Genomic DNA, 57671 nt, shown 5'->3' with positions numbered 1-57671 from the left:
GATTCGATGTTCCTGATGGCGGAGTCGCGCGAGCACCCGATGCACGTCGGCGGCCTGCAGCTGTTCACCCCGCCCAAGGGCGCGGGACCCGACTTCGTGCGCTCTGTGGTCGAGACGATGCGCTCGCACCTCGCCGTCAGTGAGAAGTTCGGGCGCCGGCCCGCCGACCCCGTCGGGATCCTCGGCAACACCTGGTGGTCCGAGGTCGACTCCATCGACCTCGAGTACCACGTCCGGCACTCGGCCCTGCCCCAGCCGGGCCGCATCCGCGAGCTCTTCCAGCAGGTCTCGCTGTGGCACGAGACGCTGCTCGACCGGCACCGTCCGATGTGGGAGGTGCACGTCATCGAGGGGCTGGAGGACGGGCGCTTCGCCGTCTACTCCAAGGTGCACCACTCCCTGGTCGACGGTGTCTCCGCGCTGCGGTACATGACCCTCGCGCTCTCGCCCGATCCCGACGACCGCGAGGGCCGCGTCGTCTGGCAGCCCGGTCTCGGGCGCCGCCGGAAGCCGGAGACGGCGCCGCCACCGTCGAAGGGGGGCCTGCCCTTCAGCCCGCTCGGCGCGGTGAAGCAGATAGGTGGCCTCACCGGCGAGGTGCTGGGCATGCTGCCCGCCTCGATGAAGGTCGCGGGCACGTCGATCCGCGATCACGACTACAAGGCGCCCTTCCAGGCCCCGCACACCATCTTCAACGTGCCGATCGGCGGAGCGCGGCGGTTCGTCGCGCAGTCGTATTCCCTCGATCGGATCGACACGGTCCGGAAGAAGGCCGGTGCCACGGTCAACGACATCGTCCTCGCCATGTGCGGCGCCGCACTCCGCGCGTACCTGCTGGAGCTGAACGAGCTGCCGGATCGCTCGCTGACGGCCATGGTGCCGGTCTCGCTGCACAAGGAGGGCGCCGAGTCGTCGTCGAACGCGGTCGGCGCGGTGATCTCGACGCTGGCGACCGACCTCACCGATCCGGCGGCCCGGGTCACGGCGATCCAGGACTCCGTGCGCGCCGCCCGCAAGGTGATGGGGGAGTTGTCCCCGCTGCAGGTGCTGGCGCTCAGCGCGGCGAACATCGCGGGCCTCGCGCCGGGCATGCTGCCCGGGTACCGGGGCGTCGCGCGCCCGCCGTTCAACCTTGTCATCTCGAACGTCCCGGGGCCGCGCGAGGCGATGTACTGGAACGGCGCGCACCTCGACGGCGTGTACCCGGCGTCGATCCCGTGGGAGGGCCAGGCGGTGAACATCACCATCTGCACGAACAACCGGAATCTGGAGTTCGGGATCACCGCGTGCCGGACGTCGGTCCCGCACGTGCAGCGCCTGATCCACCACCTGGAGGACGCGTTGACGGAGCTGGAGAAGGCTTTCACGTAAACTCGCAGGGTTGATGCAGCGCACCCGAACGGAATCGAGGGATCGATGAGCGGCCATTCCAAATGGGCCACCACCAAGCACAAGAAGGCGGCGATCGACGCCAAGCGCGGCAAGCTGTTCGCCAAGCTGATCAAGAACATCGAGGTCGCGGCGCGCACGGGTGGCAGCGACCCTGACGGCAACCCCACGCTTTACGACGCCATTCAGAAGGCGAAGAAGACCTCGGTCCCCAATGACAACATCGAGCGGGCCCGCAAGCGCGGCGGTGGCGAAGAGGCCGGCGGCGCCGACTGGCAGACCATCATGTACGAGGGCTACGGCCCCAATGGCGTGGCGGTGCTGATCGAGTGCCTCACCGACAACCGCAACCGTGCCGCCGGCGAGGTCCGCGTGGCGATGACCCGCAACGGCGGTAACATGGCCGACCCGGGCTCGGTGTCGTATCTGTTCACCCGCAAGGGCATCGTCACGCTGGACAAGAACGACCAGGCCGAGGACGACGTGCTCATGGCCGTGCTCGACGCGGGTGCCGAGGAGATCAGCGACCTGGGCGATCAGTTCGAGATCGTCTCCGAGCCCACCGATCTCGTGGCGGTGCGCAGCGCCCTGCAGGAGGCGGGCATCGACTACGAGTCCGCGGAGTCCGGGTTCCGCGCGTCGGTCGAGGTTCCCGTCGACGCCGACGGTGCGCGCAAGGTGTTCAAGCTGGTGGACGCGCTGGAGGACAGCGACGACGTGCAGAACGTGTACACCAACGTCGACATCTCCGACGAGGTCCTCGCAGAGCTCGACGAGGACTGAGTGGCCTGAGATTGCGGTATCGCATCGCCCCTAGTGTGCGGTAACTACGCGTCAGGATATTCTCAGGTTGTGACTTCCAACCGATCAGCGCTGCGGCGCGCCCCGGTCCTGGCTCTGGTGGCGGCCCTGCTGCTCGGGGCGGGCGGTGCGGCGGTCTGGGAGTCGGGGCGCGCCGAGACCGTCCACGGCGCCACCGCGGTGGGCGTGGAGTTCGGGGCGCTGGGGCGCGACGATGCGACGCATCGCCTCGACGATGCCGCGAAGCGGGTGGATGCTGAGCCGATCACGATCCGTACCGCCAAGGGTGAGGTCCGGCTCCAGCCCGCGCAATTGGGTCTGTCCATGGACGTGCCTGGCACCGTGCAGCGCGCGATCGACGAGCGCTCGCCGCTGCGGGACCTGATCGGTCTGGTCAGTGACCGGAACGTGCACCCCGCGTCCACGTTGAACAGGCAGGCCTTCGACGCCGCGATCACGAAGGCCGCCGGCGCCCTGACGTCGGAGGCCGGCGAGGGCGCCGTGATCTACCGCGGTGGCAAGCCGGTGGCCGTCGAGCCGAAGGCCGGCGACACGATCGACCTGGGCAAGGCGGCCGCGGTGGTCGCCGCCGCCTGGCCCGACTCCACCGATATCATTGTCCCCACGGAGGCCGTGACGCCCACGGTCTCCGCGGACGTGGTGCGCGCAGTGACCACCGGGGCCGCCGCACAGGCGGTCGCCTCGGATGTCGTCCTGCGGCGCGACGCCGCGGGACAGGTGGCCGCGGGCACCGTCGGCCGGGTGTCCGGGGCTGATATCGGCACCTTCCTCTCCTTCCAGCCCGACGGTGCCGGCAACCTCGCTCCGAAGGTGGATCGAGAGGCCGCGAAAAAGGTCCTCGGTACGCGGCTCGAATCAGCTGTGGCCAAGCCCAAGGACGCGAGCTTCGACCTCTCGGGCGGCACCCCGACGGTGACCGAGGCCGTTCCCGGCCGCGAGGTCGTCTGGGACCCGACGATCGACGCGGTCACCAAGGCCGTCACCGAGCAGTCCACGCAGGGCCGCACCGCGACCGCGCAGTTCAAGGCCGTCGAGCCCAAGGTCTCGACCGCGAAGGCCAAGGAACTCGGCGTGCGCGAGGTAGTCAGCGAGTTCTCCACCGGAGGGTTCAGCGACGCCTCGGGCGTCAATATCCGCCGCGTCGCTCAGCAGGTGAACGGCGCCGTGGTGCTGCCCGGCGAGACCTTCTCCCTCAACGGCTACACCGGCCCCCGCGGCACCGCGCAGGGCTACGTGGAATCCGGCATCATCAACAACGGCCGCCCGGACAAGGCCGTCGGCGGCGGTATCTCGCAGTTCGCCACCACGCTGTACAACGCCGCCTACTTCGCCGGCCTCGAGGACGCGGGCCACACCGAGCACAGCTACTACATCTCGCGGTACCCCGAGGCACGTGAGGCCACCGTCTTCGAGGGCGCGATCGACTTGCAGTTCCGCAATGACACGCCCTACGGCATCGTGATCGAGTCCAGTGCGGGCTCGTCGTCGGTGACGGTGCGGATGTGGAGCACGAAGACCCGCGAGGTGTCGTCGAGTACCGGATCCCGCAGCCTGCCGACGCAGCCGTCGACCATCCGGCTCCCGAAGGGGCCGCACTGCGTCGCCAGCACCGGGCAGCCCGGCTTCACCACGAGTAACACCCGGACGATCACCGATGCCCGGAGCGGCAACGTTCTCTCCCGTCACACCCGTACCGTCAAGTACGACCCGGTGCCCACCGTCATCTGCGAGTAGGTGGGCGCGTCGTTGCATCCGGGGATGCGCGGTGCGGGTATGCTCTCGAACAAAGGTTTGACTGTTCGACGGTGTGGAGGTACGGCGATGCGGGTGATGGGGGTGGACCCCGGGCTCACGCGCTGCGGCCTGTCGGTGGTCGAGACGGGGGTGGGTCGCAAGGTCACGGCGCTCGACGTGGACGTGGTCCGCACGCCCGCGACGATGCCGTTGGCGGAGCGGCTGCTGGCGGTATGGACCGCGGCAGAGTTCTGGATGGACACCCACGAGCCGGACGTGATCGCGGTCGAGCGGGTGTTCGCGCAGCACAACGTCTCCACGGCGATGGGTACCGCGCAGGCCGGCGGCGTCGTCGCGCTCGCCGCCGCGCGCCGCGGCATCGACGTGCACTTCCACACGCCGTCGGAGGTGAAGGCGGCCGTCACCGGCAACGGCAATGCCGGCAAGGCGCAGGTGACGACGATGATCACCCGGATCCTCGGGCTGCAGAAGGCGCCGGAGCCCGCGGACGCCGCGGACGCCCTCGCCCTCGCCGTCTGCCACAGCTGGCGCGCGCCGATGATCGCGCGGATGGCAGAGGCGGAACGTCGTGCGGAGGAACAGAAGAAGGTCTTCGAACAGCGGCTCGCGGCGCAGCGCCGCGCGGCGAAGAAGGTGACGGGGGGAGTGCGATGATCGCGTCACTGCGCGGCGAGGTTCGGCACATCGGTCTGGATCACGTGGTGATCGAGTGCGGCGGCGTGGGCTACAAGGTGCTGGTGGCGCCGAACACCGCGGGTGCGCTCACCCGGGGCGCCGAGGGCTTCCTGCTCACGTCGATGGTCGTGCGCGAGGACTCGCAGACCCTCTACGGCTTCACCGACGGCCCGCAGCAGGAGCTGTTCCACCTGGTGCAGACCGTGCAGGGCGTGGGTCCCCGGCTGGCCATGGCGGCGATCGCGGTGCTCGATCCCGCACAGATGCAGACCGCGATCGCGGCGGGGGACCTCAAGACGCTGTGCCTGATCCCCGGGATCGGCAAGCGGGTCGCCGAGCGTATCCACATCGAGCTCAAGGACAAGGTCTCGGCCGCGCCGTCCGCCGGCGGCGGCGCCACCGGGTCGGCGGTGCCGGCGGGCGGTGTCTCCCAGCAGCTCCTCGACGCCTTGGAGGGGCTGGGCTTCACCGCGAAGCAGGCCGAGCCGGCGGTCGCGGTTGCCGTGGAAGCCGGGCCGGACAAGTCGGTCTCCGAGCTGTTGCGCGACGCCCTGAAGTCTTTGGGACGCGGCTAGATGCACTACGACGACGAGGTGGGCAGCGAGTTCGACGAGGCCGAGGGCATCATGGGTCCGGCGGCGCTCTCGGGTGACGACACCGAGTCGCTGCGCCCCAAGTCGCTCGACGAGTTCATCGGGCAGCCGAAGGTCCGCGAGCAGCTGCAGTTGGTGCTACACGGGGCGAAACTCCGCGGAGGCACCCCCGATCACATCCTGCTGTCGGGTCCGCCGGGCCTGGGCAAGACCAGCCTCGCGATGATCATCGCGGGCGAGCTGGGCACGGCCCTGCGCGTCACGTCCGGCCCCGCTCTCGAACGCGCCGGCGATCTCGCGGCGATGCTGTCGAACCTCGTCGAGGGCGACGTGCTGTTCATCGACGAGATCCACCGCATGGCCCGCCCCGCCGAGGAGATGCTCTACCTCGCCATGGAGGACTTCCGGGTCGACGTGGTGGTCGGTAAGGGGCCTGGCGCCACCTCCATCCCGCTCGACGTGGCGCCGTTCACGCTGGTCGGCGCCACCACGCGGTCCGGTGCGCTCACGGGCCCGCTTCGTGATCGGTTCGGTTTCACCGCCCACATGGACTTCTACGAGACGGCCGATCTGGTCCAGGTCATCGAGCGCAGCGCCAAGATCCTCGGCATCACCATCGATCGGGAGGCGGCTGCGGAGATCGGCAGCCGAAGTCGGGGCACCCCCCGCATCGCCAACCGCCTGCTGCGCCGTGTCCGCGACTTCGCCGATGTCCGTGCCGACGGGACGGTCACTGTAGACGTCGCGCGCGGGGCGCTCAAGGTCTACGACGTCGATGAGCTCGGTCTCGACCGGCTCGACCGCGCCGTGCTCGGCGCCCTTATCCGCAGCTTCGGGGGTGGCCCAGTGGGTGTCTCGACGCTGGCAGTAGCCGTCGGTGAGGAGCCCGGCACCGTCGAGGAGGTGTGCGAGCCCTTCCTCGTGCGTGCCGGCATGCTGGCCCGCACCCCGCGCGGCCGCGTCGCGACGATGGCCGCCTGGCATCACCTCGGCCTCGAGCCGCCCACGGGTGCGCTCGCGGCCGGCATTGAGGTGCGCGGAGACCCGCTGTTCTGACACCCGGAAACCGGGCTGATTCCGGCACACGATCGATATACATCGTCGTGGCCGCGAATCGCCCGGTTCCGACGGCACCGGCCTACTTCAGCGCCGTGAGGTCGTAGACGCTGACCCCGTCGACGGTGCGCGACGAGAACGTCTTTTCGATCCACGACCGGATCTCCGCCGCGGTGCCGGATCCGCCGAAGCCGCCGAATCCGCCGCCGGATTCGGCGAGGAAGTAGTGGATCTTGCCGTCCCGCACGTACTGCTGGAACTGCGCGAGCGTGGGGGAGGGGTCGGTGCCGTTGAAGCCGCCGATCGGCATCACCGGCTTCTCCGTGGCCAGCTGGTACCCGGCCGCTGCGTTCGCCCCGACCGTCGCCGCGACCCAGGTGTACCGGTCCGCGTCACTCTGTAGGAGCGCAGTGATCTCCGGACCCGCCTTACTGCCCATCAGGAACGACGGTCCGCCGCCGCGCTCGTCTCCGCCCGGCGCGTCCGTGCGGGCACCGTCGGACCGCAGAGTGCCGCCCGGCCCGCCGCCCCCGGCACGATCCATCCGCTTCCCGCCACCCGGGCCACCACCGAAGCCGTGCCCACTCGACGGGCCCGCCGAGACGATGGCGCCCTGCCGCGGAGTCGCGATGGTCTCGACCGTGAAGGCCACCTGACCGGAGATCGCGGTGAACAGCGCCGTCGCGGCGATCACTCCGACGAGGCGCCGGCTGCGTGCGACCGCGGGGAGCAGGGTCGCGAGGATAGCCATCGTCGAGACGGTGGCCGTCGCCGCGATCGCCCAGCGCAGCCACGGATTCCAGTAGGGCGTCTGATCCAGGACGTACCAGGCCGTCGCACCCGTGGCGGCGACGGTGAGGGCGGCGACCGCGCGCACCCACGGTCGCTCACGTTCCCGCCAGCCCACGGCCACACCGATGGCGACCAGTGCCGCGATCGCGGGTGCCAGCGCTACGGTGTAGTACGCGTGGAAGATGCCCGCCATCAGGCTGAACGTGATCCCGGTGACGAGCAGCCATCCGCCCCAGGCGATCACGGCGGCGCGATCGCCGTCCGTCCGAGGCGAGCGTCCGCGCAGGATCAGCACCAGGGCGATCGCGATCAACGCCGCGGGGAGGAGCCACGCGATCTGCCCGGCCTGCTCGGGCTGGAACATGCGCAGGACCCCGGCGTCGCCGAACATCCCGCCGCCGCGGCGCCCGGGCATCTCCATCCCTGCGGGGAGCTCGAAGCCCGCGGGCATTTCCAGTCCACCGCGGCCCGGCCCGACGCTGCCCTTCTCGTTGCCGTTGAGCCGGCCGAGGCCGTTGTAGCCCAGCGTCAGCTCGAGGATCGAATTGTTCTGTGAGCCGCCGATCCACGGCCGTGAGGAAGCGGGCCACAGCTCGACGGTGAGCAGCCACCACCCGGCGGCGACGATCATCGCGGCGCCCGCGGCGAACAACTGCGCGAGGCGTGTGCCGAGCTTCGTCGGCCCTGCCACCAGGTAGGTTAGCGCCAGCCCGGGCACGATCAGCATCACGGCGAGTTGCTTGGTCAGGAAGCCCAGTCCCACGAAGGCGCCGCACGCGATGAGCCACCGCCACCGGCCGTCCTCGACCGCGCGCAGCATGGCCCAGGTCGCGGCGATCATGAGCAGCACGAGCAGGGCGTCCGGGTTGTTGAACCGGAACATCATGGCCGCCACCGGGGTGACGGCGAGCAGGAGTCCGGCGAGGAGACCTGCGCCGGGGCCGAAGCGGCGGCGCACCGTCGCGTAGAGGAGCGCGACCGACGCTACCCCGAGCAGCGCCTGCGGAATGAGCATCGCCCAGGAGTTCACGCCGAACAGGCGCGTGGAGAGCTCCATCACCCACAGCGAGGCGGGCGGTTTGTCGACGGTGATCGAGTTCGCGCCGTCCGAGCTGCCGAAGAACATGGCCTTCCAGCTGACGGTGCCGGCCTGCACGGCGGCCGAGTAGAAGGCGTTGGCCCACCCCGCGCGGCCGAGCGACCACAGGTAGGCGATCGCCGTCCCCGCCAGGAGGACGGCGACCGCGATGCGCTCGCGACTCTTGGTCACTGGAGCCCGGCCTTCGCCGAGATCGCCGACCGGAAGATCAGGCGCAGCCCCAGGAACCGCGTGATCGTCGCGACTAGGTTGGCCACCACGAGCACCGCGAGTTGGGTCCCGCGACCGGCGTCCGGCGCGACGTGCGCGAGGACTGTGAGGCTGCCGGACGTGAGCGCCCAGGTGAGGAGGAAGACGACCAGTCCCTGCAGGTGGTGCCGGGCAGCGCCCTCGCGCCCCCGCACGCCGAAGGTGAACGAACGGTTCGCGGCGATGTTGCCGACCGCCGTGATGAGGAGGGCGGCGAAGTTCGCGCCCTGCGCACCGATCAGCGGGTGCAGCATCAGGTAGAGGAGCGCGTAGGCGACGGTGCTGGCCACGCCGACCGCGGCGAACCGGGCGAGCTGTCCGACCATGTTGCGCGGCACCCCCGCCAGCTGCGGCTCCTCGCGGCCCAGGGCGCGGCGCACGTCGTCGAGGGGGATCGCACCCCGGCCGAGCGCCCGCCCGACCCGGACGACGCCCCGGAGGTCCTTCTTCACGGTGTCGACGATGTCGACGCGGCTGTCGGGGTCGTCGGTCCAGTCCACCGGCACCTCATGGATGCGCAGCCCGGCGCGCTCGGCGAGCACGAGCAGCTCGGTGTCGAAGAACCACTCGCCGTCCTCGACCAGCGGCAGCAGCTCCCGCGCGACGTCCGTGCGGATGGCCTTGAATCCGCACTGCGCGTCGGAGAACCGCACCCGCAAGGCGGTGTGCAACAGCAGGTTGTAGCCGCGCGAGATGAACTCGCGCTTCGGCCCGCGGACCACGTTCGCGCCGCGGCCCAGGCGGGTGCCGATCGCGAGATCGCTGTGGCCCGAGAGCAGCGGCGCGACCAGGGGGTGGAGGGCCTTGAGGTCGGTCGAGAGGTCGACGTCCATGTAGACCAGCACGCGGGCGTCGGACTCCGCCCACACCCGGCGCAGGGCACGGCCGCGGCCCTTCGCGTCCAGGTGCACCACCCGGACACCGTCGATCGCGGCGGCCAGGGAGTGCGCCACGCGCAGGGTGTCGTCCGTGCTGGCGTTGTCGGCGATGGTGATCCGGGCCGGGATGTCCAGCTCGGCGTCGAGGTACTCGCGGAGCGTCTCCACGCAGTGCGCGATCGTGTGCGCCTCGTTGTAGACGGGGATCACGATGTCCAGGACGGGGGTGGTCGCGGAGCGACCGGGCAGCGCGGCTCCGGTCTCGACCGTGCGGTCGGGTGCGGTCTCGGTTGTCATGGCAGCAACCCTCGGTCGCCGCGCTGGAGCTACCCTGCGGCCTGTCTGTGCACCTGCTGGGAGACGTCGTTCACCGGTCGCCGCCCGCCGAGGCGGTGCGCCATTGCCGGGGCGTGGTGTCGAACCGGCCGCGGAACCAGCGGGAGAAGTTCGACGGGCTGGAAAAGGCCAGAATCCCGGCGATCTCGGCGAACGAGTAGGTGCGCCCGGCGACGAGGTGCCGGGCCAGCGCTGCGCGGGCGTCGTCGACGACCTCGGTGAAGGTCGTGTCCTCGGCCGCGAGCCGCCGATGGACGGTGCGCCGGTCCACCCCGAGGCTGCGCGCCACCTGCTCGGCGGAACACCGGCCGGTGGGGAGGAGCAGGTCGACGAGCTCGCGGATACGTGCCGTCGCGTCCCGTCCACGGTCGCCGTCGCCGTCGCCGTCGAGGAGCTTGCGGGTGTACTCGCGCAGCTGCGGGTCCGAGGTCGCGGTCGCGCGGTCGAGATCGCCCGCGGGAAGCCGGATCCCGTTGTGGTCGGCGTCGAAGTGCAGAGCGCCGCCGAACATCCGTCGCGCGGTCTCGACCCGCACCGGCGGGGGATGGCCGAAGGACACCGACAGCGGCGTCCAGTCGCGGCCGAGCAGCTCGCGCAGCACGCCGTAGACCACGCCGACGGCGAGGTCGACGGCCTGCCGGTCGGGTGCGGGGCGCTCGAGCGCGAGATCGACCCGCACGGTGGCGATCCCATCGGCGACCGACAACCTGGTGTGCAGTGCCTCGTTGTACATCCGTTCGTGCCGGATCAGGACCTGCAACGCGCTGCGCACGTCCGGCTCCTCCCGCAGCACCAGGCTGAGCGGGCCGAGATGCGACAGGCGCCGCAGCTCCGCGAGACGCAGGCCCAGGTCGTCGCGGCCGGTGGCCGCCGCGGTGCGTTCGAGCAGGTCGTTCACCGCGTCCGCCGGCACCCACCGGTCCTGGATCGTGACGCCGCTCGGGTCCAACCCGCTCGCGCGGAGCAGTAGGCGCGGGTCGGCGCCCAGGGTGCGCGTGAGCTCGGAGAAGTTGGCCAGTGACGCGTAGCGCGCCAGGGGCCGCTTCGCTGTGACCATCGTCACCTCACTGTCCCGATGTGAATAGTCACCCGTCCCGTAAGGAACAGATTACGCCGACAGCCGCTCGTACCGTCATCTGCATCACATCCCGAGAACCGCTCCGGCGAGAGGAACCCACGACATGGCGAACGCGATCCGCTTCCACGAGACCGGCGGACCCGACGTGCTGCAGCTCGAAGACATCGAGGTGGGCGCGCCCGGTGCCGGCGAGGTGCGCGTGCGGCACCACGCCATCGGCCTGAACTTCGCTGACATCTACTACCGCACCGGCCTGTACCCGGTGCCCCTGCCCAACGGCATGGGCGTCGAGGCGTCGGGCGTGATCGAAGAGGTGGGCCCTGGCGTCGAGGGTTTCGCTCCCGGCGACCGCGTGACCTACACCTACACCGGAAACCCGCTCGGCGCGTACAGCACCGAGTTCGTGCTCCCGGCGCGGCACATGATCCACCTGCCCGAGGGGGTGGACTTCACCACCGCCGCCGCCTGCACGATGCGCGGCCTCACCGCGGCGTACCTGATGCGGCGCATCCACCCGTACCGCGAGGGCGACACGATCCTGTTGCACGCGGCTGCCGGCGGCGTCGGGCTGATCGTCGCGCAGTGGGCGAAGCTGCTGGGCCTGACCGTGATCGGCACCGTCTCCACTGAGGAGAAGGCCGAGGTCGCCCGCGTGAACGGCGTGGACCACATCATCTACTACCGCCGCGAGGACACCGCGCAGCGCGTCCGCGAGCTGACCGGCGGGGCGGGCGTCCCCGTCGTGCTGGACAGCATCGGCGCGGCCACCGTCGAAGCGTCCCTGAACAGCCTCGCCAAGCGCGGCCTGCTCGTCTGCTTCGGGACGTCGTCCGGGCCGATCCCGCCGATCGACCCGATGCAGCTCGCCATCAAGGGCTCGCTGTTCGTCACGCGGCCGGGACTCGCCGACTACATCGCCGACCCCGCCGAGCGGGCCGACCTCGCGGGCGAGCTGTTCGGCCACATTGCGGCCGGCCGCATCGCGATCCAGGTGGGGCGGACCTACCCGCTGGCCGACGCCGCCCGCGCGCACAAGGAGCTCGAGTCCGGAGCTCTCACCGGATCCTCGATCCTCCTCCCCTGAAACCGAACTCCGAGAACGAGAGGCCAGGCAGCACCATGACCGTCACCTCCGACCCCCAGACCACCGGAACCATGCGCGCCCAGCGCCTCACCGCCCACATCGGCGCCGAAGTCACCGACGTCGACCTCGCCGAGGTGGCGCAGGACGAAGCCCGGTTCGCCGAGCTGCGCGCCCTGCTCATCGAGCACAAGGTCCTGTTCTTCCGCGATCAGCCGATCAGCCGCGCCGATCACGTCGCCCTCGCCCGCCGCTTCGGCGACCTCGAGGATCACCCCGTGCTGGGCAGCGACCCCGAACATCCCGGACTGGTCCGCATCTACAAGGACCTCGACAGCGACCGCGAGGCGTACGAGAACTCCTTCCATTGCGACGCCACCTGGCGCGAGTGCCCGCCCTTCGGGTCCGTTCTGCGCTGCGTCGAGGGTCCCGACGTGGGCGGCGACACCATCTGGGTCGACATGGTGGCCGCTTACAACGCCCTCCCGGCCGAGGTCAAGGAGCGGATCGGCGGCCTGCGCGCACGGCATTCACTCGAATCCAGCTTCGGGGCGCGCATGCCGATCGAGCAGCGACACGCCCTGCACGCGAAGTTCCCGGACGCCGAGCACCCCGTCGTGCGCACGCACCCGGAGACCGGCGAGAAGATCCTGTTCGTCAACTCCTTCGCGACCCACTTCACGAACTTCCACAACGACGCGAACGTCCGCTTCGGCTTCGACTACGCGCCCGGCGCCGGCGAGCTCCTGCAGTACCTGCAGCGCCAGGCCGCCGTGCCCGAGTTCCAGGTTCGCTGGCGCTGGACCCCGGACAGCTTCGCGATCTGGGACAACCGCTGCACCCAGCACTACGCCGTCCAGGACTACTGGCCGGCCGTGCGCCGGATGGAGCGCGCCGGCATCGTCGGCGACCGCCCGTACTGACCCCCACACCGAGACACCCAGCCCCACAACCACGCACGAGGAGAACCATCATGCATTTCCACGACGACGCCCTGTTCCCCGAGGTTCAGGAGAAGCAGGTCATCACCGTCGCGCCGTACGGCCCCGAGTGGGAGCTCGACGACTTCCGCGAGGACCTGCCGCTCACCATGGAGCAGCACGTCCAGCAGGCCGTCGATTGCTACGAGGCCGGCGCCACCGTCCTGCACATCCACGTCCGGGAGGAGGACGGCCACGGCTCCAAGCGGCTGTCCAAGTTCAACGAGCTGCTCTCCGGCCTGCGCGAGGCCGTGCCCGACATGATCCTGCAGGTCGGCGGCTCCATCTCCTTCGCCCCCGAGGGCGAGGGCGCCGACGCCAAGTGGCTCTCCGACGACACCCGGCACATGCTGGCCGAGCTCGACCCGAAGCCCGACCAGGTCACCATCGCCATCAACACCAGCCAGATGAACATCATGGAGCTGATGACCGAGGGCGACATCGAGGGCACGTCCATGCAGCGCCCCGAGCTGTACGACACGTACCGCGAGATGACGGTGCCCGCCGGACCCGAGTGGGTCGAGGAGCACCTGCGCCGCTTGACCGCCAACGGCATTCAGCCGCACTTCCAGCTCAGCTCGATCCCGCAGCTGGAGACCGTGGAGCGGCTGATCCGCCGCGGCAAGTACATGGGCCCGCTCAACCTCACCTGGGTCGGCATCGGCGGCGGCTTCGACGGCCCGAACCCGTACAACATCATGAACTTCGTGGGACGCGTCCCCGACGGCGCGATCCTCACCCTCGAGACCCTGATGCGCTCCGTGCTCCCCGTGAACACCCTGGCCATCGCGATGGGCCTGCACACCCGGTGCGGCAACGAGGACACCATCTGGGGCCGCCCGGGCGAGAAGATCAAGTCCGTGGACCAGGTCAAGCAGCTCGTGCGGATCAGCCACGAGCTCGGCCGCGACGTCGCCACCGGCAAGGAGGCTCGCGACATCTACCACATCGGCGAGCAGTACGGCTCCGTCGACGAGACCCTCGCCAAGCTGGGCTACGCGCCGAACCGGCAGCTCGGTCAGCTCGGATTCACCCAGCACGCGTGAACGGTTGAACGACAATGGCCCTCATGAGCGCCCCCTCGGGTGACATCGAGGACACCGACGGTACGCCGGTGGGACCTGCACGGTCCCGCCGGCGGCTGTACCCGTGGGTGGTCTTCGCGCTTGCATTCGCACTGCTCCTGTCCGACTACATGTCCCGGCAGGTGCTCGCCGCCGTCTTCGTCCCGCTGGGGCAGGAACTGCACCTCGACAAGGCCCAGCAGGGCTCGCTCATCTCCGTGGTGGCGCTCATGGTCGGCGTGCTCACGCTGCCCGTGTCGATCTTGGCCGACCGCTGGGGCCGCGTCCGCAGCCTCGTCCTCATGGCCGTGATCTGGTCCGTCGCCACTCTGGCGTGCGCGTTCGCGCAGAACTACGAGCAGCTCCTCGCCGCCCGCTTCATGGTGGGGGTCGGCGAGGCCGCGTACGGCAGCGTCGGTATCGCGTTGGTGCTCAGCCTGTTCGCGCCCCGCGTGCACGCCGCGCTCTCCGCGTCCTTCATGGCCGGCGGCTCCTTCGGCACTATGGTCGGCACCGGCCTCGGCGGCCTCATCGCCGTCCACTTCGGCTGGCGCTGGTCGCTCGGCGCGATGGCCGTGCTCGGCCTGCTGCTCGTCGCCGTGTTCAAACTCGTGGTCACCGAGGCCCGCGTGAAGCGGAACCAGGTCGACGAGGCCGGCGCGGCACCGTCGTGGGAGAACGCGGAGCCCATCCGCGTGGCCCGCGCCCCGCTGTCGAGCCTCTTCACGAATTCGCCGGTCGTGTGCGCCTACATCGGCAGCGGCCTGCAGATGTTCATGGCCGCGGTCATGCTCACCTGGCTGCCGACCTATTTCAAGGAGGCCTACCACCTGTCCGTCGACAAAGCGGGCGGCGCGGCCGCAATGTTCGTGCTGCTCGTGGGCTCCGGGATGATCGTCTGCGGCTTCCTTGCCGACCGGTACAGCCTCAGTGACGGCACGCGGAAGTGGACGGCGGGCATCGCCTACTGCACCATCGCCTTCGTCGCCCTCATGATCGCGTTCCGGACGCCCACGTGCACGACGCAACTCGTCCTCCTCGGCATCGGCGCCTTCTTCGCCGCCGGCAGCTCCGGCACGGCGGCCGCCATGGTCGCGTCGCTGACGCACCGCTCGGTGCAGGCCTCCGCGATGGGCACGCTCACGCTGGCGAACAACCTGCTGGGACTCGCGCTGGCACCCATCCTCATCGGCGCCCTCGCTGACTGGATGGGGCTCCTGGGCGCGCTGCAGCTCGCCCCGCTCGTCTACGTCCCGGCGGTGCTGTTCATGGTCTTCGGCAAGCGGCTACACCCGCGCGGGCTCGCGAAGCTGCAGGCCCTCAACGCGGAGCCGGCACGGTGACCGGGCCCGTGCCCGTCATCGTGCCGGGCCTGCGCGGGAGCGCACCGTCGCACTGGCAGGAGCTGTACGCCGCCCGGATCGACCGCGCCGTCACGGTGCCCTTCCCGGCCGAGGCGGACTGGCACTCGATCGACGAGCGGACCCGGCTGCTGGGGGAGACCGTCGCGGCCGTCGACGGCCCGGTGATCCTGGTGGCGCACAGCGCCGGCGTGCTCGCCGCGGTGCGCTGGGTCCGCTCGCTGCCCGACGGTGCGCCCGAGCTCGGCAGGGTGGTGGGCGCGGTGCTCGCGACGCCTCCCGACTTCGGGGTCGACTGGCCGGAACCGCACCCGCGGCCCGCGGAACTGTCCGCGGCCGGCTGGGAGCCGATCCCGCGGCGGCGGTTGCCCTTCCCGTCGGTCGTCGCCGCCAGCCGGACTGACCCGCTGGCGCGGTACCGGGTGACCGCCGGGCTCGCCGAGGCGTGGGGAAGCAGGCTCGTCGACCTCGGCGACGCCGGGCACCTGAACCCTGCGGCCGGGTACGGCGAGTGGCCGCTGATCGACGGTCTGGTCGTGGAGCTCGTCGCCGCCGGGACTCGGTCGCGACCGAGTCGGCGGTCGGTTCCAGGCCCAGGCCCAGGCCCGGGCGTCGCGACGCGTGTCGGTGGGTCCGTCTAGCCTCGGGGTGCAACCGATCAGGGGAGTCGCGGCGATGACGGAACGAATGCTCACGGGAGAACGGGCGGAGCGCGCCCGGCGGGTGATCGAGGCCCTCGCCGGGCCCGGCGCCGCGCTGCGGGACGACCAGGAGACGGCGGTCGCCGCGCTGCTCGAGCCCGCGGCTCGCGTGCTCGTGGTGCAGGCCACGGGCTGGGGAAAGTCCGCCGTGTACTGGGTGGCCACCGCGTTGCGCCGGGCCGAGGGGGCGGGCCCCGCTCTCATCGTCTCGCCGCTGCTCTCACTCATGCGCGACCAGGTCGCAGCCGCCGAACGCGCCGGCCTGCGCGCAGCCACCCTGAACTCGTCCAACTTCGATGAGTGGAACGCGATCGAGGCGGCGCTCGCCGCCGGCGAGGTCGATGTGCTCCTCGTCTCGCCGGAGCGGCTCGCGAACCCGTCTTTCGGGCGGCGCGTGCTCGACGCGCTCGAGGGCTCGCTCGGCCTCCTCGTCATCGATGAGGCGCACGCGGTCTCCGACTGGGGCCACGACTTCCGCCCCGACTACCGCCGCGTCTCCGATGTGCTCACCAGGCTGCACCCGCAGACTCCGGTGCTCGCCACCACCGCCACCGCCAACGCCCGCGTCACCGATGACGTCGCCGCCCAGCTCGGCGACGCCACGCTGGTACTCCGTGGGCCGCTCGCGCGGCGTTCGCTGCAGCTCAACGTCCTGCCGGCGCTGGCACCGATCACCCGGTATGCATGGGTCGCGCGGCATCTGCCGGACCTGCCCGGCTCGGGCATCGTCTACGCGTTGACGGTGGCCGACGCGGAACGGCTCGTGGACGGCATCCGCGCCGTGCACGGCGCCGGATACCCAGTGGCGGCGTACACCGGCAAGCTCGACCCGGACACCCGCGCCCGGCTCGAGGACGCCTTGCGCGCCAACGAGATCAAGGCGCTCGTCGCTACCTCCGCACTCGGCATGGGCTTCGACAAGCCCGACCTCGGCTTCGTCGTGCACGTCGGCTCGCCGCCCTCGCCCGTCTCGTACTACCAGCAGGTCGGCCGTGCCGGCCGCGCCATCGACCACGCCGTCGTGGCGCTGCTCCCGTCGGAGTCGGACGCGGGCGTGTGGGACTACTTCGCCACAGCGACCATCCCCGATCCGCAGCAGATGGACCGCGTGCTCGCGGCCCTCACCGACGACGAGACGGGGGGAGGGCAGTCCGCCATCGCACTCGAGGCCTCAACCGGCATCCGGCGCACCCGGATCGACCTCATGCTCAAGCAGCTCGCGGTCGACGGCGCCGTGGCGCGGGTGGAGGGCGGCTACCGCGCCACCGGCGCGCCCTGGCATTACGACGGTGCCCACTACGACGGGATCGTCGCCACCCGCCGCCGCGAGGCGGACATCATGCGGGCCTACACCCGCGGCGAGCGCTGCCTGATGCAGCTGCTCACCGAGTCGCTGGACGATCCCGAGGCCGCGCCCTGCGGTCGCTGCTCGGTCTGCCTCGGGCACGTCCCCGACGGCCTCGGCGAGCCCGTCCCGCCGGACACCGCGCGGGCGGTCGCGGGGGCACTGCGCTCCCAGAGCCAGATACTCGAGCCGCGCAAGATGTGGCCGGGCGGCGTCGCGGGCCGCAAGGGCCGGATCCAGCCCGACCTCGCGGCCGAGCCCGGCCGGGTGCTGGTCTTCGCGGACGCGCCGGAGTGGACGGGCACCGTCGGAGCGGCGCGCTCCGGCGATTCCCAGGCGATCGCCGACCTCGCCGACGCCGCCGTCGCCGCTCTCTCGCGGTGGCGCGACCAGTGGAGCGCCCGGCCCGAGATCGTCGCCTCCCTGCAGCTCACCGACCGCCCGGACCCCGTCGAGCCGGTCGCCGACCGCATCGCCGAGGTGGGCCGGCTGGACCGCGTGAGCCTGCCGGTGCCGCGCGGCCCGGCGCCCGGCCGCGACGCTTCCGGTGCGCAGGAGGCGGCGCACTGGCTGGACGCGATCGACGCCAGCACCGCCGCGGAGGCTGTCCGCGGCAGATCCGTGCTGCTCGTCGCCGACGAATCCGGCACGGGCTGGGCGGTGACCGTCGCGGCCGCCCGGCTCCGGGAGGCTGGAGCGGCCGTCGTGTTGCCGCTGGTGGTGCACCGTCCCGCCTGACGCGCGCGAGATGTGGAACACTGGAACACCGAGTGCTGCCTAACACCCGGGCGGCGAGGTCGCGGAGCGTCCACGACCACACCACCGAGGAGAACCATGCCCAACCTGATCCTGCCCCTGCTGCTCGTCCTGATGCTCGTCTTCATGTTCTTCCAGTTCCGGAAGCAGAAGAAGCAGATGAACGAGACCATGGAGATGCAGGCCGCCCTCACCGTGGGTACCAAGGTCATGACCAGCACGGGCCTGTACGGCACCGTCGTCGGACTCGGCGACGACACGATCGATTTGGAGATCGCCCCCGGCATCACCACCACCTGGGTGCGCCGCGCCGTCGCCAAGGTCCTGACCCCGGAGGAGCTCGGCGCCCCGTCGATCGAGACCATCACCGAGGACGAGGGCCACATCGACCTGGACAAGCGCTCCGAGGACCGCTGACCCGCATCACCGTCATCACTGAACGAACGTCTCCGGCGGAGTCCGCCGGAGACGTTCTCCACGCCGAGGAGTCGTAACCGCCCGTGGCCAGGAAAACATCGAGCAGCGACCGCACCGAGTCGCGGCTCCTCATCGCCTTCGGGCTGATCTTGCTCGCGGTGTTCGGGCTGGTGTTCTTCACCGGTGACCGGGAGCCCACGCCCAAGCTCGGCATCGACCTGCAGGGCGGCACCTCCGTCGTGCTGCAGGCCGTCACGCCCGACGGGAAGGCCCCTGACGCCGATAAGATGGAGCAGGCGCGCGACATCATCAACAAGCGCGTCAACGGCCTCGGCGTCTCCGGCTCCGAGGTGAAGATCAGCGGTCGCAACCTCATCATCACGGTGCCCGGCTCCGACGGAGACCAGGCCCGCACACTGGGCCAGACGGCCCAGCTCAAGGTGCGCCCGGTGCTCGCCTCACAGGCCGCGGCCGCGGTGAACGCACCCGCGCCCGACCTGACCGATCCGGCGGCCGCGAAGAAGGCGATCGACGAGGCCCGTGCCACTCGCCAGTCGACCGACCCCGCCGTGCAGAAGAAGGCCATCGAGACCCTCAGTTGCAACGCCCCGTCGGACCCGCTGGCCGGTAACGACGATCCGTCCAAGCCCCTCATCACCTGCGATCGGCCCGACGAGCGCAAGGCAGGACAGCCGAGCACCGTCTACACACTGGGCCCCGCGATCATCGACGGCCAGTCGATCAAGAACGCCTCCTCGGGGATCCCGCAGAACCAGGTCCAGTACGTCGTGACCCTCGAATTCACCGGCGAGGCTTCGCGGGTGTGGGCGGACTTCACCTCGAAGAACGTCGGCAAGCAGGCGGCGTTCGTCCTCGATTCGCAGGTCATCACCGCGCCGAACATCAACGGCCCCATCACGGGCGGCCAGACCCAGATCACGGGCGACTTCAACCAGCGGACCGCCGGCGACCTGGCGGGCGTGCTCAAGTACGGCTCGCTGCCGCTGTCCTTCAAGCCCGGCACCGCGCAGACCGTGAGCGCCACACTGGGCTTCGAGTCCCTCAAGGCCGGCCTCATCGCCGGCGCGATCGGCCTGTTCCTGGTGCTGATCTACGCGCTGGCTTACTACCGCGCCCTCGGCGTGCTGGTGGCGCTGTCGTTGGCGCTGTCGATCGCGCTGCTCTACGGCCTGCTGGTGCTTCTGGGCCGGTGGATCGGCTACTCGCTCGACCTGGCAGGAATCGCCGGCATCATCATCGGCATCGGCATGACCGCCGACTCCTTCGTCGTCTACTTCGAACGGATCAAGGACGAGATCAGAGAGGGCCGGAGTTTCCGGTCCGCGGTGCCGCGCGGCTGGGCGAGTGCCCGGCGCACCATCTGGACGGGTAACGCGGTCTCGCTGCTCTCGGCCGTCGTGCTGTACGTCCTCGCCGTGGGCGACGTGCAGGGCTTCGCGTTCACGCTCGGCCTGTCGACCATCCTCGATGTCGTCATCGTCTTCCTCGTCACGCATCCGCTGGTGTATTTCGCATCGAAGACCGATTTCTTCGCCAAGCCGTCGATGAACGGCCTCGGCGCCGTGGCCGCGATCGGCCGTGAGCGCAAGCGGGCCGCTGCTACCACCGGGGAGACGTCCGCATGACCGACACCAGCATCGAGCGCGAGAAGAAGGCCTCCTTCTTCACCAAGCTCTACACCGGAACCGGCGCCTTCGACATCGTCGGCAAGCGCAACCGGTACTACCTCGCGACCGGCGTCATCATCGTGATCGCCATCCTGGGCATCCTGATCCCGGGCTTCAAGTTCAGCATCGACTTCGAGGGTGGCACGCAGATCTCGTTCCCCGTGGGGAACGCCCAGGTCGATACCGCCAAGGTCCGCGAGACGGTGCGTTCGGCGACAGGCGTCGAGCCCTCGGCCGTGCAGACCGCCGGTACCGGTGCGGCGCAGACCTACCAGGTGGCGCTGTCCGAGCTCGACAACAACCAGATCACGCAAGCGCGCGATGCCCTGTTCCAGACCTTCCATCCGCCTGCGCAGGACGGCAAGCCGGCCGAGAACACGATCAGCTTCTCGGGGGTGAGCTCCACCTGGGGCGATCAGATCACCCAGCGCGGCCTCCTGGCGCTCGCGGTCTTCCTCGTGCTTGTCACGGTGTACATCGCGGTCCGCTTCCGCGAATGGGACATGGCGCTCGCCGCGCTCGCGTCGTTGTTCTTCGACGTGGTGGTCACGGCCGGCGTCTACGCCTGGTCCGGCTTCGAGGTCAGCCCGGCCACCGTGATCGGCCTGCTGACCATCCTCGGCTTCTCGCTGTACGACACGGTCGTCGTCTTCGACAAGGTCGAGGAGAACGTGCGCGGGGTGCTCAACACCAGTAGACGCACGTACGCCGAACAGGCGAACCTCGCGATCAACCAGACCCTCATGCGATCGATCAACACCACGGTGATCTCGGCGCTGCCGATCATCGCCCTCATGGTCGTCGCCGCCGGGCTGCTCGGCGTCGGCACGCTCATGGACCTGGGCCTGATTCAGCTGGTCGGCGTCGTGGTCGGCACCTACTCGTCGGTCTTCTTCGCGGCGCCACTGCTGGTCACGCTGAAGGAGCGCCGTCCGCAGTACAAGGCGCACAACGAGAAGGTCCTCGCCCGGCGGGCGCGTGCCGAGGCGGGAGAGACCGGCGACGCGGCCTCCACCACCGCAGGCGCGGTGCAGCTCGACACGGCCCCCGCCCGCCCACAGACCAAGCGCGGCCGTCGTCGTGACTGACGCCGCCCGCGCGGCCGTCGCCGCGCACACACGGCACGTCGCCGGGTTCCCTGAGTCGGGGGTGGTCTTCGCCGACCTCACGCCGGTTTTCGCCGACGGTACCGCGCTCGCGGCCGTCATCGACGGGCTCGCCGCGGCCGGCCGCGGGCCGGACGGTGGCGCCGCCGTCGACCTGGTGGCCGGGCTGGACGCCCGGGGCTTTCTCCTGGGCTCCGGCGTGGCGCTACGCCTCGGTGTGGGCACCCTCGCGGTGCGGAAGGCCGGCAAGCTGCCGCCGCCCGTGCTGCGCGAGGAGTACCAGCTCGAGTACGGCTCCGCGGCACTGGAGATCCCCGCGGAGGGAATCGCGCTGGAGGGCAAGCGAATCCTCATCGTCGACGACGTGCTCGCCACCGGCGGCACCGTTTCGGCGGCGGTCGCGCTGCTGCGCCGCGCGGGCGCGACGGTCGATCGCGTCTCGGTCGTCCTCGAGCTCGAGGCGCTCGGCGGACGCGCCCGACTGCAGGAATTGCCCGGCGGTGCCATCGCGGTGTCGGCGATCTCGGTAGGCTGAATCCCTAGTCCAGTCACGTCGTCCGGGCGGGGAGGCACCATGTCGCTGCAGTCTCAGGGTTCCGACTCCGCAGGCGCGCCTGTCGCCGCGTCGCAGTCGGCCCCGCCCAACCTCGAGACGACGGGCTCGACCACCCGCCGGGTCCGGGCGCGCCTGGCCCGCCGGATGACGGGCACACGCAACCACGTCCGGCCGGTCCTCGAGCCGCTGGTGGCCCTGCACCGAGAGGTCTACCCGAAGGCGGATGTCGCGCTCATCGAGCGCGCCTACGACGTCGCTGAGCAACGCCACGCGAGCCAGATGCGCAAATCCGGCGACCCGTACATCACCCACCCGCTGGCCGTGGCGACGATCCTCGCCGAGCTGGGCATGGACACAACGACCCTGGTCGCAGCGCTGCTGCACGACACCGTCGAGGACACCGGGTACACGCTTGAGCAGCTCACCGCCGAGTTCGGCTCCGAAGTGGCGCACCTCGTGGACGGCGTCACCAAGCTCGACAAGGTGGCCCTCGGCAACGCCGCTGAGGCCGAGACGATCCGCAAGATGATCATCGCCATGGCCCGCGACCCTCGGGTGTTGGTGATCAAGGTGGCGGATCGGCTGCACAACATGCGCACCATGCGCTTCCTGCCGCCGGAGAAGCAGGCCCGCAAGGCCCGCGAGACCCTCGAGGTGATTGCGCCGCTCGCGCACCGTCTGGGTATGGCGACGGTGAAGTGGGAGCTGGAGGACCTGGCCTTCGCCATCCTCCATCCGAAGAAGTACGACGAGATCGTGCGGCTGGTGGCGGATCGGGCCCCGTCGCGCGACACCTACCTGGCGGCCGTGCGCGCTGAGATCAACGGCGCCCTGTCGGCCCAGCGAATCGTCGCCGACGTGCAGGGCCGACCCAAGCACTACTGGTCGATCTACCAGAAGATGATCGTCAAGGGCCGCGACTTCGACGACATCCACGACCTGGTCGGGGTGCGGATCCTGTGCGATGAGGTGCGCGACTGCTACGCCGCGGTCGGCGTGGTGCATTCGCTGTGGCAGCCGATGGCGGGCCGGTTCAAGGACTACATCGCGCAGCCGCGTTACGGCGTCTACCAGTCGCTGCACACCACGGTGATCGGTCCTGAGGGCAAGCCGCTCGAGGTGCAGATCCGCACCCGGGAGATGCATCGCACCGCCGAGTTCGGCATCGCCGCGCACTGGCGGTACAAGGAGACCAAGGGGCGCTCCGGCGGCGGCGCCAAGGGCTCGGACCTGACCGAGGTCGACGACATGGCGTGGATGCGCCAGCTGCTCGACTGGCAGCGGGAGGCCGCGGACCCGGGGGAGTTCCTCGAATCGCTCCGCTACGACCTCGCGGTGAAGGAGATCTTCGTCTTCACTCCCAAGGGCGACGTGATCACGCTGCCCGCGGGCAGCACGCCGGTGGACTTCGCCTACGCCGTGCACACCGAGGTGGGTCACCGGTGCATCGGGGCGCGCGTGAACGGCCGGCTCGTGGCGCTCGAGCGCAAGCTGGAGAACGGCGAGGTCGTCGAAGTCTTCACCAGCAAGGCCGAGAATGCCGGCCCGTCCCGCGACTGGCAGACCTTCGTCGTCTCCCCGCGGGCCAAGGCCAAGATCCGGCAGTGGTTCGCCAAGGAGCGCCGCGAGGAGGCGCTGGAGAACGGCCGTGACGCCATCGCCAAGGAGGTGCGCCGTTCGGGCCTCCCGCTGCAACGCCTGACGAACGCGGAGTCGATGGCGGGCATCGCCAAGGAGCTGCGCTACGCGGACGTCTCCGCGCTGTACACGGCCGTGGGTGAGCACCAGGTGTCGGCGCACACCGTCGTGCAGCGGATGCTCGAGCAGCTGGGCGGCATCGAGGAGGCGACGGAGGAGCTGGCCGAGCGCAGCACCCCGTCGACGATCTCGGGCTCGACGGCGACGACCGACGTGGGCGTGCTCGTCACCGGTCAGCCTGGCGTGCTCGCGAAGCTCGCCAAGTGCTGCACGCCCGTGCCGGGCGACGAGATCGTCGGCTTCGTGACCCGCGGCGGCGGCGTCAGTGTGCACCGCACCGACTGCACCAACGTCGCGGAGCTCCGCAAGGAGCCCGAGCGTTTCCTCGACGTGAAGTGGGCGCCGTCGGCGTCGTCGGTGTTCCTGGTCGCGATCCAGGTCGAGGCGCTCGACCGGCATCGTCTGCTCTCGGACGTGACGAAGGTTCTCGCCGATGAGAAGGTCAACATCCTCTCCGCGTCGGTCACCACGTCGCGCGATCGGGTCGCCGTCTCGCGCTTCACCTTCGAGATGGGGGACCCGAAGCACCTCGGGCACGTGCTCAACGTCGTGCGCAACGTGGAAGGCGTCTACGACGTCTACCGGGTGACCTCGGCGCAGTAGCGTGCCGCCGGCGCCGCACGATCGCTGCGCGCCTAGAACGACGAAGGCCCCCGCCGGAGCGGGGGCCTTCCTCGTGCGTCGGCTATTGGCCGGCGAGGGCCATGGTGGTGATGTTCACCGGGTCCTTGGGCTTACCGTCGGTGACGGGGGTGCCCGGCTTCGGGGCGGGGTCGCCCGCCTTCGGGACGATGCCCTTCTTCGCGATCATCTGCAACACGGTCAGTCCGGCGTCGTCGGTCTTGCCGATCACGGAGTAGTTCGCGGGCAGCGTGGTGTCCTTGTACACGAGGAAGAACTGGCTCGAGCCCGTGTTGTACGTGCCCTCCTGGCCCGTCTGCGGGTTCGACTGCTGATTCGCGTTCGCGACGGCGATCGTCCCGGCCGGGTAGATCACGTTCTGCGAGGCCGCCATCGGGTTGGCCTCCGCGCTCGCCGGCTTGAGGAACTTCGGCGCCTCGTCGGGCGAGGTCCAGCTCGGGCCTCCGAGACCGGTGGCCGACGGGTCGCCGCACTGCAGCACGTACAGGCCGCTCTTCTTGTCGGCGGCCTCGTTGGCGGTCTCACGGTGGCAGGTGGTGGCGTCGAAGAACTTGGCTTGCATCAGCGCGACGAAGGTCTCCACGTTGCACGGCGCCTTCGAGCGGTCGAGCTCGAAGCCGATCGGGCCCGCGTTCGTCGTGATCGTGCCTGTCATGGTGCCGGTGTTCGGGACGTCCTTGCCCTCGGGCTTGGTGAGCGACTTGTTGCGTTCGGTGAGCTTGTCCAGCTCCGGCAGCTGCTTCTCCGCGTCCGCGATCGTCTTGTCCGAGGCGTCGGTCTGCTCGACCGCCGCGTCGATCTGCTGCTTGAAGGAGGCCTGCTGATCCGCGGGCATCGTCGGCAGGCGCTTCTGCGCGTCGGCGATCTGGGTGCGCATCGTCGCGATCTGCTTCTTCTGCGCGTCGAGGTTCTTGCGCGCATCGGCCGCGGGATCGCGGTCGCCGAAGTCACAGGTCACGTGGAGCGACTTGTACTTGTTCTCCGCGGCGACGCGCAGGGGGGCACGGGGGCCCGCCGGGACCCAGATGTAGGCGGCCACGACGGCGGCCACCGCGACCACCGCGATACCGGCCCCGATGGCCTTCACCTTGCGCTTGCGCGCATCGGCCTCACGCCGCTCGTTCTGCTTGGCCAGCTTCTCGCGGGCTGCCTGGCGGCGCTCTTCATTGCTCGGCACGGTGTGACGACCTCCTCATTACCGATATCCGGCGGGCACAACTGATCGCCAAGTCTGCCAGCTAAACCTGATAGACGCCGTCACCGGGTCTGGTGCGACAATGGTCCGATGCTGATCACCGGATTCCCTGCGGGGGTGTTCCAGACCAATTGCTACGTCGTCGCAGCCGGTCCGGACTCCGACGCCGTCGTCATCGACCCCGGTCAGGACGCCGTCACGCCCCTCAAGCAGGTGCTGGCCGAGCATCGCCTGAACCCGGTCGCGGTCCTGCTCACCCACGGTCACCTCGACCACACGTGGACCGCGCAGCCCTTCGCCGACGAGTACGGCATCCCCGTCCACATCCATGAGGGCGACCGGGCGATGCTCGCCGATCCCGCCGTCGGCATCGGCGCCGCCCTCGGCGCGATGATCGGCGACCAGGTCTTCGTCGAGCCGCAGAAGGTCATCGACCTCGTTGACGGTGAGCCCGTCACCCTCGCCGGGATCACCTTCGGCGTGGACCATGCGCCCGGACACTCCGCGGGTTCGATCGTCTTCACCGTGCAGGCGCCCGCGATCGACGGTGCCGGTGCCCCGGTCGAGGGCGAGACGGTCACCGTCGCCTTCGACGGCGACGTCCTGTTCCAGGGCTCGATCGGACGGACCGACCTCCCGGGCGGTAGCCACGAGCGGCTCCTCGAATCCATCGCGGCGAAGCTGCTGCCGCTGCGGGACGACACCGTCGTCCTGCCCGGGCACGGTCCCGCCACCACCATCGGACGGGAGCGGGCGTCGAACCCGTTCCTGCAGGGCCTCACCGGCACGCAGACGCCGGGTGAGCGGAAAGGACGATACGGACTGTGAGCGCCAGTAGCTTCCAGGCTCCCAAGGGCATTCCCGACTACATCCCGGTGCCGTCGGGGGAGAAGAACAGCTCCGCCGACTTCCTCGCCGTGCGCACCGCGCTGCTGCGGGCTACCGCCGAGGCGGGGTACGGCTACATCGAGCTGCCGATCTTCGAGGACACCACGCTCTTCGCGCGGGGCGTCGGCGAGTCGACGGACGTGGTCGCGAAGGAGATGTACACCTTCGCCGACCGTGGCGACAGATCCGTCACGCTGCGCCCCGAGGGCACCGCGGGAGTGGTCCGCGCGGTCCTGCAGCACGGCCTCGACCGCGGCCAGCTGCCGGTGAAGGCCGCCTACGCGGGCCCGTTCTTCCGCTACGAGCGTCCCCAGGAGGGGCGTTACCGGCAGCTGCAGCAGGTGGGCATGGAGGCGATCGGCGTGGACGACCCGGCGCTGGACGCCGAGGTGATCGCCGTGGCGGACCGGGCCTACCGCAGCGTCGGCCTCGACGGCTTCCGGCTGGAGGTCTCGAGCCTCGGCGACGCGACGTGCCGTCCGCAGTACCGCGAGAAGCTGCAGGAGTTCCTCTTCGCGCTCGACCTTGACGAGGAAACACGCCGTCGCGCCGAGATCAACCCGCTGCGGGTGCTCGACGACAAGCGGCCCGAGGTCAAGGCGATGACCGCCGACGCCCCGCTCATGATCGACAACCTCACGCCGGAGCCGAAGGAGCACTTCGAGAAGGTGCTCGGCTACCTCGATGCGCTGGGGGTGCCCTACGTGGTGAACCCGCGGCTGGTCCGCGGGCTCGATTACTACACGAAGACCTGCTTCGAGTTCGTCCACGACGGCCTCGGCGCGCAATCGGGCATCGGCGGCGGCGGCCGCTACGACGGCCTCGTCGAGCAGCTCGGCGGCCGCGAGGGCGTCACCGGCGTCGGCTTCGGGCTCGGTGTGGACCGCACGCTGCTGGCGCTCACGGCGGAGGGGAAGCGCGCCCCGGCGGCACCCCGTGTGGTGGCCTTCGGCGTGCCGCTCGGCGACGCCGCGCGCGACGCCATGGTGCCGCTGCTCGGCCGCCTGCGCCTGGCCGGCGTCGCCTCCGACATGGCCTACGGCAACCGCGCCATGAAGGGCGCGATGAAGGCCGCGGACCGCTCGGGCGCGCGATTCGCGCTGATTCTGGGGGACGCGGAGCTCGAGCAGGGCGTCGTCATGGTCAAGGATCTGGCGCAGGGGGAGCAGCGCGCGCTCCCGATCGATACCGTCGTGGACGTGATCGTGGCTGAGAGCGCCGAGAGCGCCGAGAGCGCAGGGTAGCCCGCGTGTCCTCCAGTCCTGCCGAGCCCGGCGCCCGCGACCCGTGGGCGCTGAGTGCGGAGGACGCGGTCGATGTGGACCTGATCCCGCCCCGCGTGGTGTTGCCGAAGGTGCGTCGTGCGGTGGCGGTGGGGCTGCTCGTGACCGTCGTGGTCGCCGTCTTCGTTGCCGTCGTGGCGGGCCCGGGGTGGGGCACCGCGGTGCTGCTCGCGGGCGCGGCGCCGGGGCTGGGCGGATACCTGGGCGTCGCGCGGCGACGCGTCGTGCTCGACCACCGTGTGCTCACCCGGCGGACGCTACGCACGCAGCGGGTGAACCTCATGGACGCCGATGAGGTCGACCTCGTCGCCGAGGTGGCGCGGTTCGCGCAGGTCTCGCTGCGCATCCGGCATGGGAGGACGACGGTGCGCCTGCCGGTCGCCCTGTACGAGGGGCCCGGCCGCGGTCGGGTGCGCGGCCGCGAGCTGCCGATGCTGGGAACCCGCCGGCTAGCGGAGGCGCTGGACCGCAACCGTCGCGCGGAAGTGCGCGACATCGGGCGGGTGCTCGCGGAACAGTCACGGTCGCAGGCCTCGTCGACGCCGATGCGCGACCGGCCGCTGTTCCGCGCTGCCGGCATCGCGCGGGAGGTCGGCGGCACCGAGGAGCTGATCTTCACGGCCGACGAGGTGGACGAGATCGCCCGGCCGCCGTGGTAGACGCGCAGTGTTCGAACACTTGACTGTGATCGAACAAAATGTTCGACTAGCGGTGTGCGATGGGACGGTCAGCTGCTGAGTGATGCCGGTTCGGGCGTGCGTGCGCTGCCCGGCCTTGAGGGCGTGGGGCGCACCGTCACGACGCCGGAGTTCGAGGGCATCACCTTTCACGAGGTGCTTTGCAAGAGTGCGCTGAACAAGCTGCCGGAGTCCTCGGCGATGCCCTTCTCGTGGACCGTTAATCCGTACCGCGGCTGCACGCATGCGTGCACGTACTGCTTCGCGCGATCGAGCCACGAGTACCTCGAGTTCGACGCGGGCGGGGACTTCGACTCGCAGATCGTGGTGAAGACGAACCTGGTCTCGGTGCTCAAGAAGGAGCTGCGCCGCGCGTCGTGGAAGGGCGAGCCGGTGGCGCTGGGCACGAACACCGATCCGTACCAGCGCGCCGAGGGGCGGTACCGGCTCATGCCCGGCGTCATCGGGGCTCTCGCCGGCGCGGGCTCGCCGATCTCGATCCTCACCAAGGGGACTCTCCTGCGGCGCGACCTGCCGCTGCTCACCACGGCCGCCACGCGCGTGCCGGTGCAGTTGTCGGTATCGCTGGCGCTGCTCGATCCGGAGCTGCAGCGCTCGCTCGAGCCAGGGACGCCGAAGCCCGAGGCTCGGCTGGAGCTCATTCGCGCCATCGCGGACGCGGGCTTCGACTGTCACGTCATGGTCGCCCCCGTCGTGCCTTATCTCACCGACGACGCGGCCTCGCTGCGCGCGCTCATCGCGGCGCTCGCGGACGCCGGGGCGGCCAGCGCCTCGGTCATGGCGCTGAACCTCACGGGGCGGTACCGGGACTGGTTCCTCGGGTGGCTGTCGGAGAATCATCCGATGCTGGTGCGGCGCTACCGCCAGCTGTACGGCTCCACCGGCCGCGTCTCTGCCGACTACCGGACCCACCTGCGCGCCCGCGTCACGCCGATGCTAGAGGAGTTCGGGCTGCTGCGCCTGGAGGATCCGTACGCGAGTCCGCCGCAACGTGTGCCGCGCACCGGGCGGGTTCACGGCTCGGCCGCGCCGGACCTGCAGGAGTCGCTCTTCTAGCCAGGTGCGTAACCATCATGTTACGCTTCTGGGGTGAGCGTCTTCGCGGCCATCGCCGACCCGGTGCGACGCCGGATCGTGGTGCTGCTGAGTGCATCTCCGATGACCGCGGGGCAGGTCGCCGCCGAGTTCGACATCAGCCGCCCAGCCATCAGTCGGCATCTGCGCGTGCTCCGCGACGCGGGCGTCGTTGAGGACGGACTGTCGGGCGAGGACGGGCGCGAGCGGACGTACGTGCTGCGGCTCGACGCGCTCGACGAGATCGACGGCTGGCTGATGCGGGTGCGTGGGCCCGCGCGGCTCGCGGGCCTGCTGGCCTCGCCCGCGCTGGATACGGAGGTGCGCCGCACGCGGCGCGACAGCGTCCGCGCGGCGGATGCTGCGGGTGCCACGGAGATCGATGGAACACGAGAACGGGGAACGGCATGACCAAGCAGGCGACGGGGCGCGTGGAGCCCACCGACGGTGGGTGCGACCTGATACTCGAGCGGTACTTCCACGCGGGCGTCGACGACGTCTGGGCCTCGATCACGGAGCCCGGCCGGACGGCGCGGTGGTTCGGTCCCTGGGTGGGTGAGCCCGGAGTCGGCTCGGTCGTGCAGGTGACGATGGGCTTCGAAGAGGGCGCTCCCGTGATGCCGATGACCATCACGGCGTGCGAGCCGCCCCGCAGGCTCGGCGTGCACTCCAAGGACGAGTACGGCGAGTGGAACCTCGAAGCGCTCGTCGAGCGGGACGGTGACCGCACCCGGCTGACCTTCGTCCACCATCTCGACGCCGCGGCCAACGCCGCGGAGGTGGGGCCGGGCTGGGAGTACTACCTCGACGCGCTCGTCGCCGCCGAGACCGGCCGTGCAGCACCGGATTTCGAGGACTACTTCCCGGCGATGTCGGTGCACTACGGCGGCGAGTGACGGGGCCGCCCTCGCGCCACTAATGAAAACGATTACTATTAGTGGCATGACCGACTCAGCCCCTCTGCCTGTCACCGTCCTCTCCGGCTTCCTCGGCGCCGGCAAGACCACGCTGCTCAACCACCTGCTCACCAATCGCGACGGCCTGCGCGTCGCGGTGATCGTCAACGACATGAGTGAGGTCAACGTCGACGCCGCGCTGGTCGATCTCGGCGGCTTCGATCGCACCGAGGAGAAGCTCGTCGAGCTCAGCAACGGGTGCATCTGCTGCACCCTGCGCGAGGACCTCGTCGACGCCGTCGGGGCGATCGCGCGCCAGCGCACCCCCGAAGGAGAGCCCCGCTTCGATCACCTCGTCATCGAATCCACCGGCATCTCCGAGCCCATGCCCGTGGCCGCGACGTTCGACTGGACCTTCGACGACGGCAGTCGCCTCGGCGACCTCGCCGCCCTCGACACGATGGTCACCGTGGTCGACGCCAGCACGTTCCTCGGCGAGATCGCCCGCGGTTCCAGCCTCGCGCAGCGCGGACTCGGCGCCGCCGCGGGCGACGAGCGGTCCATCGCCGACCTGCTCATCGACCAGGTCGAATTCGCCGACGTCGTGCTCATCAGCAAGCTGGATCTGGTCTCGGCCGCGGCCGGCGGCGCGGTCGAGGCGACCGTGCGGCGGCTCAATCCACGGGCGCGGATGCGGCCGCTGCCGCGCGGCGAGATCGCGGTCGCCGAGGTGATCGGCACCGGCCTGTTCGACCACGAGGCCGCGTCGTCCGTCGCCGGATGGGACGACGAGGTGATCGGCGGCCACACGCCCGAGACGGAGGAGTACGGCATCTCCTCGACCGCCTACCGGGCCGACCGGCCGTTCCATCCGCAGCGGCTGCTCGAGTCGCTGGCGGAGGTGCGGGCGGTGCTCCGGAGCAAGGGCTTCTGCTGGATCGCGAGCCGTCCCGACCTGGTGGGCGTCTGGTCGCAGGCCGGGCCGAACCTCACCATTGAGCCCGCCGCCTACTGGTCCCAGGTCGACGGTGCGCCGCAGCAGGAGCTGGTCTTCATCGGCGTGCGCCTCGACGCCGAGCGGATGCGGGATCTGCTCGACCGCGCCCTGCTCACCGACGACGAGGTCGCCGAGGGCCCGGCCGCGTGGGTGGAGTACCCGGACCGGCTACCGGCGTGGAACGTGCCGGCGCACCGTCATTGAGCGGCGAGGGCGGCCTGGGCGGCACCCGCGGCCGCCGCGGCGACCTCCGGGATGAGCGCCAGGCGTGTGCGGCGCTCGAGTAGGTCCTCGGCCGTGATCGCGCCCTCGGCGAGCGCGCCGAAGGCCAGCTCCGCGCTGGTGATCTCGGTGCCGTCGGCGACGGGTGTAGCGAGCGCCGGGTCGGTGGCGGCGAGCGCGACGACGATGGGAGCCTCGGTGCCGTACGCCCTCACCAACCGCTCGGGGGCGTCGATGCGGCGCAGCGCGTCCCGCGATGTAGCGCCGACCAGGGGCAGGGTTCGGGTGACGCAGGGCCCGGCGGTCAAGCTCGACGCTGCGAGAGCGGCATCGACGGCGTCCTCCGCCATCCGGCGGTACGTGGTGAGCTTGCCGCCGACGACCGTGACGAGGCCGTCGCCGCGGGTGAGCACCGCGTGCTTGCGGGAGACGTCGGCCGTCTGCCCTTCGCCGGAGTCCAGCAGCGGGCGCAAGCCGGCGAAGGTGCCGACGACGTCGTCGCGGGTCAGCGGCGTGCCGAGGGCCAGACTCACCGTCGCGAGCAGGAAGTCGATCTCGGCGTCCGAGGGCGTTGGTACATCGGGTAGCGGACCGTCGGCCTCCTCGTCCGTCAGGCCTACGTAGACCCGTCCGTCGGGCTGCGGCAGCGCGAAGACATATCGTCCGAAGGCGCCGGGGACGGGCACCGTCAGGCCCGCAGTGAGCCCGCCGAAGGTCTCCTGCCGGAACACGAGATGCGTGCCGCGGCTGGGGCGCAGTGTGATCGCCGGGTCGACGGAGCCCGACCACACGCCGGTCGCGTTGACCACGGCCTTCGCCCGGACGGTGACCGAGTGCCCGGTCAGCTCGTCGGTGATCGTGGCGGTGGTGCCTGTCACCTGCGAGGCGGAGCAGTGGGTGAGGACGATTGCGCCGTGGCCCGCGGCGGTGCGGGCGATGCCCACGGTGAGTCGGGCGTCGTCGGTGAGCTGGCCGTCCCAGTTGAGGAGTCCGCCGCGCAGGCCCGTGCGACGCACCGTGGGGGCCATCGCGATCACCTCTCCTGCGGAGATGCGGCGAGAGCGGGCCAGCTCGGAACCGGGGGTGCGGGCGGCGAGGCGCAACGCGTCGCCCGCGAGGAAGCCGACGCGAGTCAGGGCGGCGTCGCGGCGCCGGACGTCGCCGAGCAGCGGCACGACCTGCGGGAGGGGACGGGTGAGATGCGGCGCGATGAACCGGATGAGGGCGTCGCGCTCGACGGCGCTCTCGTAGGCGATCCCGACCGCGCCGGAGGCGAGGTAGCGCAGACCGCCGTGCACGAGCTTCGAGGACCAGCGGCTCGTGCCGAAGGCGATGTCGTGCTTCTCGACCAGAGCGACGCGCAGGCCACGGCTCGCGGCGTCGAGCGCGACGCCGGTGCCGGTGACGCCGCCGCCGATCACCAGCAGGTCGACGGTGGGATCGGCCGTCAGAGCGGCGAGGTCGGAGGAGCGGCGGGCCGCTGAGAGGCGGAAGGCGGGATCGATCGAATCGAGGGAGGTCACGGCGCGAGGTACCGGTCGATGAGGTCGAAGAGCTGGGCGTCGAGCAGATCGGTGGACTCGGTGAACACGGGCCCGGTCAGCGCGGACGACCAGGCGAGCTGCACCATGACGGCGGCGTGCTCGGCGGGTTCCCCGCTGCGGATACTCCCGTCGGCCTGGCCGGCGGCGATGCCCCCGGTGATCGCCTCGAGCTGGGCGCGGGACGTCCGGCCGGTGCGGTGCAGTAGATAGGGCATGAGGAACTCGGGATCGAGCTCGATGATGCGGCGCAGCAGCGGGTGCGAGCGGGCCGCCGAGGTCACGTGCACGACCGTGCGCGCGACGGTCTCGCGGCCGGTGGCGCCGTCGAACAGGCCGACGCCGGTGAGCGCGGCGACGAACTCGCGCGTGGTGACCGCGGCGGCCAGGGCTTGGACGTTGGGGTAGCGCCGGTACAGCGTGGCGCGGGAGACCTGCGCGGTGCGGGCGACGTCGGCCATCGTGGTGCGGCGGATGCCGATGGTTGTCATCAGGTCGCGGGCGGCGTCGAGGATCAGCTCGTCGTCGACGGCGTTGGCCGGGCCGCGCGTGGATGGCCGCCGAGGATTGAGATCCTGAGACATCATGTGTACAAATGTATCATGACTTCGTCCGAGGTGGATCTGCCCGTCGTCGCTTTCGAGCCCGGCCGCTGGGGTGATCCCGCGAACCCCATGCACCTGTCCGAGTCGGTACTCGGCGCCCTCACGATGCTCGGCATCGAAGGCGGTCCGGGGGAGCCCGAGCAGCCCTTCCTCATGCCATCGCGCATCTCCGGCCGGGCCCTCGCGGCCCTGCAGAAGTCGGGTGTGACCGTCGCCACCGACGACGCTACTCGGCTGGGGCACCTGCGCGGCTACTCCACGCCGGACCTGCTGAAATTCCGTGCCGGCGACACCGCCGACGCGCCCGATGCGGTCGTCGTTCCGGAGACCGCGGAGCAGGTCGCCGAGGTGCTCGCCGTCTGCGCCGCCAAGGACCTCACGCTCAGCCCGTTCGCCGGCGGCACGTCCGTCGCCGGCGGCCTCGCGCCCGAGCGCACCCGCCCCGTCGTGGCGCTGGACTTGCGGGGCCTGTCCGGGCTGATCGACCTCGATACCGTCTCCCAGATCGCGACCCTGGCGGCCGGAACCCGCCTGCCCGAGGCCGAGCGCCTCCTCGCCCAGCACGGCTACGAGCTCGGTCACTTCCCGCAGTCGTACGAGGGAGCCACCGTCGGCGGCTGCGCCGTGACCCGCTCCGCCGGGCAGTCCTCGATCGGCTACGGGCGGTTCGACGAGATGGTCGTCGGGCTCACCGTCGCCACGCCGCAGGGCGTCGCCGAGATCGGCACCGCCCCCAAGTCCGCCGCCGGCCCCGACCTGCGCCAGCTCTTCCTCGGCTCCGAGGGTGCCTTCGGCGTGGTCACCGCCGTCCGTGTCCGGGTGCACCCCGTCCCGAAGGTCCGCCGCTTCTACGGCTGGCGCTTCCCTGACTTCGCGGCCGGCGCGAACGCCATGCGCGTGCTGGCCCAGAGCTCCGTCCGCCCGACTGTGGTGCGCCTGTCCGATGAGGCGGAGACCGGTCTCAACCTCGCGAACCCCGGGGCCGCCGGTCAGGCGGCCGTCGGCGGGTGCCTGATGGTGGTCGGCTTCGAGGGCGACGAGCCCGACGTCGACTGCCGCGACGGCTACGTCTCCGCGCGCCTGATCGAGCTGGGCGGCGAGTTCCTCGGCGAGGAGCCGGGGGAGGCCTGGCGCGTCGGGCGGTTTCGCGGCCCGTACCTGCGTGATCCGTTGCTGGACGCGGGCGCGCTCGTCGAGACGCTGGAGACGGTCACCTTCTGGTCGAACGTCGACCGGCTCAAGGCCGACGTCACCGCCGCGCTCACCGGCGCCCTCGGCGAGCAGGGCACGCCCGCCGTGGTCATGTGCCACATCTCGCACGTCTACCCGACCGGCGCCTGCCTGTATTTCACCGTGATCGCGAAGGCTCTGGAGGATCCGCTGGCACAGTGGGGCGCCGCGAAGGTCGCCGCGAACGCCGCGATCCGCGGCGCCGGCGCGTCCATCACGCACCATCACGCCGTCGGCACGGACCACCGCGCCACCTATCTGGAGGAGATCGGCGACGTGCAGGTGACCGCCCTGCGCGCGGTCAAGGACGCCCTCGACCCGCAGGGCGTGCTCAACCCCGGGATCCTGCTCCCGTGACCGGCCCCGACGTCATCGCCGTCCTCAACCCGATCTCCGGCGGCGGGGCCGCGCGAACCCGGTGGGCCGCCGTCGCCGAGGAGTTGGCCCGCCGGGACGTCGCGACGGACGTCGTCGAGTCGACGTCGAGCACCGACGCCCGACGGCTCGCGGAGAAGGCCGCGGCGTCGGGCGCGCTGACCGTCGCGGTCGGCGGGGACGGCCAGATCCGCGAGGTCGCCACCGGCGTGCTCCGCGTGCCGGGTGCGCCCATGGGTATCGTCACCGGGGGCCGCGGCAACGACATGGCCCGCCATCTGCGTATTCCTGACGAGCCGTCCGGCATCGCCGACGTGCTCACCGACGGCCGCCGCAGGGATCTCGACGTGCTCACCGTCGGTGACGAGATCGCCGTCGGCAACGTCTACGTCGGCCTGGACTCCGTGGCCGCCGAGCTCATCAACAGACTGCGCTGGATGGGGCCGCTCGCGTACCGCCTCGCCCCGGCGATCGCCGCGCTCCGCTGGAAGCCCGCCGGGTTCCGGATCGAGGTCGACGGTGCCGTCCACGAGGGCCCGGTCCACATGGTGGTGGTCGCCAACTCCGGCTGGTACGGCAGCGGCCTGCACATGGTTCCCGCCGCGTCCTCGGCCAACGGCCGCATCGAGGTACTCGCCGTCGACGGTGCCGGGAACAAGCTGAAGCTCATCAGCGCGATGGGAGAGGCTAAGACGGGCGCCCACGTCGCGCGGGCGGAGGTGTTGACGTTCAGCGGCCAGGAGGTGTGCGTCAGCGCCGATCGCCCGATCCCCGTCCACGCCGACGGCGACTACCTCCAGGAGCTGCCCGTCACCGTCGGGATCCGGAAGGCCGTCCTCCCCGTCCTCGTACCCCGCTGACGCTCAGACGATCGCGGCGCGCAGGGTGTCCAGACCCATGCCGCCGAGCGCCAGGGCGTCGCGGTGGAAGTCCTTGAGCGACGATCCCGGGTGCGCGGCGAGATAGGCGTCGCGAGTCTGCTCCCACACCCGCTGGCCCACCGAGTACGAGGGTGCCTGCCCCGGCCAGCCGAGATACCGGTGGTACTCGAAGCGCAGCTGCTCGTCGGACATAGCGACGTGCGATCGCAGGAACCGCCATCCCTTCTCGTACGTCCACGCGCCGCCGCCGACCTCCGCGGGCGCCTCGAAGCCGCAGTGCACGCCGATGTCGAGCACCACCCTCGAGGCGCGGAGCCGCTGCGAGTCGAGCATCCCCATGAGGTCGCCGTCGTCATCGAGGAAGCCCAGATCGCGCATGAGCCGCTCCGCGTACAGCGCCCACCCCTCGCCATGGCCGGAGACGAACGACGCGAGCTTGCGGAAGACGTTGAGCGGCGCGATCACCGACTGCCCGATCTGCAGGTGATGTCCGGGCACTCCCTCGTGGTAGACGGTGGTCTTCTCCTTCCACGTGTGGAACTCGGTCACGCCGTCCGGCACCGACCACCACATGGCACCGGCGCGCGACAGATCGGCGGACGGGCCGGTGTAGTAGATCCCACCTGAGTTGCTCGGCGCGATCCGGCAGTCGAGCCGGTGCAGCTCGGCGGGGATGTCGAAATGGGTCCCGGCCAGGGTGGACACGGCCTCGTCGGAGGTCCTCTGCATCCACTCCTGCAGCGCGTCGGTGCCGTGGATCGTGTACCGCGGCTCGGTGTCCAGCCGCGCGAGGGCCTCGGACACCGTCGCGCCGGGATAGAGGCGCTGCGCTACCTGCTGCTGCTCGGCGACGATCCCCGCCAGCAGCTCCTGACCCCAGGCGTAGGTCTCCTCGAGGTCGACGTCCACGCCCAGGTAGAGCCGCGAATACAGCGGGTAGACCTCGCGGCCAACGCCCAGGCCACCGGGCTCGTCGAGCGCCTTCGCGGCGGGGAGGACCTCGGACTCGAGCACGTCAGCGTAGCCGTCGAAGGCGGCCCGCACGCGGTCCCTCAGGTCAGACGGTGTCCGCTCGCCCAGCCGGTCGACGTTCGCCGCGACCTGGTCGCCCGCCTTGCGGGCCTGCGCCAGTACCTCCCGCACCTGCAACTCGGCGAAGGGCCAGGCACCCTCGGCGAGGCGGACCCGCAGTCCCTCGACGGCGGAGTCGACCGCGGACGGCACGGCCTCCAATCGGGCAGTCAGCGTGGCGATCTCGTCCGGGGTGCCCGACGGAGTCAGGTCGAAGACGTCGCGGATGTCCTGCATCGGCGAGGCGATGACGTTCAGCTCGCCGACCGTGCGCCCCGCGTCGTGGATCGCGCCGTGCACGCCCAGCCGCTCGCGGAGCGTGGCCGCGGTTACGCGGTCGGCGTCGTTCTCCTCGGTCAGATCGTCGAGCTGCGCCAGCGTCTCCCGCCCGACGGTGGCCTTCGCCTCGAGCCCGGTGGGGGAGAAGTCCGTGAGCTTGTCGTTGAGCTCGGTGATCCCCGCGTGCGTCGCCAGGATCGGGTCCGTGGCCGCCACGCGCAGGGCGAGCGTGGTGGCGAGCCGGTCGATGGGCGTGTTCGCAGCTGCGGCATCCGACATGCGACCAGGTTAGGCCGGGCCTACAGGCCGCGCGCGGTCCGGCCCGGCTTGCGCCACGTGGCCGCATTGGTCGCGGCCACGCCGACCGCGGCGATCAGGGCGAGGAGCCAGAATCCGGTCGCGCCCCAGTGCTGGTGATGGGCGAGCTCGTAGGTCTCCTTGATCGCGATGAGCGCCGCGCCGCAGGCCACGATCATCCACGCGCGGGCGACGGCGAAGAAGCGGGCGAGCCGCGTCATCTGCGTGGCATCGAGACGCTCACCGAGGGTGTTCAGGAAGGCGGACTGACGGCGGCGGGTGAGGTACATCGCGACCGGCGGCACCAGCCACCACCACCGCGAGAGGTGCGACGGCGGCGCGGTGCTGCGAAGGACGTCGCCGATGCCGCTCAGTTCGGTCGCCTCCGCTTCCAGCTCCAGTCGCGCCTGGATGAGCGGCCCCGCCACGAGCAGCCATCCGCCCATGTACGCGGCCCAGCGGATCAGCGTTTCGAGCACCGGATCAGATGGTGCCGCTGAAGGTGTTGCACTGGTTCGGGTCGCCAGTCTGGTACCCCTGCGTGAACCACTTGACGCGCTGCGCGGAGGTGCCGTGGGAGAACGACTCCGGATTCGGGTTGCGACCGGCGTTGCGCTGGATGGTGTCGTCGCCAATCGCCTTCGCCGTGGTGATCGCGTCGGAGATCTGCTGCTGCGTCAGCGGCGCGAGCATGGCGTCGGCTCCCTTGTCGGCGTGCGCGGCCCAGACGCCGGCGAAGCAGTCCGCCTGCAGCTCCACGCGCACGGAGCCGCCCTGCGCGCCGTTACCCTCGCGAGACTTGTTGATCGTGCCGATCAGCTTCTGCACGTGGTGCCCGTACTCGTGGGCCACGATGTACTCCTGAGAGAACGGGCCACTGGAACCGCCCAGCTTCTTGATCACGCGATCCATGAAGTCGAGCTGGAACACCGAGACCTCGTCGGCGGGGCAGTAGAACGGGCCGGTGCCAGCGTCCGCGACGCCGCACCCGGTGTTGATCGACTGTGCTCCGACCGGCATGATCAGCGTCTTTCCCCGGGGTGCTCGGTATCCCTTCAGCACCGTCGGCCACACCTTGTTCAGGGAGTTCGTCGTGGCGACGATGCGGCAGGCCGTGTCAGTGTTCGCGAGTTCGACGGTGCAACTCTTCAGATGCTGCTCGAGCTGCTGGTCGGCCTGAGAGACGCTGCCACCCGAGCCGCCCTGGGGAGAGGCCTGCTGCGGGACACCGCCCGTGCTGCCGGTGAGGAAGTAGATGAGCAGGCCGATCACAACGGTGCCGATGCTGCCACCGCCGATCACCATTCCGCGGCCCATGCCGCCGCCCCCGCCTGCGCCGACGTTGCTCGTGTCGAGTGGCCCGTTGCCCTGAAAGGTCATGCGCACAGCATTCCATGGCGGGGGTGAGATCGTGAACCGGTTCGCCCCGTAGCATGACAGGCGTTCGAAGATTCCCTGTCGAAAGGACACCCCGAAAGTGCTGCGCACTCACCTGGCCGGATCGTTGCGTGCAGAGGATGCCGGCACCGTCGTCACCCTCGCGGGCTGGGTGGCGCGTCGGCGTGACCACGGCGGTGTGATCTTCATCGACCTGCGCGACAGTTCCGGCGTCGCCCAGGTCGTCTTCCGCGAGTCGGACGTCGCCGAGCAGGCGCACCGGCTGCGCTCCGAGTACTGCGTGCTGGTGACCGGCACCGTCGAGAAGCGCCCCGAGGGCAGCGAGAACCCGAACCTGCCGTCGGGCGCCATCGAGGTCAACGTTGCCGAGCTGACCGTGCTCAACGAATCGGCACCACTGCCCTTCCAGCTCGACGAGGAGCCGGGTGAGGAGGCGCGCCTGAAGTACCGGTACCTGGACCTGCGCCGCGAGGGGCCCGCCGCCGCGATCAAGCTGCGCAGTCAGGCCAACGCCGTGGCGCGCAACATCCTCGCGCTCAACGACTTCACCGAGATCGAGACGCCGACGCTGACCCGCTCCACCCCGGAGGGCGCCCGCGACTTCCTGGTGCCCGCACGCCTGCGACCCGGCACCTTCTACGCGCTGCCGCAGAGCCCGCAGCTGTTCAAGCAGCTGCTCATGGTCGCCGGCATGGAGCGGTACTACCAGATCGCGCGCTGCTACCGCGACGAGGACTTCCGCGCGGACCGTCAGCCCGAGTTCACCCAGCTCGACATCGAGATGAGCTTCGTGGACCAGGAGGACGTGATCGCCCTCGGCGAGCAGATCGTGGGGGCCCTGTGGTCGCTCATCGGCCACGAGATCCCCACCCCGATCCCGCGCCTGACCTACGCCGAGGCCATGCGCCGCTTCGGCTCCGACAAGCCGGACCTGCGCTTCGGCCTCGAACTCGTCGAGTGCACCGAGTACTTCAAGAACACGCCGTTCCGCGTCTTCCAGGCGCCGTACGTCGGTGCCGTCGTCATGCCGGGCGGCGCAAGCCAGCCCCGTCGCCAGCTCGACGCGTGGCAGGAGTGGGCCAAGCAGCGCGGCGCCCGCGGCCTCGCATACGTACTGATCGGCGAGGACGGCGAGCTGACCGGTCCCGTCGCCAAGAACCTCTCGGACGAGGAGCGGGCCGGCCTCGCCGCGCACGTACACGCCCAGCCGGGCGACTGCGTCTTCTTCGCCGCCGGACCCACCAAGACGATGCGCGCCCTGCTGGGCGCGGCCCGCGGCGAGATCGCCGACAAGCTGGGCCTCATCAAGGACGGCGACTGGGCCTTCACTTGGGTCGTCGACGCGCCGCTGTTCGAGCCCGCCGACGACGCGACCGCCTCGGGCGACGTGGCCGTGGGCGACGGCGCCTGGACGGCCGTGCACCACGCCTTCACCAGCCCCAAGCCGGAATCGATCGACACCTTCGACACCGACCCGGGCAGCGCCCTGGCCTACGCCTACGACATCGTCTGCAACGGCAACGAGATCGGCGGCGGATCGATCCGTATCCACCGCAAGGACGTCCAGGAGCGCGTCTTCGCGATCATGGGCATCGACGAGGAGCAGGCCCGCGAGAAGTTCGGCTTCCTGCTCGACGCCTTCTCCTACGGCGCCCCGCCGCACGGTGGCATCGCCCTGGGGTGGGACCGTGTGGTTTCGCTGCTCGCCGGCGCGTCTTCGATCCGCGAGGTCATCGCCTTCCCGAAGTCGGGCGGCGGCGTCGACCCGCTGACCGACGCGCCCGCGGCCATCACGGTGCAGCAGCGCCGCGAGTCGGGCATGGACGCCAAGCCCAAGAAGCCGGAGCAGGCCGAGGCGGACCAGGGCGCCGAGCAGAAGTAGCCGCGTGCGCCACATCCGGGTGATCAGCCCGCCGGACCGGACCGACGCGGTGCTCGCGCAGCTGCGGTCACGGCCGGGGGTCACCCACATCACGCTGGCGCTCGGCGCGTCGCTCACCCCCGCGGGCGACGTGCTCAGCGCGGAGGTCACCCGAGAGGCCGCGCATCGCGTGCTGCAGGGCCTCGAGGAGCTTGGCATACCCGCCGACGGTGCCGTCACCGTCTCGACGCTGGACACGGTGCTCTCCGATGCCGCGGACGCCGCGGAGAAAGCGGTGCCCGGCGACCCGTCGGACGCCGTGGTCTGGGAGGAACTGACCGCCCGGACCCGCGAGGAGTCGACGCTCAACTCGACCTTCCTGGCGTTCCTGGTGCTCGCCGTGCTGCTGGCTGCGGTGGGCGTGGTGACGAACTCGCCGGTGACGGTGGTCGGCGCGATGGTCGTGGGGCCGGAGTTCGGGCCGCTCGCCGCGATCGCGGTGGCGCTCGCGATCCGTCGCCTGCACTTCGCGGTGCGCCCGGTGCTCGCGTTGTCGGTCGGTTTCCCGGTCGCGATGGTGTGCACCTGGCTCGGCGCGGAGGCCGCGCTCGCCGCGGACCTGTTCACCGTGGACGTCCTCGACTCCGCAGGCCAGGTCGACTTCATCTACCGGGTCGGGCCGTTCTCGCTCATCGTCGCGCTGCTGGCCGGCGCCGCCGGCATGATCTCGATGGTCACCGCGAAGTCGGCCGCGCTTGTCGGCGTCTTCATCTCGGTCACGACGGTGCCCGCCGCCGGGTACGCCGTGGTCGCCGCGACGGTCGGGGAGTGGCAGCGCGCCCTCGAATCGACGGGGCAGCTCGCGATCAACCTGGTCGGCATCGTCGTCGCGGGAGTCCTCGTGCTGCTCCTGCGGCCGGCCGCGTGGCGCGACATGCGGGAGCAGGTGGGCCTGTGAGCATCGACGCTCTTCGCGATCTCGATCCCGCGGGCCTACGGCGTTTGTCCGCGCGGGTCCGCGGCCTCGTCGACGACGAGGGGATCACCTACAACGCGCTCGACGCCCTCCCCGCCGTCGACGATCCCGCGGTACCGGGGAGCACGACCGAGCCCGGCCCGTGGCGGCTCGATCCGCTGCCGGTGCTGCTGAGCACGGACGAGTGGGATGCCCTCGCGCGCGGCGTCGCGCAGCGCTCGCTGCTGCTCGACGCGGTCCTCAAGGACTTCTACGGAGAGCAACGCACCGTGCGTACCGGCACCGTGCCGCCCGAAGTGCTCTTCGCGCACCCCGGCTTCATCCGGCGCGCCGTCGGCGTCCCGTCACCCGGCCCGCGCTCGCTCTTCCTGCACGGCGTCGACCTCGGGGAGGCCGCCGGCGACGAGGTGACCGGGTACGTCGCAGTCGCCGACCGCACCCAGGCCCCGTCGGGCGTGGGCTACGCGCTCGCCGACCGCCGGGTGACCTCCCGCGCCCTGCCGCGCGAGCTCCGGGCCGAGACGCCGCGTCCCGTCGCGTCCTTCGCGGCGTCCCTGCGTGTCCAGCTGGTCGAGGCGGCGCCCCCCGGCGTCGACGACCCGACCGTCGTCGTGCTCAGCCCCGGATCGTTCTCGGAGACCGCCTTCGACCAGGCCTACCTCGCGTCGGTGCTCGGCTTCCCGCTCGTCGAGGCATCCGATTTGACCGTGCGCGATGGGGGCGTCTTCATGCGCTCGCTCGGCCGGATGAAGCGCGTCCATGTGATCCTGCGGCGTGTCGACTCCGAGTTCTCCGACCCCCTGGACCTGCGCACCGATTCGCAACTCGGCGTCGTCGGCCTGGTGGAGATGATGACCCGCGGTGCGGTCACCGTCGTCAACACGCTCGGCTCGGGCGTCCTCGAGAATCCGGCCCTGCACGCGTACCTGCCGCAGCTGTGCCGCGACCTCCTCGACGAAGACCTGCTGCTCCCGTCCACGCCGACCCTGCACGCCGCGACACCGGCCGGTCGCGCCGCGGTCGACGGTCCGCTCGACGATCGGGTCGTGCTGAACTTCGCCACCGGCGAGCGCTTCGCGGGCGCGTCGCTCTCCGAAGTACAGGTCAGCGACCTGCGTCGTCGGATCGGCGCCGACCCGACGGTGTGGTGCATCAAGACGCTCGTGCCGTTCACGGGCCGGCCCGCCGTCGAGCGCGGCGCCGTCACCGAGCGCGGCTTCGCCCTGCGCGCCTTCGCCCTCGCCCAGGAGTCCGGCTACACCGTGCTGCCGGGCGGGCTCGGCCAGGTGCTTGCCGACGGTGCCGACGGTGCCCTGCTGCACTCGTCGGCCGCCCGTGACGTGTGGGTGCCCTCGTCGGAGGACCTGCGCGCCCCCGCCCGGGTGGCGACCGCGCCCCGCTCGGGCCGGATCGGCGGCGCCGCCAGCGGGCCGGTCGCGACGCCGCGTGTGCTCTCGGACCAGTTCTGGATCGGCCGGTACGCAGAGCGTGCCGAGGCCACCGTGCGGATGCTGTCGATGGCGCACGACCGGAGCCGCGAATTCCGGCACCGACCGTGGCAGGCGGGCGCCGACGTGCTGCAGCCACTGCTCGACGCGGTCGTCGCGGCCACTGTCACCGATCAGCTCGGACCGATCGTCGTGGAGGGGACCGAGCAGACGGACGTACTCGCGCGACTGCGCCGGCTCACCCTCGACGTCGACGTGCCGGGGAGCGTCGCGCATTCGGGCGTGCGACTGCGGTCCAGCCTGCGGGCCGTGCGCGACCAGATGTCCACCGACACCTGGCTGGTGCTCAGCGGTGCCGAGCGCTCGCTGGGGCGGCTCGCGGCCGACCGCGACGACGCGGGGGAGCAGCTCGACCAGACGCTCGGCGAGGTCCTGGTCTCGCTGCTGGCCTTCGCCGGCCTCGGCCGGGAGTCGCTGGTGCAGGACCCGGCGTGGCTGATGATGGACGCCGGCCGCCGTATCGAGCGCGCGCTGCAGCTCACGGCCGTGACCCGGGCGATGGTGGTTCCCGAGAATCCCGCCGACATCGAGGCCGGCCTGCTCGATGCCTATCTCGTGACCTGCGAGTCCGCCGTCACCTACCGTCGCAGGCATCGCGCCGTCCTCCGCGCGGGCGCTGCCGTCGACCTGATGTTCCTCGACGCGACCAACCCGAGGTCGCTCGTCGCTGCGCTCACGGCACTGTCCGCCGACCTCGCCCAGCTGCCCGACGAACTGCGCAGCGCCACGTGCGAGCGCACCGTCGGCGAGGTCCTCGCGCAGCTGGGGCGGTTCGACCTCGACGACGCCGAGACGATGGTCGACGGGCGCCGGTCCGAGGTCGAGGTCCTGCTCGACGCGGTCGAGGACGGCGTGCGGGAGGTCTCCGACGTCCTCGAGCGGACGCGATTCGCGCCGCCCGCCGCTGCACGGCCGATCTGGGTGGGGGTGCAGTCATGGGGCTGAGTTTCTCGCGGCGCACCGAGGACTCCCGGACCCGCCGGTACCGCGTGGTGCACGAGACCACGTACACCTACGACGCGGAGGTCACCTCCAGCTTCGGGCGCTGCTACCTCTCGCCGCGGGAGCTGTCCGACCAGCGGGTCGACGAGCACGCCATCATCGTCGGGCCCGAGCCCTCGGACCGCTCCGAGGGCGTCGACGCCTACGGCAACACCGACACGTACTTCCACGTGACCACGCCGCACACCCGGTTGCTGGTGCGCGGCGAGTCGGTGGTCGAGGTCGATCCGTTGGACCGTGCGATCACCGATGAGGGCCCCGCGCTCGCGCCCTGGGAGCTCGCGCGGCCCGTCGGCGAGGCGGGTGCCCTCGCCGCGCAGTACCGCCTCGACCAGCGGCCGGCAGAGATCGACGACGCCGTGCGCGGGTACGCCGACGCCATCTTCACCCCCGGGAAACCACTCGTGGAGGCCGTCGAGGAGCTGACCACTCGGATCTACACGGACTTCGCGTACAAGTCGGGCGCGACGAACGTCTCGACCCGCGTCGGCACCGTCATGGAACGCCGCGAGGGCGTCTGCCAGGACTTCGCGCGCGTCGCGATCGCCTGCCTACGGTCCAAGGGCCTCGCCGCGCGGTACGTCTCGGGTTACCTCGCGACCGAGCCGCCGCCCGGCCAGGACCGGGTCGTCGGCGCCGGCGCCACCCACGCGTGGGCCGCCGTGTGGCTGCCCGGCGACGGATGGCTGCCGTTCGACCCGACCAACAACAAGTTCGTCGACGAGCGGCACGTGACCGTCGCATGGGGCCGCGATTACGAGGACGTTCCGCCCCTGCGCGGCGTCATCTACACCGAATCGAAGGGATCGAAGATCCATGTCTCCGTGGACGTCGCGCCCCTGCCCGACTGAGGTAGGTTGGACGTGATGGTCACCGCGCTGGGGTACGAGACGACGAGGGCGGCCCTTTCCGCGGTGGAGGGCCTGCTGGGTCGCCGGGTCGGCGCCTCCGTCGAGCTGGGCGAACCCGAGGATCTGGGTGGTTCCGGCCGCACGCTGGTGATGCGCGTGAGAGTGCTGCACAACAACCCGCTACTGCCGCGGTCCGTCGTGATCAAGCAGCTGCGTGCTGCCGACCACACCGACAAGGACCACTCGGAGGCCTTCGCCCGGGAGGGGGCCGCCTACAAGTTCGCGACCGCGCTGCCGGTCGATGCGCGGCCCGGCCCGCAGCTCCTGGCGTCCGATGCGGAGCAGCGCATCCTCGTGCTCCAGGACCTCGGCGAGGGTGAGACGATGGGGGACCTGCTGCGCCGCACGCCGTCGTCGGGCGCCGCCATGGTGCTCTCCGCCTGGGCCCAGGCCCTCGGCCGCATGCATGCCGGCACCTACGGCCGCGAACGAGACCTGTCCGTGCTCGCCCGCCGCGAGCACACCGACTCCCGCAACGACCCGATCGCCGGAGAGGCCGCACGCGCCGCCGCGGCCGTGCCCGCCGCGGTGGGCGGGGTCGACGCGGGCGCGCGCGCCGTGCTCGCCGCCGCCGTCGCCCTCTTCGCCGAGGGACCATTCCGCGCGTTCAGCCCGTCCGACGTCGGCCCCGACAACACCCACGTCGTGGGCGGTGCCGTCCGTTTCCTCGACTACGAGTGGGCGGGCTTCCGCGATGGTGCCCTGGACGTCGCCTACGTCTTGCTGACCTACCCCGACTGCACCGAGGACGGCCACGACCCCGAGCTGGACATCGCGATCGTGGAGGCCTGGCGCTCGGAGATCGTGCGCCTGTGGCCCCGTCTGGGCGACGATGTGGCGCTGCGCCGCCACGTGACCACCGCGAAGCTGGCCTGGCTCACCCTCGCCACCTACTGGGCACTCGGCCTCGATTCCGCCAGCCGCATCGACGCCGGCCACCTCGACAGCCTGCCGGCGTGGTCGTACGACGATCTCGCGGCCCGCTGGGACCGCCTGGCCGCCGCCGACCCGCGGGTGCACGACTTCGCCGTCGCCGCCGCCGCGAAGGTCCGCGCGCTATGACCCGCCCCGCGGTGACCCGCCCCGCGGGGGTCCGCGCCCGGTGACCGGCTCCCTGTTCGGCGACGACGGGGACCTCGGAGCGCCACCCGAAGCACCCCCGTCCCGGGGACCGGTCGAGTTCGTCCCCACCCACGCGGGCACCCCGCTCGCGGTCCGGATGCGGCCCCGCGACCTCGACGAGGTGCTCGGCCAGGAGCACCTGCTCGGCCCCGGGACCCCGCTGCGCCGCCTCATCGACGGTGCCGGCGCGGCGAGCGTGATCCTGTACGGCCCGCCCGGCACCGGGAAGACGACGATCGCCTCGCTGATCTCCGGCGCGACGGGCCGCCGGTTCGAGGCGCTGTCCGCCCTCTCCGCGGGCGTCAAGGACGTGCGCGCCGTCATCGAACTGGCGCGCCGCCGCCTCCTCGTCGACGAGCAGACGGTGCTCTTCATCGACGAGGTGCACCGTTTCTCGAAGGCGCAGCAGGACGCGCTGCTCGCGGCCGTCGAGAACCGCGTCGTGCTGCTCGTCGCGGCCACCACCGAGAACCCCAGCTTCTCGGTGGTCTCGCCGCTGCTCTCGCGCTCGCTGATCCTGCAACTGCGCCCGCTCGAGCCCTCACACATCTCGGAGCTCATCGACCGCGCCCTGTCGGACCCGCGGGGCTACGACGGTGCGCTGACCATCGCGGACGAGGCCCGCGAGCACCTCGTGCGCCTCGCCGGCGGCGACGCCCGGCGCTCGCTCACCGCGCTGGAGGCCGCCGCGGACGTCACGCTGGGGGAGGGCGGCGACGAGATCACCCTGGAGGCCGTCGAGTCGTCGATCGATACCGCCGCCGTGCGGTACGACCGGGCGGGCGACCAGCACTACGACGTGATCAGCGCCTTCATCAAATCGATCCGCGGTTCCGACGTCGACGCGGCGCTGCACTACCTCGCCCGGATGATCTCGGCGGGGGAGGACCCGCGGTTCATCGCCCGCCGCCTCGTCGTGCACGCCTCCGAGGACATCGGCATGGCCGATCCGCAGGCGCTGCTCGTCGCGACGGCCGCGGCACAGGCGGTCCAGCTCATCGGCATGCCCGAGGCGCGGCTCGCGCTGGCGCAGGCCACGATCCATCTGGCCTCGGCGCCCAAGTCCGACGGGGTGGTCGCGGCGATCGGCGCCGCGATGGGCGACGTGGCCGCAGGCAAGGCCGGCGCCGTGCCGCCGCACCTGCGCGACGGCCACTACGCCGGCGCGGAGAAGCTGGGCAACGCCCAGGGCTACGTGTATCCGCACGGCGTGCCGGGCGGCGTCGCCGCGCAGCAGTACCCGCCCGACGACCTGGTCGGCGTCGACTACTACGCCCCCACCGATCACGGTTTCGAGCGGGAGATCGGCCCGCGAGTGACTCGGCTGCGCGGGATCCTCCGGCGCCGGTGACGGGACGGCCGGACCGGGCCGAGGAACGCCCGTGCGCCGGGTGTCGGCGCGTCGGTAAGGTGGTTGGGTCGCTGTAACGCTCGAAGACACTCAGAACGCGAAGGATCGCTGTGCAGACCCATGAGATTCGGAAGCGGTTCACGGACCACTTCGTCAAGGCCGGACACACCCAGGTGCCCAGTGCATCGCTGGTGCTGAACGACCCGAATCAGCTGTTCGTGATCGCGGGCATGGTGCCCTTCGTGCCGTTCTTCCTGGGCCAGCAGACCCCTCCCTACGACCGCGCCACGTCGATCCAGAAGTGCGTCCGCACCCTGGACATCGAAGAAGTGGGCATCACCACGCGGCACAACACCTTCTTCCAGATGGCCGGCAACTTCAGCTTCGGCGACTACTTCAAGCGCGACGCCATCCGGTTCGCCTGGTCGCTGCTGACGAACCCCGTCGAGGACGGCGGCTTCGGGATGGATCCCGAGCGCCTGTGGTCGACGGTCTACCTCGACGACGATGAGGCCCGCGACCTGTGGCTCGAGGTCGGGCAGGTGCCCGAGCGCATCCAGCGTCGCGGCATGAAGGACAACTACTGGTCGATGGGCATCCCCGGCCCCGCTGGCCCGTGCTCGGAGATCTTCTACGACCGCGGCCCCGAGTACGGTGCCCCGGGCGGCCCGGAGGCCGACGAGGACCGCTACATCGAGATCTGGAACCTCGTCTTCATGCAGAACGAGCGGGGCCAGGGCGGCGGCAAGGAGAACTTCGAGATCCTCGGCGAGCTGCCGAAGAAGAACATCGACACCGGCATGGGCGTCGAGCGCGTCGCCTTCCTGCTGCAGGGCGTCGACAACGTCTACGACACCGACCTGCTGCGTCCCGTGATCGACCGCGCGCAAGAGCTGACTGGCCAGCGCTACAACGCCGGCGACGCCGAGCACGACCGCCTGTTCCGCGTCATCGCCGACCACACCCGCACCGCCGTCATGGTCATCCAGGACGGCGTGAACCCCGGCAACGACGGCCGCGGCTACGTGCTGCGCCGCCTGCTGCGCCGCGTCGTCCGCTCGGCCCGCCTCCTCGGCGCCACCGGCGAGACCATGGGTGACTTCGTCGACACCGTCATCTCGACGATGACGCCGTCGTACCCCGAGCTCGCCGACGACGCGCAGCGCATCCGCACCGTCGCCACCGGCGAGGAGCAGGCCTTCCTCAAGACCCTGGAGCAGGGCACCACCCTGTTCGGCAACGCCGTCGACGCCACCAAGTCCTCCGGGAAGACGGTGCTCTCGGGTGACGACGCCTTCACCCTGCACGACACCTACGGCTTCCCGATCGACCTCACGCTGGAGATGGCCGCCGAGGCCGGCCTGCAGGTCGACGAGGAGGGCTTCCGCGGCCTCATGGCCGAGCAGCGCCAGCGCGCCAAGGACGACGCGAACTCCCGCAAGTCGGCGCTCGCCGACCTCTCGGTGTTCCGCGAGTTCCTCGATCGTGGTCCCACCGAGTTCACCGGCTTCGACGAGCTGGTCTCCGACGCCCAGGTCCTCGGCCTCGTCAAGGACGGCGTCCGTGTGCCCGTCGTGCACCAGGGCGACGACGTCGAGATCGTGCTCGACCGCAGCCCGCTGTACGCCGAGGCCGGCGGCCAGCTCTCCGACATCGGCACCATCACCACCGCCGCGGGCGCCCAGATCGTCGTCACCGACGTGCAGCGCGTCGCCAAGACGCTGTGGCGCCACCAGGGCACCGTCGCCTCCGGCGAGGTCTCCGAGGGCGATACCGTCACCGTCGCCGCCGACGCGGGCCACCGCCACGGCAGCACCCAGGGCCACTCGGGCACCCACCTCGTGCACGCCGCGCTGCGCCAGGTGCTCGGCCCCAACGCCGTCCAGGCGGGCTCGCTCAACAAGCCCGGCTACCTGCGGTTCGACTTCCGCTGGTCCGGCGGCCTGAACGACGACCAGCGCGCCGACATCGAGCGCGTCACCAATGAGGCCGTCCAGGCCGACTACGCAGTGCACACCGACGTCACCGACCTGGAGACCGCCAAGCGGCGCGGCGCGATGGCGCTGTTCGGCGAGAACTACGGCGATCAGGTGCGCGTCGTGGAGATCGGCGGTCCGTTCTCGATGGAGCTGTGCGGCGGCACGCATGTCGCCAGCTCGGGCCTCGTCGGCCCCGTCACCGTGCTCGGCGAGAGCTCCGTCGGCTCCGGCGTGCGGCGCGTCGAGGCGTACGTGGGCCTCGACTCGCAGAAGTACCTCGCCAAGGAGCACGCGCTCGTCTCCGCGCTGTCCGGCTCCCTCAAGGTGCCCTCCGAGGAGGTGCCCGCCCGCGTCGAGTCGCTGGTCACCCGCCTCAAGGACGCCGAGAAGGAGCTCGAGAAGCTGCGCGCGCAGGCCGCCCTCTCGGCGCTGGCCGAGCTGGCCTCGTCGCCGGAGCGGGTCGGCGCGGTTCGCCTGGTGGCCGCGAAGGCCCCGCAGGGCGTCACCGCGGGCGAGCTCCGCGGCCTCGTCACTCAGCTCAAGGGCAGGCTCGGCGCCGAGCCCGCCGTCATCGCGCTGTTCGCGGTCGACGGTGACAAGGTGCCCTTCGTGGTGGCCGCCAACGACGCGGCCCAGGATCTGGGCGTCAAGGCGGGCGACGTGGTCAAGGCCGCAGCGCCCTCCGTGGGCGGCCGCGGCGGCGGTAAGGCCGATATGGCGCAGGGCGCAGGCGCGGACTCCTCCGGGATCGACGGTGCCCTGACCGCGGTCCGGGCCGAGGTCACGCGGACGGTCGGCGCCTGACGGTGTCGGCGTGGCAGCGCGGCCGCCGGCTGGCCCTCGACGTGGGCAAGGCCCGCATCGGGGTGGCCGTCTGCGACCCCGACGGGATCCTCGCGACGCCGGTCGAGACGGTGCGCGCCACGAAGGACGGGGCGGACCTGCGCCGGATCGCGCAGCTCGTGCTCGACTACGAGCCGGTCGAGATCGTGATCGGCATGCCGCGCACCCTTCGCGGGGAGCACGGCGCGTCGGCGAAGATGGCCGAGGGCTTCGCGCGGCGGCTCGCCGGGGTTCTCGGTGCCGTGAACCCCACACCGCCCCGGGTATGTTTTTTCGATGAGCGCTTCACCACCGTCACGGCGCAGCGGGCGCTGCGCGAGAACGGGGTGCGGGCGAAGGAGCAGCGAGCGGTGATCGATCAGGCCGCCGCGGTGGCCATCCTCCAGGGATGGCTCGACGAGCGGAGGCCGGTGTCCGGTCCCGAGGAGGTCGACGAGTGAGCGACGGCTGGAACAACGAGCGCGCCGATCCGGTGGCGGTTGGCGAGCAGCGGTCCACCCGCTCAGAGCGGCGCCGCGCGGCGCAACGCGACCGGATCAAGCGCCGCCGCCGCGTCGCGCTCCTGTCGCTGATCGTCGTCTTCCTGGTCGTCATCGGCGGCGTGCTGTGGACGGTGCGCGGCTCCCTCTTCGGCGGTGGTTCCGCGCCTGAGGACTACGCCTCCGGGCAGGCGGGTCCCGAGGTCGTGGTCCACATCATCGGCCAGAACAATTCCGACTTCGCACAGAACCTCGTGGACGCGGGGGTGGTGAAGTCCGTGGGCGCGTTCAACCAGGCGGCCGGTGACAAGCCGATCTCCGCGGGCTACTACGAGCTGCGCAAGGCGCTGCCCGCGTCGGAGGTCGTCACGATGCTGGTCGATCCGGCCCGCTCACACCGCGTGGGCATGCTCAACGTCTCCGCCGGCGCCGTGCTCGATGACAAGCGCAGCAAGGACAACAAGGTCGCGCAGGGCATTTTCAGTCAGCTTTCCGCCGCCACTGCGCACACCGTCGACGGCGTGAAGAAGCAGACCCCGAAAGCCGAGTTCGTCAAGGTCGCGTCCGTCGCGTCGGTCGCGGACCTGGGCGTCCCCGAGTGGGCGGCGGCCACGGTGACCCGGCTCAAGGGCGATCACCGCCGCATCGAGGGGCTCATTGCGCCCGGGGTCTGGGACCAGATCGATCCCTCGGGCACGCCGACCGCCATACTCAAGCAGCTCATCACCGCGTCGACCAAGCAGTACGAGGCGCAGGGCCTGCTCACGGCGAGCCGGTCGTCGCCGGCGAAGCTGGCGCCGTACCAGGTGCTGGTCTCGGCGTCGATCGTCGAGCGGGAGGTCAACCAGGCGGACGACTACCCGAAGGTCGCGCGGGTGATCCTCAACCGTCTCGCGAAGAACCAGAAGCTCGAGATGGATTCGACGGTCAACTACGGCGAGGCCGTGACGGGCATCGACGTTGCGGGCGAGAAGTTGCTCAAGAAGACCGAGTGGAACACCTACGCGAAGACGGGCCTGCCGGCCACTCCGATCGGTGCCGTCGGCACCGAGGCTCTGGTCGCGACGGAGAACCCCGCGCCGGGTCCGTGGCTGTACTTCGTCACCGTCGACAGCAAGGGCACCACGCTGTTCACCGACGACTTCGCCCAGCACGAGCGCAACCGGCAAAAGGCGTGCGACACCAAGTTCCTCACCGTCGGCTGCGGTCCGTGACGCAGCGCGCCGCAGTCCTCGGCAAGCCGATCACCCACTCGCTTTCGCCGGTCCTGCACGGCGCGGCCTTCGCCGCGCTCGGGCTGGACTGGACCTACGAGCGGATCGAGTGCGACGCGGAGGCGTTGCCCGGTCTCGTCGGCGGTCTCGGCCCCGAATGGGTCGGCCTGTCGGTCACAATGCCCGGCAAGTTCGCGGCGCTGGAGTTCGCCGACGAACGCACCGACCGCGCGGTCGCCGTCGGCTCCGCCAATACCCTGGTCCGCACCGAGTCGGGCTGGCTCGCCGACTGCACGGACGTCGACGGCGCCGACGGTCTCCTCGCCGAATGCGGCGCCGCGGGGGAGTCCGCGGTCGTCGTCGGCGCGGGCGGCACGGCCCGCCCGGTGTTCGCCGCGCTCGCCGAGCGGGGCTTCACCAGTACGACGGTGCTCGCCCGCTCAGAGGAGCGGGCGCAGGGCGCGCTCGCCTGCGCCGAGACCTTCGGGCTGACGGCCGCCTGGGCGTCGCTCACCGCGGCGGCTGTGCCGCGGGCCGACGTGGTCGTCTCGACCCTGCCCGGCGCTGCCCAGCACAACGACTTCCCGCTGATGGACGCGCTGTCGTCCGCGGCGCCCGCCGTCGCGGACGTGGCCTACGATCCGTGGCCCACCCTGCTCGTCGCCGCCGCGGAATCGAAGGGTGCGCGCACCGCCGGCGGCCTGACGATGCTGCTGCACCAGGCCTTCCGGCAGGCCGAGTGGTTCACCGGTAGGCCCGCGCCGCGCGCGGCGATGGCCGCGGCGCTGGCCGCCGCGAGGGAGACGCGATGACCACCGACTTCCGCTATCGCTTCCGGCCGAGGTACTACGAGATCGACCGCCAGGGCGTCATGTTCAACATGTGGTACCTCGGCTACGTCGACACGGCGATCGGTGAGTTCTACGCCGACCGCGGCACGCCGTACGAGGCGATGATCGCCGCAGGCTACGACTCGCAGGTGGTGCACGTCGAGCTCGACTACGCCGCGGGCCTGACCGACGAAGGCGACACCGAGCTCGTGATGCGGACCGGGCGGATCGGGACGAAGAGCTTCACGATCGAGTTCGTCTTCGTGACCGACCTCGACGCCGGCGAGCCGACCGAGGCCGTCGCGGGGCGGATCGTCTACGCCGTGATCGCCGCCGACGGCTCGGGCTCCATCCCGATCCCCGATGCGCTGCGCGAGGCACTGCAGGCCTGACACACTGGCCCGGTGGAGTGGGGGCTCTTCGGGGGTGTCTTCCTGGCGTGGTGCGCCGCGCTGTGCTGGTTCGACGTGCGCGAGCGGCGACTCCCGAACGTCCTGACCCTGCCCGCCGCGTGCGTCGCTCTCGTCGGCTCGCTCTGGGCCGTGTTCGACGGTGCGCCCGCGCCGCTCGTCGGTGCCGTGCTGTGGGCCGCGGTGAACGGCGCAGCATTCCTCGCCCTCGGCATGGGCGCGGGCGACGTGAAGCTCGCGCCGCCGCTCGGCGCCGCCGTCGCCTGGTGCGGCGGCGTTCCCGCGGTGCTCCTCGCAGTCCTCGGTGCGCAGGTGCTGACCCTGGCCTGGGCGCTTGTCGCCCGCGACCGGACGGTGCCGCACGGCCCGCCGATGATGGGTGCGGCTCTCGCGGCCGCGGTGTTCGCCGGGTGACGATTCCCTTGGATCCACGGTGAGCGCAAGGGGTCACAGACGAAACCGCGCGGCATACGGTCGAATCCGTGACCGCACCGACCTCACGCCCTGTCCTCGGGATAGCCCTGGAGCCGTTCGGCTGGCATCCCGCAGCGTTCGCGGAGGTCGGCGCGGATCCACTGGAGGCCACCTCCGCGGAGCACTGGGTTGGGCTGGCCCGCTCCGCGGAGTTGGCCGCCGCCGACCTCGTGACCTTCGAGGACTCCTTCTCGCTCACCGCCCGCGACCGCCTCACCGGCCGGTTCGACGCGACCCTGCTCGCCGCCCGCGTGGCGCCCGCGGTTCCGCGGATCGGCCTGGTCCCCACGGTGACCGCGACCCACACCGAGCCCTTCCACGCCTCGAAGGCCATTGCGACGCTGGACTACGTCAGCGGCGGCCGCGGCGGGGTGCTCCCCGCCATCACGGGGGACGCCGCCGAAGCGGCCGTCTTCGGCCGGAAGTCGCCGCAAGACGCGGCGTCGCGTGCCATCGAGGCCCGCGAGTACATCGAGGTGCTGCAGGACCTCTGGGACAGCTGGGAGGACGAGGCCATCGTCAAGGACCTCGCCACCGGCCGGTTCGTCGACCGGGACCGGCTGCACTACATCGACTTCCACGGCGAGAACTTCTCCGTCAAGGGACCGTCGATCACGCCGCGGCCCCCGCAGGGTCGCCCTCCCGTAATCGTCCGCGTCACCGACGCCGCCTCCGAGTCCGTCGCCGCCGACGCGGACGTCGCGATCGTCCCCGCGGCCCCCGACGCGCAGCTCGCAGAGACCGCCCGCCGACTCCGCGCCGCCGGCGTCCCGCTGCTCCTCGTCGACGTCACCGTCCACCTCGCCGACTCCGAGCGGACCGCACTGCGCCGCATCGAGAAGCTGGACCGTCGCGAGCCCGCGGACGACGACACCCTCGTCTTCGCCGGGACGGGGGAATCCCTGGCGCGCACCGTCTCCGCGTGGCAGTCCCTCGGTTTCGACGGTGCCCGCCTGCGTCCCGGCGTCAACGCCGTCGACCTCCCGCGGCTCCGTTCGGCCTTCGCCCCGCTCCTCCCCGGAGCCGCGCGGACGGGAACCCTCCGCGAGATCCTCGGCCTCGCACCCGCGGTCAACCGTTTCGTCGCCGTGAAGGGAGCCTGATGACCACCGGGCTGAACGTCCTCGACCTCGCGCCCATCCCGGACGGTGGCACCCCGTCGGACGCGCTGCGCAACACCCTGGACCTCGCGCGCCGCGCTGAGGACTGGGGCTACGGCCGGTATTGGGTCGCCGAGCACCACTTCGCGCACGTCGCGAGCGCTGCCCCGGCCGTCCTCATCGGCGAGATCCTGGCCCGTACGAGCCGGATCCGCGTCGGGTCGGCGGCCGTGCTCATCGGCTTCACCACCGCGCCCGCCGTGGCCGACGCCTTCGGCGTGCTCGCCGCGCTCCACCCCGGCCGGGTGGACATCGGCCTCGGCCGGACGGGCCAGCGCCTGCGGACGCCCCCGCCGGGAGCGCCCGCGCCTAACCCTGCGATCGTCGCCGGCTACGAGCAGCTCTACCACCCGAAGGCGGAGCCGCCGAGCTACACGCGGCAGGTCGAGGACGTCCTCGACCTGGTCGGCGGCACCTTCACCGCCGACGGGCACGCGCTGCGCTCGCCGGTCGCAGAGGCGGCCCGGGACGCGCCCGTGTGGATCTTCGGCAGCAGCGCGGGGGAGAGCGCGCAGCTCGCGGGCGCCCGTGGCCTGCCCTTCGTCGCGAACTACCACGTCAGCCCCGCGAGCACACTGGAGGCGGCGCAGGCGTACCGCGATGCCTTCCGGCCCTCCGACCGCCTCGCGGCACCGCATCTCGTGGTGAGCGCCGATGTGGTGGTCGGCGACACCGACGGCCAGGCGCGGGACCTCGCCGCCGGGTTCCCGGCGTGGGTGCACTCGATCCGCTACGGCACCGGTGCGATCACGTATCCGCGCGACAGCGCCGGCCTCACGGACGAGGAGCGCGGGAAGGTCGCCGACCGCACCGATACCCAGTTCGTCGGCGAGCCCGGCCGCGTCGCCGACGGGTTGCGTGCCCTCGTCGAGCGCACCGGCGCCGACGAGGTCGTGATCACCTCAGTGACGCACGACCACGCCGCGCGGCTGCGCAGCCACGAACTCCTGGCCAAGGAATGGGGCCTCCTGTGACCGCCGACCGCGCCGACGTCCCTGTCCGGGAGGGTGTGCACCGCAAGCCGATCCATCTCGCCGCGCACTTCCCGGGCGTCAACCACAACACCGTTTGGTCGGATCCGGCGGCCCGCAGCCAGGTGGAGTTCGATTCGTTCGTGTACCTCGCGCGCGCCGCCGAGCGCGCGAAGTTCGACTTCTTCTTCCTCGCCGAAGGGCTGCGGTTGCGCGAGCACCTCGGCCGGATCCACGACCTCGACGTCGTGGGTCGCCCGGACACGTTCACGGTGCTCGCCGCGCTGGCGGCCGTCACCGACCGGATCGGCCTCGCGGGCACCATCAACACGACCTTCAACGAGCCTTTCGACGTCGCGCGACAGTTCGCCACGCTCGATCACCTCAGCGGCGGCCGCGCGGCCTGGAACATGGTCACCAGCTCCGATGCGTTCACGGGCGAGAACTTCCGCCGCGGAGGCTACCTCGCGCACGCCGACCGGTACCACCGTGCCGACGAGTTCGTCACGGTCGCGCGGAAGTTCTGGGACGGGTGGGGCGAGGGCGAGATCGTGCACCACGGAACGCAGTTCGACGTGCGCGGCGCCGCGCCGCTCCCGCCGTCCCCGCAGGGGCACCCCGTCCTGCTGCAGGCGGGGGACTCCGGCGAGGGGCGCGACTTCGCCGCGGCGCAGGCCGATGCGATCTTCACCCGGCACGGCTCGCTCGAGAGCGGCCGCACCTTCTACGCCGACGTCAAACGGCGCGCGGCCGACCGCGGCCGGAACCCCGACCATCTCAAGGTCTTCCCGGGCGCGGCCGCCGTCGTCGGCGACACGCCAGACGAAGCCGAGGAGAAGGCGCGCGACATCCGGCGCCGGCAGGTCAGCCCGCAGACCGCGCTCAACTTCCTCGAGCAGGTGTGGGGCCGGGAACTGCAGTCCTTCGACCCCGACGGTCCGCTGCCCGACGTGGATCCGGTCTACGACGCCCCGGCGGTGCAGGGCCGCGTGCTCCACGCCGATCCTCGCGAGATCGTCGCCACCTACCGCGCCCGGGCCGACGCCGGTGGCCTCTCCATCCGCGAGCTGGTCATCGAGCTCAACACTCGGCCGCAGTTCGTCGGGACGGCCCAGCAGGTCGCCGACGAGATCGACACCTACATCCAGGCCGACGCCGCCGACGGCTTCATCCTGGTTCCGCACCTCACGCCCACGGGCCTCGACGAGTTCATCGACGGCGTCGTGCCGCTGCTGCAGGAGCGCGGCGCCTTCCGCGCCGAGTACGAGGGAACCACGCTCCGCGATCACCTCGGCCTGCCCGTCCCTGATGCTGCGGCGGGGGCGCAGCGCGCCGGTTAGTGCCTCTTCACTCGTTCGCGGCGCGCGCCCGGTGGGAACCGGTTACCGTGCGGCCATGAGCCGTGCGCTGCGCCCCGATCTGTCCGGTGTCGACCCCCTCGTGGTCAACCTCACCCACCGCGTGTGCCTGGGC

Annotated in this window: 51 protein-coding genes (2 of these 51 only partly in view); 42 read left to right on the top strand and 9 right to left on the bottom strand. The window is 71.1% G+C overall.

All coding sequences use genetic code 11. From position 1 onward, the window contains the following. From HNP44_RS08205 to ruvB, 6 genes are all read left to right on the top strand, one after another. Positions 1-1371: the 3' portion of a WS/DGAT/MGAT family O-acyltransferase gene (locus HNP44_RS08205; RefSeq protein WP_259143781.1), read on the top strand. 12 nt of this gene lie to the left of the window's left edge; 1371 of the gene's 1383 nt are visible here — the last part of the coding sequence; its start codon lies beyond the left edge, outside the window; its stop codon occupies positions 1369-1371. A 45-nt stretch (positions 1372-1416) separates the two neighbouring features. Next, positions 1417-2172 carry a YebC/PmpR family DNA-binding transcriptional regulator gene (locus HNP44_RS08200; RefSeq protein WP_259143113.1) on the top strand — a complete coding sequence of 252 codons (756 nt, stop codon included), beginning with the start codon at positions 1417-1419 and terminating at the stop codon, positions 2170-2172. A gap of 69 nt (positions 2173-2241) precedes the next feature. Continuing rightward, positions 2242-3945, top strand: a complete 1704-nt coding sequence (locus HNP44_RS08195; RefSeq protein WP_259143122.1) for a VanW family protein — start codon at positions 2242-2244, stop codon at positions 3943-3945. An 87-nt stretch (positions 3946-4032) separates the two neighbouring features. Then, positions 4033-4620: a crossover junction endodeoxyribonuclease RuvC gene (ruvC, locus tag HNP44_RS08190; RefSeq protein ID WP_259143123.1), complete on the top strand. Its 588-nt coding sequence runs from the start codon at positions 4033-4035 to the stop codon at positions 4618-4620. After that, on the top strand, positions 4617-5216 hold the full coding sequence (ruvA, locus tag HNP44_RS08185; RefSeq protein WP_259143124.1) for a Holliday junction branch migration protein RuvA: 600 nt from the start codon (positions 4617-4619) through the stop codon (positions 5214-5216). The genes ruvC and ruvA overlap by 4 nt, the downstream gene beginning before the upstream one ends. A 51-nt stretch (positions 5217-5267) precedes the next feature. Then, the gene (gene ruvB / locus HNP44_RS08180; RefSeq protein WP_259143782.1) at positions 5268-6290 is read left to right on the top strand and encodes a Holliday junction branch migration DNA helicase RuvB; all 1023 of its coding nucleotides are present in this window, start codon (positions 5268-5270) and stop codon (positions 6288-6290) included. A gap of 82 nt (positions 6291-6372) precedes the next feature. Here the strand turns inward: ruvB and HNP44_RS08175 are convergent, their stop codons facing one another. From HNP44_RS08175 to HNP44_RS08165, 3 genes are all read right to left on the bottom strand, one after another. After that, positions 6373-8352 (bottom strand): glycosyltransferase family 39 protein, encoded by a 1980-nt coding sequence (locus HNP44_RS08175; RefSeq protein WP_259143125.1) that lies wholly within the window; start codon positions 8350-8352, stop codon positions 6373-6375. Next, a complete protein-coding gene (locus HNP44_RS08170; RefSeq protein ID WP_259143128.1) occupies positions 8349-9605 on the bottom strand; it encodes a bifunctional glycosyltransferase family 2/GtrA family protein in 1257 nt (418 codons plus the stop codon). Before HNP44_RS08170 ends, HNP44_RS08175 begins: the two co-directional genes overlap by 4 nt. A gap of 70 nt (positions 9606-9675) precedes the next feature. Next, positions 9676-10701, bottom strand: coding sequence for an AraC family transcriptional regulator (locus tag HNP44_RS08165; RefSeq protein WP_259143130.1), 1026 nt, complete (start codon positions 10699-10701; stop codon positions 9676-9678). Between the two features lie 124 nt (positions 10702-10825). Here HNP44_RS08165 and HNP44_RS08160 point away from each other — a divergent pair, with 124 nt between their 5' ends. The 11 genes from HNP44_RS08160 to HNP44_RS08110 all read left to right on the top strand — a co-directional run bounded on the left by HNP44_RS08160 (position 10826) and on the right by HNP44_RS08110 (position 24138). Then, positions 10826-11806, top strand: coding sequence for a quinone oxidoreductase family protein (locus tag HNP44_RS08160; protein ID WP_259143132.1), 981 nt, complete (start codon positions 10826-10828; stop codon positions 11804-11806). Between the two features lie 35 nt (positions 11807-11841). Next, positions 11842-12726, top strand: coding sequence for a TauD/TfdA dioxygenase family protein (locus tag HNP44_RS08155; protein WP_259143134.1), 885 nt, complete (start codon positions 11842-11844; stop codon positions 12724-12726). Positions 12727-12776: 50 nt separating this feature from the next. Next, entirely contained in the window at positions 12777-13829 is a 1053-nt protein-coding gene (locus HNP44_RS08150) for a BKACE family enzyme (protein WP_259143143.1), read from the top strand. Positions 13830-13852: 23 nt separating this feature from the next. Beyond that, positions 13853-15190, top strand: a complete 1338-nt coding sequence (locus HNP44_RS08145) for an MFS transporter (protein ID WP_259143149.1) — start codon at positions 13853-13855, stop codon at positions 15188-15190. After that, on the top strand, positions 15187-15849 hold the full coding sequence (locus HNP44_RS08140; protein ID WP_259143151.1) for an RBBP9/YdeN family alpha/beta hydrolase: 663 nt from the start codon (positions 15187-15189) through the stop codon (positions 15847-15849). Before HNP44_RS08145 ends, HNP44_RS08140 begins: the two co-directional genes overlap by 4 nt. A 34-nt stretch (positions 15850-15883) precedes the next feature. Further along, positions 15884-17992: a RecQ family ATP-dependent DNA helicase gene (locus HNP44_RS08135; RefSeq protein WP_259143153.1), complete on the top strand. Its 2109-nt coding sequence runs from the start codon at positions 15884-15886 to the stop codon at positions 17990-17992. A 96-nt stretch (positions 17993-18088) separates the two neighbouring features. After that, positions 18089-18427, top strand: coding sequence for a preprotein translocase subunit YajC (gene yajC / locus HNP44_RS08130; protein WP_259143161.1), 339 nt, complete (start codon positions 18089-18091; stop codon positions 18425-18427). 83 nt (positions 18428-18510) lie between these two features. Continuing rightward, positions 18511-20073 (top strand): protein translocase subunit SecD, encoded by a 1563-nt coding sequence (gene secD / locus HNP44_RS08125; protein WP_259143168.1) that lies wholly within the window; start codon positions 18511-18513, stop codon positions 20071-20073. Next, positions 20070-21203, top strand: a complete 1134-nt coding sequence (secF, locus tag HNP44_RS08120; RefSeq protein ID WP_259143169.1) for a protein translocase subunit SecF — start codon at positions 20070-20072, stop codon at positions 21201-21203. Before secD ends, secF begins: the two co-directional genes overlap by 4 nt. Then, on the top strand, positions 21196-21756 hold the full coding sequence (locus tag HNP44_RS08115; RefSeq protein ID WP_259143179.1) for an adenine phosphoribosyltransferase: 561 nt from the start codon (positions 21196-21198) through the stop codon (positions 21754-21756). Before secF ends, HNP44_RS08115 begins: the two co-directional genes overlap by 8 nt. Before the next feature lie 39 nt (positions 21757-21795). After that, complete coding sequence (locus HNP44_RS08110; RefSeq protein ID WP_259143181.1) at positions 21796-24138, top strand: RelA/SpoT family protein; 2343 nt, start codon at positions 21796-21798, stop codon at positions 24136-24138. Positions 24139-24220: 82 nt separating this feature from the next. Here HNP44_RS08110 and HNP44_RS08105 read toward each other — a convergent pair whose 3' ends face one another. Next, a complete protein-coding gene (locus tag HNP44_RS08105) occupies positions 24221-25354 on the bottom strand; it encodes a peptidylprolyl isomerase (RefSeq protein ID WP_259143183.1) in 1134 nt (377 codons plus the stop codon). Between the two features lie 108 nt (positions 25355-25462). Here HNP44_RS08105 and HNP44_RS08100 point away from each other — a divergent pair, with 108 nt between their 5' ends. Genes HNP44_RS08100 through HNP44_RS08070 form a run of 7 tightly spaced genes read left to right on the top strand, consistent with a single transcriptional unit; the run spans position 25463 to position 31412 of the window. After that, positions 25463-26200 (top strand): MBL fold metallo-hydrolase, encoded by a 738-nt coding sequence (locus HNP44_RS08100; RefSeq protein WP_259143185.1) that lies wholly within the window; start codon positions 25463-25465, stop codon positions 26198-26200. Then, complete coding sequence (hisS, locus tag HNP44_RS08095; RefSeq protein WP_259143187.1) at positions 26197-27504, top strand: histidine--tRNA ligase; 1308 nt, start codon at positions 26197-26199, stop codon at positions 27502-27504. The genes HNP44_RS08100 and hisS overlap by 4 nt, the downstream gene beginning before the upstream one ends. 5 nt (positions 27505-27509) lie before the next feature. Further along, entirely contained in the window at positions 27510-28202 is a 693-nt protein-coding gene (locus HNP44_RS08090; RefSeq protein WP_259143189.1) for a hypothetical protein, read from the top strand. A 54-nt stretch (positions 28203-28256) separates the two neighbouring features. Continuing rightward, on the top strand, positions 28257-29297 hold the full coding sequence (locus HNP44_RS08085) for an Rv2578c family radical SAM protein (RefSeq protein WP_259143194.1): 1041 nt from the start codon (positions 28257-28259) through the stop codon (positions 29295-29297). A gap of 33 nt (positions 29298-29330) precedes the next feature. Then, entirely contained in the window at positions 29331-29726 is a 396-nt protein-coding gene (locus tag HNP44_RS08080; protein ID WP_259143196.1) for a metalloregulator ArsR/SmtB family transcription factor, read from the top strand. Beyond that, positions 29723-30211: an SRPBCC family protein gene (locus HNP44_RS08075; protein ID WP_259143198.1), complete on the top strand. Its 489-nt coding sequence runs from the start codon at positions 29723-29725 to the stop codon at positions 30209-30211. Before HNP44_RS08080 ends, HNP44_RS08075 begins: the two co-directional genes overlap by 4 nt. A 46-nt stretch (positions 30212-30257) precedes the next feature. Then, on the top strand, positions 30258-31412 hold the full coding sequence (locus tag HNP44_RS08070) for a GTP-binding protein (protein WP_259143199.1): 1155 nt from the start codon (positions 30258-30260) through the stop codon (positions 31410-31412). Here the strand turns inward: HNP44_RS08070 and HNP44_RS08065 are convergent. Continuing rightward, positions 31406-32953 (bottom strand): glycerol-3-phosphate dehydrogenase/oxidase, encoded by a 1548-nt coding sequence (locus tag HNP44_RS08065; RefSeq protein ID WP_259143200.1) that lies wholly within the window; start codon positions 32951-32953, stop codon positions 31406-31408. The two genes, HNP44_RS08070 and HNP44_RS08065, sit on opposite strands and share 7 nt — an antisense overlap. Next, positions 32950-33558 (bottom strand): TetR/AcrR family transcriptional regulator, encoded by a 609-nt coding sequence (locus tag HNP44_RS08060; protein ID WP_259143201.1) that lies wholly within the window; start codon positions 33556-33558, stop codon positions 32950-32952. The genes HNP44_RS08065 and HNP44_RS08060 overlap by 4 nt, the downstream gene beginning before the upstream one ends. 15 nt (positions 33559-33573) lie before the next feature. On the opposite strand from HNP44_RS08060, the gene HNP44_RS08055 reads away from it, so the two are divergent. Next, on the top strand, positions 33574-35163 hold the full coding sequence (locus tag HNP44_RS08055) for an FAD-binding oxidoreductase (protein WP_259143202.1): 1590 nt from the start codon (positions 33574-33576) through the stop codon (positions 35161-35163). Further along, positions 35160-36041, top strand: coding sequence for a diacylglycerol/lipid kinase family protein (locus HNP44_RS08050; RefSeq protein ID WP_259143203.1), 882 nt, complete (start codon positions 35160-35162; stop codon positions 36039-36041). The genes HNP44_RS08055 and HNP44_RS08050 overlap by 4 nt, the downstream gene beginning before the upstream one ends. A gap of 3 nt (positions 36042-36044) precedes the next feature. Here HNP44_RS08050 and HNP44_RS08045 read toward each other — a convergent pair whose 3' ends face one another. The 3 genes from HNP44_RS08045 to ypfJ are packed head-to-tail and all read right to left on the bottom strand — an operon-like array spanning position 36045 to position 39089. Next, positions 36045-37691: a DUF885 domain-containing protein gene (locus tag HNP44_RS08045; RefSeq protein WP_259143204.1), complete on the bottom strand. Its 1647-nt coding sequence runs from the start codon at positions 37689-37691 to the stop codon at positions 36045-36047. Positions 37692-37711: 20 nt separating this feature from the next. Beyond that, positions 37712-38188 (bottom strand): hypothetical protein, encoded by a 477-nt coding sequence (locus HNP44_RS08040; protein WP_259143205.1) that lies wholly within the window; start codon positions 38186-38188, stop codon positions 37712-37714. 4 nt (positions 38189-38192) lie between these two features. Further along, on the bottom strand, positions 38193-39089 hold the full coding sequence (gene ypfJ, locus HNP44_RS08035) for a KPN_02809 family neutral zinc metallopeptidase (protein WP_259143207.1): 897 nt from the start codon (positions 39087-39089) through the stop codon (positions 38193-38195). 97 nt (positions 39090-39186) lie between these two features. On the opposite strand from ypfJ, the gene aspS reads away from it, so the two are divergent. The 16 genes from aspS to HNP44_RS07955 form a co-directional block, all read left to right on the top strand. Then, positions 39187-40989 (top strand): aspartate--tRNA ligase, encoded by a 1803-nt coding sequence (gene aspS, locus HNP44_RS08030; RefSeq protein ID WP_259143208.1) that lies wholly within the window; start codon positions 39187-39189, stop codon positions 40987-40989. Between the two features lie 4 nt (positions 40990-40993). Then, on the top strand, positions 40994-41926 hold the full coding sequence (locus tag HNP44_RS08025) for a DUF389 domain-containing protein (RefSeq protein WP_259143209.1): 933 nt from the start codon (positions 40994-40996) through the stop codon (positions 41924-41926). Further along, a complete protein-coding gene (locus HNP44_RS08020) occupies positions 41923-44397 on the top strand; it encodes a circularly permuted type 2 ATP-grasp protein (protein WP_259143210.1) in 2475 nt (824 codons plus the stop codon). The genes HNP44_RS08025 and HNP44_RS08020 overlap by 4 nt, the downstream gene beginning before the upstream one ends. Next, positions 44388-45305 (top strand): transglutaminase family protein, encoded by a 918-nt coding sequence (locus HNP44_RS08015; RefSeq protein ID WP_259143211.1) that lies wholly within the window; start codon positions 44388-44390, stop codon positions 45303-45305. Before HNP44_RS08020 ends, HNP44_RS08015 begins: the two co-directional genes overlap by 10 nt. Before the next feature lie 15 nt (positions 45306-45320). After that, positions 45321-46427 (top strand): hypothetical protein, encoded by a 1107-nt coding sequence (locus HNP44_RS08010; RefSeq protein ID WP_259143212.1) that lies wholly within the window; start codon positions 45321-45323, stop codon positions 46425-46427. 40 nt (positions 46428-46467) lie between these two features. Further along, the gene (locus HNP44_RS08005) at positions 46468-47838 is read left to right on the top strand and encodes a replication-associated recombination protein A (protein ID WP_259143214.1); all 1371 of its coding nucleotides are present in this window, start codon (positions 46468-46470) and stop codon (positions 47836-47838) included. Positions 47839-47948: 110 nt separating this feature from the next. Then, positions 47949-50621 carry an alanine--tRNA ligase gene (alaS, locus tag HNP44_RS08000; RefSeq protein WP_259143218.1) on the top strand — a complete coding sequence of 891 codons (2673 nt, stop codon included), beginning with the start codon at positions 47949-47951 and terminating at the stop codon, positions 50619-50621. Next, a complete protein-coding gene (gene ruvX / locus HNP44_RS07995) occupies positions 50618-51100 on the top strand; it encodes a Holliday junction resolvase RuvX (RefSeq protein ID WP_259143784.1) in 483 nt (160 codons plus the stop codon). The genes alaS and ruvX overlap by 4 nt, the downstream gene beginning before the upstream one ends. Further along, positions 51097-52353 (top strand): endolytic transglycosylase MltG, encoded by a 1257-nt coding sequence (locus tag HNP44_RS07990; protein WP_259143220.1) that lies wholly within the window; start codon positions 51097-51099, stop codon positions 52351-52353. The genes ruvX and HNP44_RS07990 overlap by 4 nt, the downstream gene beginning before the upstream one ends. Further along, positions 52350-53165, top strand: a complete 816-nt coding sequence (locus HNP44_RS07985; RefSeq protein WP_374758757.1) for a shikimate dehydrogenase — start codon at positions 52350-52352, stop codon at positions 53163-53165. The genes HNP44_RS07990 and HNP44_RS07985 overlap by 4 nt, the downstream gene beginning before the upstream one ends. After that, positions 53162-53575, top strand: coding sequence for an acyl-CoA thioesterase (locus HNP44_RS07980; RefSeq protein ID WP_259143221.1), 414 nt, complete (start codon positions 53162-53164; stop codon positions 53573-53575). The genes HNP44_RS07985 and HNP44_RS07980 overlap by 4 nt, the downstream gene beginning before the upstream one ends. Positions 53576-53587: 12 nt before the next feature. Then, positions 53588-54007 carry a prepilin peptidase gene (locus tag HNP44_RS07975; protein WP_259143222.1) on the top strand — a complete coding sequence of 140 codons (420 nt, stop codon included), beginning with the start codon at positions 53588-53590 and terminating at the stop codon, positions 54005-54007. Positions 54008-54075: 68 nt separating this feature from the next. Further along, the gene (locus HNP44_RS07970; RefSeq protein ID WP_259143223.1) at positions 54076-55170 is read left to right on the top strand and encodes an LLM class flavin-dependent oxidoreductase; all 1095 of its coding nucleotides are present in this window, start codon (positions 54076-54078) and stop codon (positions 55168-55170) included. Continuing rightward, a complete protein-coding gene (locus HNP44_RS07965; RefSeq protein WP_259143228.1) occupies positions 55170-56201 on the top strand; it encodes an MsnO8 family LLM class oxidoreductase in 1032 nt (343 codons plus the stop codon). The genes HNP44_RS07970 and HNP44_RS07965 overlap by 1 nt, the downstream gene beginning before the upstream one ends. Next, positions 56186-57538, top strand: coding sequence for an LLM class flavin-dependent oxidoreductase (locus tag HNP44_RS07960; protein WP_259143230.1), 1353 nt, complete (start codon positions 56186-56188; stop codon positions 57536-57538). Before HNP44_RS07965 ends, HNP44_RS07960 begins: the two co-directional genes overlap by 16 nt. A 55-nt stretch (positions 57539-57593) precedes the next feature. Further along, on the top strand, positions 57594-57671 hold the 5' end (the start) of the coding sequence (locus HNP44_RS07955) for a class I adenylate-forming enzyme family protein (protein ID WP_259143232.1). Its footprint extends 1548 nt past the window's final position; 78 of the gene's 1626 nt are visible here — the first part of the coding sequence; the start codon lies at positions 57594-57596; its stop codon lies beyond the right edge, outside the window.

Origin of the sequence: Tsukamurella ocularis (assembly GCF_024807615.1) — a bacterium.
In the GTDB taxonomy this organism is placed as follows: Bacteria; Actinomycetota; Actinomycetes; order Mycobacteriales; family Mycobacteriaceae; genus Tsukamurella; species Tsukamurella ocularis.
The sequence above is the reverse complement of the archived record's forward strand: the minus strand, read 5'-3'. Positions and strand labels throughout refer to the sequence as shown.

What these genes read in the sequence shown, in the direction of transcription:
- HNP44_RS08145 (WP_259143149.1), top strand. Translation starts at nt 13,853, where the DNA reads ATGAGCGCCCCCTCGGGTGACATCGAGGACACCGACGGTACGCCGGTG.
- ruvA (WP_259143124.1), top strand. Translation starts at nt 4,617, where the DNA reads ATGATCGCGTCACTGCGCGGCGAGGTTCGGCACATCGGTCTGGATCAC.
- HNP44_RS08155 (WP_259143134.1), top strand. Translation starts at nt 11,842, where the DNA reads ATGACCGTCACCTCCGACCCCCAGACCACCGGAACCATGCGCGCCCAG.
- HNP44_RS08200 (WP_259143113.1), top strand. Translation starts at nt 1,417, where the DNA reads ATGAGCGGCCATTCCAAATGGGCCACCACCAAGCACAAGAAGGCGGCG.
- HNP44_RS07980 (WP_259143221.1), top strand. Translation starts at nt 53,162, where the DNA reads ATGACCACCGACTTCCGCTATCGCTTCCGGCCGAGGTACTACGAGATC.
- HNP44_RS08055 (WP_259143202.1), top strand. Translation starts at nt 33,574, where the DNA reads ATGACTTCGTCCGAGGTGGATCTGCCCGTCGTCGCTTTCGAGCCCGGC.
- HNP44_RS08015 (WP_259143211.1), top strand. Translation starts at nt 44,388, where the DNA reads ATGGGGCTGAGTTTCTCGCGGCGCACCGAGGACTCCCGGACCCGCCGG.
- HNP44_RS07965 (WP_259143228.1), top strand. Translation starts at nt 55,170, where the DNA reads ATGACCACCGGGCTGAACGTCCTCGACCTCGCGCCCATCCCGGACGGT.
- ruvC (WP_259143123.1), top strand. Translation starts at nt 4,033, where the DNA reads ATGCGGGTGATGGGGGTGGACCCCGGGCTCACGCGCTGCGGCCTGTCG.
- ypfJ (WP_259143207.1), bottom strand. Translation starts at nt 39,089, where the DNA reads ATGACCTTTCAGGGCAACGGGCCACTCGACACGAGCAACGTCGGCGCA.
- HNP44_RS08060 (WP_259143201.1), bottom strand. Translation starts at nt 33,558, where the DNA reads ATGATGTCTCAGGATCTCAATCCTCGGCGGCCATCCACGCGCGGCCCG.
- ruvB (WP_259143782.1), top strand. Translation starts at nt 5,268, where the DNA reads ATGGGTCCGGCGGCGCTCTCGGGTGACGACACCGAGTCGCTGCGCCCC.
- HNP44_RS08075 (WP_259143198.1), top strand. Translation starts at nt 29,723, where the DNA reads ATGACCAAGCAGGCGACGGGGCGCGTGGAGCCCACCGACGGTGGGTGC.
- HNP44_RS08070 (WP_259143199.1), top strand. Translation starts at nt 30,258, where the DNA reads ATGACCGACTCAGCCCCTCTGCCTGTCACCGTCCTCTCCGGCTTCCTC.
- HNP44_RS08010 (WP_259143212.1), top strand. Translation starts at nt 45,321, where the DNA reads ATGGTCACCGCGCTGGGGTACGAGACGACGAGGGCGGCCCTTTCCGCG.
- HNP44_RS08160 (WP_259143132.1), top strand. Translation starts at nt 10,826, where the DNA reads ATGGCGAACGCGATCCGCTTCCACGAGACCGGCGGACCCGACGTGCTG.
- HNP44_RS08135 (WP_259143153.1), top strand. Translation starts at nt 15,884, where the DNA reads ATGACGGAACGAATGCTCACGGGAGAACGGGCGGAGCGCGCCCGGCGG.
- HNP44_RS08045 (WP_259143204.1), bottom strand. Translation starts at nt 37,691, where the DNA reads ATGTCGGATGCCGCAGCTGCGAACACGCCCATCGACCGGCTCGCCACC.
- yajC (WP_259143161.1), top strand. Translation starts at nt 18,089, where the DNA reads ATGCCCAACCTGATCCTGCCCCTGCTGCTCGTCCTGATGCTCGTCTTC.
- HNP44_RS08170 (WP_259143128.1), bottom strand. Translation starts at nt 9,605, where the DNA reads ATGACAACCGAGACCGCACCCGACCGCACGGTCGAGACCGGAGCCGCG.
- HNP44_RS08100 (WP_259143185.1), top strand. Translation starts at nt 25,463, where the DNA reads ATGCTGATCACCGGATTCCCTGCGGGGGTGTTCCAGACCAATTGCTAC.
- HNP44_RS08110 (WP_259143181.1), top strand. Translation starts at nt 21,796, where the DNA reads ATGTCGCTGCAGTCTCAGGGTTCCGACTCCGCAGGCGCGCCTGTCGCC.
- secF (WP_259143169.1), top strand. Translation starts at nt 20,070, where the DNA reads ATGACCGACACCAGCATCGAGCGCGAGAAGAAGGCCTCCTTCTTCACC.
- HNP44_RS08150 (WP_259143143.1), top strand. Translation starts at nt 12,777, where the DNA reads ATGCATTTCCACGACGACGCCCTGTTCCCCGAGGTTCAGGAGAAGCAG.
- HNP44_RS07960 (WP_259143230.1), top strand. Translation starts at nt 56,186, where the DNA reads ATGGGGCCTCCTGTGACCGCCGACCGCGCCGACGTCCCTGTCCGGGAG.
- HNP44_RS08165 (WP_259143130.1), bottom strand. Translation starts at nt 10,701, where the DNA reads ATGGTCACAGCGAAGCGGCCCCTGGCGCGCTACGCGTCACTGGCCAAC.